The organism is Pseudomonas sp. E45-MNA-CIBAN-0222 (assembly GCF_040310405.1).
In the GTDB taxonomy this organism is placed as follows: Bacteria; Pseudomonadota; Gammaproteobacteria; order Pseudomonadales; family Pseudomonadaceae; genus Stutzerimonas; species Stutzerimonas stutzeri_AC.
Genome location: NZ_JBEOPU010000010.1, coordinates 56,622 through 112,784 on the forward strand (window position 1 = coordinate 56,622; position 56,163 = coordinate 112,784).

At 59.9% G+C, this 56,163-nt stretch carries 62 protein-coding genes (2 of these 62 running past the window's edge); 7 read left to right on the top strand and 55 right to left on the bottom strand.

Annotation, left to right across the window (positions count from 1 at the left end; genetic code table 11):
- The 13 genes from AAEZ08_RS15675 to ccmA form a co-directional block, all read right to left on the bottom strand.
- Positions 1-829, bottom strand: partial view of a sensor histidine kinase gene (locus AAEZ08_RS15675; protein WP_500124678.1) — the 5' portion only. The gene continues 359 nt to the left of window position 1, outside the view; the window shows 829 of its 1,188 coding nt (coding positions 1-829); the start codon lies at positions 827-829; its stop codon lies off the left edge, out of view.
- Positions 830-985: 156 nt separating this feature from the next.
- Complete coding sequence (locus AAEZ08_RS15680; protein ID WP_500124679.1) at positions 986-2,455, bottom strand: sigma-54 dependent transcriptional regulator; 1,470 nt, start codon at positions 2,453-2,455, stop codon at positions 986-988.
- A gap of 431 nt (positions 2,456-2,886) precedes the next feature.
- Entirely contained in the window at positions 2,887-3,183 is a 297-nt protein-coding gene (gene fliT, locus AAEZ08_RS15685; RefSeq protein WP_036990907.1) for a flagellar protein FliT, read from the bottom strand.
- Positions 3,184-3,341: 158 nt separating this feature from the next.
- Entirely contained in the window at positions 3,342-3,782 is a 441-nt protein-coding gene (locus AAEZ08_RS15690) for a hypothetical protein (RefSeq protein WP_003280418.1), read from the bottom strand.
- Positions 3,783-3,800: 18 nt separating this feature from the next.
- Positions 3,801-5,012 carry a c-type cytochrome biogenesis protein CcmI gene (ccmI, locus tag AAEZ08_RS15695; protein WP_003280416.1) on the bottom strand — a complete coding sequence of 404 codons (1,212 nt, stop codon included), beginning with the start codon at positions 5,010-5,012 and terminating at the stop codon, positions 3,801-3,803.
- On the bottom strand, positions 5,009-5,482 hold the full coding sequence (locus tag AAEZ08_RS15700; RefSeq protein WP_003280414.1) for a cytochrome c-type biogenesis protein: 474 nt from the start codon (positions 5,480-5,482) through the stop codon (positions 5,009-5,011). Before AAEZ08_RS15700 ends, ccmI begins: the two co-directional genes overlap by 4 nt.
- Positions 5,479-6,009, bottom strand: coding sequence for a DsbE family thiol:disulfide interchange protein (locus AAEZ08_RS15705; RefSeq protein ID WP_003280412.1), 531 nt, complete (start codon positions 6,007-6,009; stop codon positions 5,479-5,481). Before AAEZ08_RS15705 ends, AAEZ08_RS15700 begins: the two co-directional genes overlap by 4 nt.
- Before the next feature lies 1 nt (position 6,010).
- Positions 6,011-7,984, bottom strand: a complete 1,974-nt coding sequence (locus tag AAEZ08_RS15710) for a heme lyase CcmF/NrfE family subunit (protein ID WP_500124680.1) — start codon at positions 7,982-7,984, stop codon at positions 6,011-6,013.
- Complete coding sequence (gene ccmE, locus AAEZ08_RS15715; RefSeq protein ID WP_003280408.1) at positions 7,981-8,448, bottom strand: cytochrome c maturation protein CcmE; 468 nt, start codon at positions 8,446-8,448, stop codon at positions 7,981-7,983. The genes AAEZ08_RS15710 and ccmE overlap by 4 nt, the downstream gene beginning before the upstream one ends.
- Positions 8,445-8,621 carry a heme exporter protein CcmD gene (gene ccmD, locus AAEZ08_RS15720; RefSeq protein WP_003280407.1) on the bottom strand — a complete coding sequence of 59 codons (177 nt, stop codon included), beginning with the start codon at positions 8,619-8,621 and terminating at the stop codon, positions 8,445-8,447. Before ccmD ends, ccmE begins: the two co-directional genes overlap by 4 nt.
- Complete coding sequence (locus AAEZ08_RS15725; protein ID WP_058064771.1) at positions 8,618-9,373, bottom strand: heme ABC transporter permease; 756 nt, start codon at positions 9,371-9,373, stop codon at positions 8,618-8,620. The genes ccmD and AAEZ08_RS15725 overlap by 4 nt, the downstream gene beginning before the upstream one ends.
- 90 nt (positions 9,374-9,463) lie before the next feature.
- Positions 9,464-10,135 (bottom strand): heme exporter protein CcmB, encoded by a 672-nt coding sequence (gene ccmB / locus AAEZ08_RS15730; RefSeq protein ID WP_003280404.1) that lies wholly within the window; start codon positions 10,133-10,135, stop codon positions 9,464-9,466.
- Positions 10,132-10,767 carry a cytochrome c biogenesis heme-transporting ATPase CcmA gene (gene ccmA, locus AAEZ08_RS15735; RefSeq protein ID WP_003280403.1) on the bottom strand — a complete coding sequence of 212 codons (636 nt, stop codon included), beginning with the start codon at positions 10,765-10,767 and terminating at the stop codon, positions 10,132-10,134. The genes ccmB and ccmA overlap by 4 nt, the downstream gene beginning before the upstream one ends.
- Before the next feature lie 134 nt (positions 10,768-10,901).
- On the opposite strand from ccmA, the gene fliK reads away from it, so the two are divergent.
- Positions 10,902-12,431, top strand: coding sequence for a flagellar hook-length control protein FliK (gene fliK / locus AAEZ08_RS15740; RefSeq protein WP_102819539.1), 1,530 nt, complete (start codon positions 10,902-10,904; stop codon positions 12,429-12,431).
- Positions 12,428-12,760, top strand: a complete 333-nt coding sequence (locus AAEZ08_RS15745) for an EscU/YscU/HrcU family type III secretion system export apparatus switch protein (protein ID WP_003280400.1) — start codon at positions 12,428-12,430, stop codon at positions 12,758-12,760. The genes fliK and AAEZ08_RS15745 overlap by 4 nt, the downstream gene beginning before the upstream one ends.
- Here AAEZ08_RS15745 and AAEZ08_RS15750 read toward each other — a convergent pair.
- The 15 genes from AAEZ08_RS15750 to flhA form a co-directional block, all read right to left on the bottom strand.
- Positions 12,741-13,181 (bottom strand): rhodanese-like domain-containing protein, encoded by a 441-nt coding sequence (locus AAEZ08_RS15750; RefSeq protein WP_003280398.1) that lies wholly within the window; start codon positions 13,179-13,181, stop codon positions 12,741-12,743. The genes AAEZ08_RS15745 and AAEZ08_RS15750 overlap by 20 nt on opposite strands.
- Before the next feature lie 136 nt (positions 13,182-13,317).
- A complete protein-coding gene (locus tag AAEZ08_RS15755) occupies positions 13,318-13,731 on the bottom strand; it encodes a DUF2802 domain-containing protein (RefSeq protein WP_003280395.1) in 414 nt (137 codons plus the stop codon).
- Positions 13,732-13,734: 3 nt separating this feature from the next.
- Positions 13,735-14,214, bottom strand: coding sequence for a chemotaxis protein CheW (locus AAEZ08_RS15760; RefSeq protein ID WP_003280394.1), 480 nt, complete (start codon positions 14,212-14,214; stop codon positions 13,735-13,737).
- Between the two features lie 82 nt (positions 14,215-14,296).
- Positions 14,297-15,097 (bottom strand): CheW domain-containing protein, encoded by an 801-nt coding sequence (locus AAEZ08_RS15765; RefSeq protein WP_003280392.1) that lies wholly within the window; start codon positions 15,095-15,097, stop codon positions 14,297-14,299.
- Between the two features lie 88 nt (positions 15,098-15,185).
- Entirely contained in the window at positions 15,186-15,974 is a 789-nt protein-coding gene (locus AAEZ08_RS15770; protein ID WP_003280391.1) for a ParA family protein, read from the bottom strand.
- Positions 15,975-16,061: 87 nt separating this feature from the next.
- On the bottom strand, positions 16,062-16,901 hold the full coding sequence (gene motD, locus AAEZ08_RS15775; protein ID WP_102819537.1) for a flagellar motor protein MotD: 840 nt from the start codon (positions 16,899-16,901) through the stop codon (positions 16,062-16,064).
- A gap of 4 nt (positions 16,902-16,905) precedes the next feature.
- Positions 16,906-17,646: a flagellar motor protein gene (locus AAEZ08_RS15780; protein WP_003280388.1), complete on the bottom strand. Its 741-nt coding sequence runs from the start codon at positions 17,644-17,646 to the stop codon at positions 16,906-16,908.
- Positions 17,646-18,764: a protein-glutamate methylesterase/protein-glutamine glutaminase gene (locus tag AAEZ08_RS15785; RefSeq protein ID WP_003280387.1), complete on the bottom strand. Its 1,119-nt coding sequence runs from the start codon at positions 18,762-18,764 to the stop codon at positions 17,646-17,648. Before AAEZ08_RS15785 ends, AAEZ08_RS15780 begins: the two co-directional genes overlap by 1 nt.
- Before the next feature lie 53 nt (positions 18,765-18,817).
- Positions 18,818-21,004, bottom strand: a complete 2,187-nt coding sequence (locus AAEZ08_RS15790; RefSeq protein ID WP_003280385.1) for a chemotaxis protein CheA — start codon at positions 21,002-21,004, stop codon at positions 18,818-18,820.
- Positions 21,005-21,015: 11 nt separating this feature from the next.
- Entirely contained in the window at positions 21,016-21,810 is a 795-nt protein-coding gene (locus AAEZ08_RS15795; protein ID WP_003280384.1) for a protein phosphatase CheZ, read from the bottom strand.
- A 23-nt stretch (positions 21,811-21,833) separates the two neighbouring features.
- A complete protein-coding gene (locus AAEZ08_RS15800; RefSeq protein WP_011913679.1) occupies positions 21,834-22,208 on the bottom strand; it encodes a chemotaxis response regulator CheY in 375 nt (124 codons plus the stop codon).
- Positions 22,209-22,281: 73 nt separating this feature from the next.
- The gene (fliA, locus tag AAEZ08_RS15805) at positions 22,282-23,007 is read right to left on the bottom strand and encodes an RNA polymerase sigma factor FliA (protein WP_020307196.1); all 726 of its coding nucleotides are present in this window, start codon (positions 23,005-23,007) and stop codon (positions 22,282-22,284) included.
- 17 nt (positions 23,008-23,024) lie between these two features.
- Positions 23,025-23,852, bottom strand: coding sequence for a flagellar synthesis regulator FleN (fleN, locus tag AAEZ08_RS15810; RefSeq protein ID WP_058064776.1), 828 nt, complete (start codon positions 23,850-23,852; stop codon positions 23,025-23,027).
- Positions 23,853-23,943: 91 nt separating this feature from the next.
- Entirely contained in the window at positions 23,944-25,233 is a 1,290-nt protein-coding gene (flhF, locus tag AAEZ08_RS15815) for a flagellar biosynthesis GTPase FlhF (protein WP_095460409.1), read from the bottom strand.
- Positions 25,234-25,249: 16 nt separating this feature from the next.
- On the bottom strand, positions 25,250-27,370 hold the full coding sequence (flhA, locus tag AAEZ08_RS15820) for a flagellar biosynthesis protein FlhA (protein WP_003280373.1): 2,121 nt from the start codon (positions 27,368-27,370) through the stop codon (positions 25,250-25,252).
- 223 nt (positions 27,371-27,593) lie between these two features.
- Here flhA and sodC point away from each other — a divergent pair, with 223 nt between their 5' ends.
- Positions 27,594-28,115 carry a superoxide dismutase family protein gene (gene sodC / locus AAEZ08_RS15825; protein WP_003280370.1) on the top strand — a complete coding sequence of 174 codons (522 nt, stop codon included), beginning with the start codon at positions 27,594-27,596 and terminating at the stop codon, positions 28,113-28,115.
- Positions 28,116-28,163: 48 nt separating this feature from the next.
- On the opposite strand, the gene flhB is transcribed toward sodC, so the two are convergent.
- The 18 genes from flhB to fliE all read right to left on the bottom strand — a co-directional run bounded on the left by flhB (position 28,164) and on the right by fliE (position 43,648).
- On the bottom strand, positions 28,164-29,300 hold the full coding sequence (flhB, locus tag AAEZ08_RS15830) for a flagellar biosynthesis protein FlhB (protein ID WP_427702653.1): 1,137 nt from the start codon (positions 29,298-29,300) through the stop codon (positions 28,164-28,166).
- Between the two features lie 27 nt (positions 29,301-29,327).
- The gene (gene fliR, locus AAEZ08_RS15835; RefSeq protein WP_003280367.1) at positions 29,328-30,104 is read right to left on the bottom strand and encodes a flagellar biosynthetic protein FliR; all 777 of its coding nucleotides are present in this window, start codon (positions 30,102-30,104) and stop codon (positions 29,328-29,330) included.
- A gap of 5 nt (positions 30,105-30,109) precedes the next feature.
- Positions 30,110-30,379 (bottom strand): flagellar biosynthesis protein FliQ, encoded by a 270-nt coding sequence (fliQ, locus tag AAEZ08_RS15840; protein WP_003280365.1) that lies wholly within the window; start codon positions 30,377-30,379, stop codon positions 30,110-30,112.
- Between the two features lie 12 nt (positions 30,380-30,391).
- On the bottom strand, positions 30,392-31,138 hold the full coding sequence (fliP, locus tag AAEZ08_RS15845; RefSeq protein ID WP_228481881.1) for a flagellar type III secretion system pore protein FliP: 747 nt from the start codon (positions 31,136-31,138) through the stop codon (positions 30,392-30,394).
- Positions 31,139-31,167: 29 nt separating this feature from the next.
- Positions 31,168-31,587, bottom strand: coding sequence for a flagellar biosynthetic protein FliO (gene fliO, locus AAEZ08_RS15850; protein ID WP_003280362.1), 420 nt, complete (start codon positions 31,585-31,587; stop codon positions 31,168-31,170).
- A 1-nt stretch (position 31,588) separates the two neighbouring features.
- Entirely contained in the window at positions 31,589-32,062 is a 474-nt protein-coding gene (fliN, locus tag AAEZ08_RS15855) for a flagellar motor switch protein FliN (protein ID WP_003280361.1), read from the bottom strand.
- Between the two features lie 40 nt (positions 32,063-32,102).
- Positions 32,103-33,074 carry a flagellar motor switch protein FliM gene (gene fliM, locus AAEZ08_RS15860; protein WP_003280359.1) on the bottom strand — a complete coding sequence of 324 codons (972 nt, stop codon included), beginning with the start codon at positions 33,072-33,074 and terminating at the stop codon, positions 32,103-32,105.
- A gap of 13 nt (positions 33,075-33,087) precedes the next feature.
- Entirely contained in the window at positions 33,088-33,621 is a 534-nt protein-coding gene (gene fliL / locus AAEZ08_RS15865) for a flagellar basal body-associated protein FliL (RefSeq protein WP_101274878.1), read from the bottom strand.
- A gap of 248 nt (positions 33,622-33,869) precedes the next feature.
- Entirely contained in the window at positions 33,870-35,093 is a 1,224-nt protein-coding gene (locus AAEZ08_RS15870) for a flagellar hook-length control protein FliK (protein ID WP_500124681.1), read from the bottom strand.
- Positions 35,094-35,281: 188 nt separating this feature from the next.
- The gene (locus AAEZ08_RS15875; protein ID WP_427702655.1) at positions 35,282-35,632 is read right to left on the bottom strand and encodes an Hpt domain-containing protein; all 351 of its coding nucleotides are present in this window, start codon (positions 35,630-35,632) and stop codon (positions 35,282-35,284) included.
- A 28-nt stretch (positions 35,633-35,660) separates the two neighbouring features.
- A complete protein-coding gene (locus AAEZ08_RS15880) occupies positions 35,661-37,352 on the bottom strand; it encodes an ATP-binding SpoIIE family protein phosphatase (protein ID WP_427702656.1) in 1,692 nt (563 codons plus the stop codon).
- Between the two features lies 1 nt (position 37,353).
- Complete coding sequence (locus tag AAEZ08_RS15885; RefSeq protein ID WP_003280352.1) at positions 37,354-37,659, bottom strand: STAS domain-containing protein; 306 nt, start codon at positions 37,657-37,659, stop codon at positions 37,354-37,356.
- 252 nt (positions 37,660-37,911) lie between these two features.
- The gene (gene fliJ, locus AAEZ08_RS15890; protein ID WP_036990901.1) at positions 37,912-38,364 is read right to left on the bottom strand and encodes a flagellar export protein FliJ; all 453 of its coding nucleotides are present in this window, start codon (positions 38,362-38,364) and stop codon (positions 37,912-37,914) included.
- Positions 38,365-38,367: 3 nt separating this feature from the next.
- Positions 38,368-39,726, bottom strand: coding sequence for a flagellar protein export ATPase FliI (gene fliI / locus AAEZ08_RS15895; protein WP_003280350.1), 1,359 nt, complete (start codon positions 39,724-39,726; stop codon positions 38,368-38,370).
- Positions 39,716-40,492, bottom strand: a complete 777-nt coding sequence (fliH, locus tag AAEZ08_RS15900) for a flagellar assembly protein FliH (RefSeq protein ID WP_058064783.1) — start codon at positions 40,490-40,492, stop codon at positions 39,716-39,718. The genes fliI and fliH overlap by 11 nt, the downstream gene beginning before the upstream one ends.
- A 19-nt stretch (positions 40,493-40,511) precedes the next feature.
- Positions 40,512-41,528, bottom strand: a complete 1,017-nt coding sequence (fliG, locus tag AAEZ08_RS15905; RefSeq protein WP_103457259.1) for a flagellar motor switch protein FliG — start codon at positions 41,526-41,528, stop codon at positions 40,512-40,514.
- Positions 41,521-43,305, bottom strand: a complete 1,785-nt coding sequence (gene fliF / locus AAEZ08_RS15910) for a flagellar basal-body MS-ring/collar protein FliF (RefSeq protein WP_500124682.1) — start codon at positions 43,303-43,305, stop codon at positions 41,521-41,523. Before fliF ends, fliG begins: the two co-directional genes overlap by 8 nt.
- 13 nt (positions 43,306-43,318) lie before the next feature.
- Positions 43,319-43,648 (bottom strand): flagellar hook-basal body complex protein FliE, encoded by a 330-nt coding sequence (gene fliE, locus AAEZ08_RS15915; RefSeq protein WP_003283626.1) that lies wholly within the window; start codon positions 43,646-43,648, stop codon positions 43,319-43,321.
- A gap of 240 nt (positions 43,649-43,888) precedes the next feature.
- On the opposite strand from fliE, the gene AAEZ08_RS15920 reads away from it, so the two are divergent.
- On the top strand, positions 43,889-45,076 hold the full coding sequence (locus AAEZ08_RS15920; RefSeq protein WP_102819531.1) for a benzoate/H(+) symporter BenE family transporter: 1,188 nt from the start codon (positions 43,889-43,891) through the stop codon (positions 45,074-45,076).
- Between the two features lie 47 nt (positions 45,077-45,123).
- On the opposite strand, the gene AAEZ08_RS15925 is transcribed toward AAEZ08_RS15920, so the two are convergent.
- Positions 45,124-45,885: an SDR family oxidoreductase gene (locus tag AAEZ08_RS15925; protein ID WP_500124683.1), complete on the bottom strand. Its 762-nt coding sequence runs from the start codon at positions 45,883-45,885 to the stop codon at positions 45,124-45,126.
- Positions 45,886-46,102: 217 nt separating this feature from the next.
- Between AAEZ08_RS15925 and AAEZ08_RS15930 the strand changes: the two genes are divergently transcribed.
- The gene (locus tag AAEZ08_RS15930; RefSeq protein ID WP_102819530.1) at positions 46,103-47,107 is read left to right on the top strand and encodes an NADP-dependent oxidoreductase; all 1,005 of its coding nucleotides are present in this window, start codon (positions 46,103-46,105) and stop codon (positions 47,105-47,107) included.
- A 53-nt stretch (positions 47,108-47,160) separates the two neighbouring features.
- Here the strand turns inward: AAEZ08_RS15930 and pyrF are convergent, their stop codons facing one another.
- Entirely contained in the window at positions 47,161-47,856 is a 696-nt protein-coding gene (gene pyrF, locus AAEZ08_RS15935; RefSeq protein ID WP_500124684.1) for an orotidine-5'-phosphate decarboxylase, read from the bottom strand.
- 177 nt (positions 47,857-48,033) lie between these two features.
- Between pyrF and AAEZ08_RS15940 the strand changes: the two genes are divergently transcribed.
- Both AAEZ08_RS15940 and AAEZ08_RS15945 read left to right on the top strand, forming a co-directional pair.
- A complete protein-coding gene (locus AAEZ08_RS15940) occupies positions 48,034-48,210 on the top strand; it encodes a DUF2897 family protein (RefSeq protein WP_003283635.1) in 177 nt (58 codons plus the stop codon).
- A gap of 100 nt (positions 48,211-48,310) precedes the next feature.
- Complete coding sequence (locus tag AAEZ08_RS15945; protein WP_500124685.1) at positions 48,311-50,878, top strand: bifunctional diguanylate cyclase/phosphodiesterase; 2,568 nt, start codon at positions 48,311-48,313, stop codon at positions 50,876-50,878.
- 21 nt (positions 50,879-50,899) lie between these two features.
- Here AAEZ08_RS15945 and AAEZ08_RS15950 read toward each other — a convergent pair whose 3' ends face one another.
- From AAEZ08_RS15950 to AAEZ08_RS15980, 7 genes are all read right to left on the bottom strand, one after another.
- Positions 50,900-51,412: a hypothetical protein gene (locus tag AAEZ08_RS15950; RefSeq protein ID WP_102819528.1), complete on the bottom strand. Its 513-nt coding sequence runs from the start codon at positions 51,410-51,412 to the stop codon at positions 50,900-50,902.
- A gap of 37 nt (positions 51,413-51,449) precedes the next feature.
- Positions 51,450-52,880 (bottom strand): aminotransferase-like domain-containing protein, encoded by a 1,431-nt coding sequence (locus AAEZ08_RS15955; protein ID WP_181066814.1) that lies wholly within the window; start codon positions 52,878-52,880, stop codon positions 51,450-51,452.
- Positions 52,881-52,986: 106 nt separating this feature from the next.
- Complete coding sequence (locus AAEZ08_RS15960; protein WP_058064792.1) at positions 52,987-53,760, bottom strand: OmpA family protein; 774 nt, start codon at positions 53,758-53,760, stop codon at positions 52,987-52,989.
- Positions 53,761-53,780: 20 nt separating this feature from the next.
- Positions 53,781-54,131, bottom strand: a complete 351-nt coding sequence (locus tag AAEZ08_RS15965; protein WP_058064793.1) for a DUF4398 domain-containing protein — start codon at positions 54,129-54,131, stop codon at positions 53,781-53,783.
- Positions 54,132-54,145: 14 nt separating this feature from the next.
- The gene (locus AAEZ08_RS15970) at positions 54,146-54,970 is read right to left on the bottom strand and encodes a substrate-binding periplasmic protein (protein WP_003283642.1); all 825 of its coding nucleotides are present in this window, start codon (positions 54,968-54,970) and stop codon (positions 54,146-54,148) included.
- Positions 54,971-55,099: 129 nt separating this feature from the next.
- On the bottom strand, positions 55,100-56,029 hold the full coding sequence (locus tag AAEZ08_RS15975) for an electron transfer flavoprotein subunit alpha/FixB family protein (RefSeq protein ID WP_058064794.1): 930 nt from the start codon (positions 56,027-56,029) through the stop codon (positions 55,100-55,102).
- Positions 56,030-56,163 carry the 3' end of an electron transfer flavoprotein subunit beta/FixA family protein gene (locus AAEZ08_RS15980; RefSeq protein WP_102819525.1) on the bottom strand. Its footprint extends 616 nt past the window's final position, so only the last 134 of its 750 coding nucleotides appear in the window; its start codon lies beyond the right edge, outside the window; it ends in the stop codon at positions 56,030-56,032. It abuts the gene before it with no gap.

Consider the following 56,163-nt stretch of genomic DNA (forward strand, 5'->3'; position numbering starts at 1 on the left):
GAACATCACACTGCCAACGCACCGCCACATTCTGCAGTTGCGCCTCGGCAGCGGCACGCAATGCCAGCAGCAACGCCGCCGGACTAAGCCGATCATTCAGAGGCAGGTCACCACGGGCAAAAACCAGCATGTCGCGCACCTGGTGTTCCAGCTCGTGCAACCGCGACTTCAGATTGCCAGCAAAACGTTGCTGCTGCGCCTCCGTCAGCCCACCCTGCTCTAGGTGGCTGGCATACAGCAACGCCGTAGATAATGGCGTGCGAATCTGGTGGGCAAGCGAGGCAACCATCCGCCCAAGTGAGGACAATCGCTCGTGGCGCGCCAGCTGGTCCTGTAAGCGCCGTGTTTCGGTAAGATCCGTGAGCAGTACCAGCTGGCCTGGCTCCCCGCTGAGCGAGCGCGTGGCGATCGACAGACGGCGGCCATTGCGCAATGAGATTTCATGGCCATCGTCTTTGCGGGGCGCAAAGCAGCGAGCGATCACATCCCGCCAGTGCGCCCCCACCAACGGTTCGCCGAGCAGTTCAAGCCCAACGGGGTTGGCGTCACGTACCTGCCCATGCCCATCGATAACAATTACGCCGCCCGGCAGCAGATCCAGAACATTCTGCAATCGCTGCGCGAGCCTCTCCTTTTCTTCGAGCTCCTGGCGGCGTAGCTCGCCAGCCTCGGCAAGCTGGCCCTTCAACTCGGCAACCCGCGCCTGCAAAAAACCCTCGGACTCGCCCAGCTGTCCGGAGACCTGGCGAAACAGCTCGAGAGACCGCGTCAACGCAAGCGCGTCTGGGGAGTCATGCGGATCTATGGAAGGCCTGGTGACGGAATTCACTGTTTCACTCGCGCCTGTCAAAAGATAGTCAGTGCAGTGACGACAGCAATCTTCGTGCCCGGCGCGGCAACTCCCTTAGCCAGTGCATCCTAGGGGCGCCCAGCGCGCAAAAAAAGGCCACCTGAACAAGGTGGCCTCTTGAGATACGCCTAGAGCCTATTCGCCCATATCGTCATCTCGCCGATTCATACCGTACTTGCGCATCTTCTCAACCAGTGTCGTGCGCCGAATCCGCAACCGTTCCGCCGCACGCGCCACGACACCCCCAGCGTCTTCCAGCGCTTGATGAATAAGCCCTTGTTCCAAATTCCCCAAGTACTCCTTCAAATCCAGCCCTTCGACCGGCAGCATCGCCTGGGCCTCGGGTATAACCATTGGCGCGCTGATAGCTGCCCGCTCTTCCATCTCGTCATGCAAGCTGGTCGCGTACTGCTCATCGTCGTCATCGACATGCCGAAACTTCTTCGGCAACTCCATCACACCAATGACGCCGTACGGATGCATGATCGCCATGCGCTCGACCAGATTGGCCAACTCGCGAACGTTGCCCGGCCAGTCGTGCCGACACAACGACATGATTGCAGCCGAATTGAAGCGGATCGAGCCGCGCTTCTCGTGCTCCATGCGCGAAATCAACTCGTTCATCAGCAGAGGGATGTCTTCGACGCGCTCACGCAGGGGTGCCATTTCGATTGGGAAGACGTTCAGGCGGTAGTAGAGATCCTCACGGAAGGTACCCACCTCGATCATCTTCTCAAGATCCTTGTGAGTAGCCGCAACGATGCGCACATCGGCGTTCTGCGTACGATTACTGCCGACGCGCTCGAATGTGCGCTCCTGCAGAACCCGCAATAGCTTGACCTGCATGGGCAACGGCATATCACCTATTTCATCGAGAAACAGGGTGCCGCCTTCCGCTAGTTCGAACCGCCCTGCCCTGGCCGTGATGGCACCGGTAAAAGCGCCTTTTTCATGGCCGAAGAGCTCGCTCTCCAGCAGTTCAGCCGGAATCGCACCACAGTTAACCGGAACAAATGGCCCCTGCCGTCGCTTGGAGTGATAGTGCAAATTACGCGCAACGACTTCCTTGCCGGTGCCGGATTCGCCCAGAATCAGGACGCTGGCTTCCGTATCGGCAACCTGCTCCATCATCTGTCGCACATGCTGGACGGCGCGACTTGTACCGACGAGGCTGCGGAAAAGATTGGGTTCACGCTGGCGGCCGCGGGATCTGGCCTGGTCGTACATCTCTCGGTAGATCTGCGCACGATGCAGGGAGTCGAGAAGCTTGTTGTAGCTGGGCGGCATCTCCAGACTGGTGAGCACCCTACGCCGCACTTCGTCCGGCCAGTCGGCGTGAGCGGGCTCCCCTATCAGCATCAACGGCACGTTCTCATCCCACTTGCCCATTTGCTTGATCAGCTCGACTGTACCGCCTTTGGCAGCCACGTGACCCAACATGACGCCGTTAATGGCGCGACTGGACTCCAGACCAGCAACAGCTTCGTGCCATTCGCTGCTGGAGCAAGCCACATGATCCTCACTGAGAAAATCCAGGATGACGGCCAAGTCTCTCCGGCGGTCTTGATCATCGTCTATCAACAAAATCTTGGTTTCACGCCACATCTTGTTTATAGGGCTCTAAATGGCTGAAAGAAAGCCTGTGCTCGCCAATCCAAGAAGACTGACGGCCACGCTCATGGCAGATAAAGCTAGATTAATGAAAAAATGAACTGAGTCAAATTTATGACGTGATTTAGCGACCAAAGAACGAATGAAAAATCAGTGCCATGTGAGGCTGTCTGAAACTTATCGAACAGGTTTAGCGCACGATAGCGGAAGAACTCGCCAAATACGGAGTATTACGCAACGCACTGGATACACCCGGCAAAATAATGGCGACATAATGCCACATACTTTGTAATGATTAAATTACGGATGCCTTATCTGCGTCACTACTACTTAGCACCCACACAGTGATGGGCGAGGATGTAAGAATCCCAATTTGAAAGGGAGAGAGGGAGGAAGGGAAATCGCAGGCTAAACTTGGCGGGCTTTCATCCAAAAAGTTGGTAAACCTTGGCGCCTTGCTGTGAATGATTCAGCTGTCGCAACTCACCGGCGACACGGGCTTGCTCGATTTGACACGTCAGTACCAGCTCGCCATAGAGATCAAGCAGCTCCTGCAAACGCAGGCGAACCAGGCCACTATCGCGTTCTTGCGCCTGCATGGCTTCATCCACGGCATTGCGGCATTCACGATCAAGCATACTGATGGCCGCCCAGTCCTGCTGCGTAAGCGCATCACGTAGTGCAGTACCAGTTTCTTCGAGGCGCTTTACGGCAGCATTCATGATTAACTCCGGGGCATTGGCCCGATGCGGCGACTTGTGTCGAGGCAGCTGCAAACGCTGCAAAGCAACGGTGCTGAACATTTATCGGCAAACGATTAGCAGCCTTTAGGCCGACGCGCGAAAAGTTCGTCCGGCATCTTCAGACCAGCACAAGGTAATCAGTAGCGATTACGCAGACCAGGCGGCACGCTGGGCGGCGCGACAGGCTCCCAAGGGCCATCCGGCCGTCCAGCGCAGAGCCAATCCCCATCCCACCGGTAGTACAACCGCTCGCGGTAGTAGAGGTCACGCCCTTCCACAACATACACGCCCAGGCGGTTATCCCAATGCGCAGCCACGTGTGGCGGCGGGGCATACCGAGGATGGCTCTTCTGGGTTGTTGGGGCGCGTGGAGCGGTTGGCGCCTTGATTGGCGGCGGCGCGATGACCGGACCGCTAGGCTCAGGCGCGCGAGGAGCAGGCGTTGTAGCCGGCTCCTGCGGAGTCGAATCGTAGGGATTTCCAGCACAGGCACCGAGCAACAGCGTCAGCCCCAACAGCACACTCCGTTGTCCAATGCGGCTGAACAAATGCAGGTTGGCTGACGCACTCGTGTTCATCTTTTCCTCACCGAGGGTTTACGGCGCCTCAGCACGATTAATCGTCAGGCGCACGGTGGTTTTCTCATCGGACGTATTGACCGCCTCGCTCTGACCCATCCATTCGCCCTTGGTTGCATCACCTGACTGCGAAATACGCGCCATCAGCATGACCTGCTCCACGCTAGAGATCTTGAGCGAAGGAACCATCGCATCGGCATCGCCAAGCGTTATCGTCGCAGGCAGATCAGCAACTGTCAGGCGCTTGGCCGCCAGTGGGACAGGAGGTCCCGACACGGCACGCGCAAATACGAAAACAGTATCTTGCGGTGAAACCGCTTGGGCAACCTCTGGATCGAGCTCTACTTTGACTTGCAAGGTAACACCCGCCGTTGCGGTTGCAGGCTGTGCTTGCTCGCCGGCGGAACCACCGTTGATCTGCTGACGCGCGCGCTCGATACCGCCGCGTATGGCCTCACGAGAAGGATCTTCCTCGGGCAACGCCGCAACCAGTTGCTCCCAGAAACGCACCGCGTCTTGATAACGCTCTTCCTCATAGGCGGCGATACCAAGCAGGCCAAGGCTGGTGAGCTCTTGCGGATCACCCTGCAATGCCTCATCGGTAAGGGCTTGCAATTCGTCGCTCCATTGCCGATCGCCGGCGAAATACAACGCCTGGGCCAGCTGGCCGAGCAACTCCGGCTGGCGCCCGGCAATTTCCACAACGCGCTTGAAGGCTTTGGCGGCATCGGCAGGACGCTCTTGATTCATGTAGGTGCGACCCAGGAAATACCAAGCCTCCGTGGAGTCCGGCTGCTCTTGTACAGCCTGCTCAAGGTGCGCGGTCATTTCCTCGACCGTGCGCGGCTGCTCCGAGAACTGACGTGCCATCTGCACTTTGTCGATAGCGCCCCAGTGCATATAAAGACCATAACCAACGAGCGGCACCAACACCGCTGCAATCAGCGGCACGCTACGTCCAAGCTTGGCCAGTTTCGGCGTATCACCGCCTTCGGTGTCCTCCAGCAGCTCGCGAGCAGCATCAGCCCGTCCGGCCTCCAGCTGTTCATCAGTCAGCGTTCCGGCTGCATTCTGGGATGTCAGCTCGGCCAGGCGCTCTTCGTATAGGGCGACATTCAGCGCCGTGCGGTCTTCTTCAGCCTGCGCTCGACGGCCACGTAAAATGGGGAGCAGCAGGAAAGCCAATGCCACCAGCAGCAGAGCGCCAGCGGCTATCCAGAAATCGGTCATGAGTCTTTTTTATCCAGAAGCTGGGCGAGACGTTCGCGCTCGGTCTCGGAAAGGGTGTTCGATGCAGGGGTCTTCTCGACTCGGCGGCGGCGAATCAGGATTGAGGTTAATACACCAAAACCCAGTATCAGCAGCCCAGCCGGCCCGTACCAGAGCAACAGAGTTTTCGCATTTACCGGCGGGCTATATCGAACGAAATCACCATATCGATCTACCAGATAACTGACGATTTGGTCATTGTTCTTGCCCTCTTCCAGCATGCGGAAGATTTCCTGGCGCAGATCCATGGCAATTGGCGCGTTTGAATCTGCAATGTTCTGATTCTGACATTTCGGACAACGCAGTTCTTCGGTCAGCGTCCGATACCGCTCACGCTCAGCTTCGTCCCTGAACTCATAAGTATCAATTGCAGCATGGGCGGTCGTGGCCAGAATCAGCCCGAAGAGCGCACTGTGGATGAGTCGTTTCATTCGTCCACCAGCTCCTGATATAGCGCAGCCAGCTGTTCGCGCCAGACGCGGTCGTCGATCACACCGACGAACTTGTGGCGGATGATGCCCTGCTTGTCGATGAGAAAGGTCTCGGGAGCGCCGTAAACGCCCAGATCCAGCCCGAGACTGCCGCGCTCATCGCGAATGTTCAGCTGGTAGGGGTCATGGAATTCGTTCAGCCATTTCAAAGCGGCGGCATTGTCGTCCTTGTAGTTGACGCCGTGGATCACAACACCTTGTGCGGCAAGTCGGTTCAGCACCGGGTGCTCCACCTTGCAGGCAACACACCAGGTTGCCCACACGTTGACCAAAGCAGGCTTGCCTTTCAGGTCGGCATCGGTGATCAATCGCTGATCATCTTCAACCGCCGGCAGCGAAAACGCCGGTAGCGGCTTGCCGATGAGTGCAGAAGGCAGCTCGGACGGATCAAGAAACAGGCCGCGGTAGAGAAACACAGCTACAACCAGAAATATCACCAGTGGCAGCAGCATAAGCAGTCTTTTCATATCAGGCTCCTTGCGCCGCCATGCCCAGCGCGTCGCGCACGCGGGTCTTGACCTTGACCCGATAACGACGATCGCATGCTGCCAGCACACCGCCCAGGCCCATCATGAGCGAACCCAACCAGATCCAGCGGACAAAAGGCTTGATATGCACGCGCACAGCCCAGGCTCCGTTATCCAGAGGCTCGCCCAGTGCAACGTAGAGATCGCGGGTGAACCCAGGATCGATACCAGCCTCGGTCATCGGCATTTGCTGCACCGTGTACAAGCGCTTTTCCGGGTGCAGCACGGCGACTTGCTTGCCGTCCTCTAGCACCCGAATAGTCCCCTTGTCGGAAGTGAAGTTAGGCCCTTCATGGTGCACGGCACCTTCGAAAACGAACTGGTAGCCACCAAGTTCCAGTGATTGACCTGGCGCCAAGCGCAGATCACGCTCGGAACTCTGATGACTGGTAAGCACCACGCCAATTGCGCAAACGGCAAGGCCGAGGTGCGCCAGGTGCATTCCCCAGTAACTCAGCGTCATGCTGCGCATGCCTTTGAGAAGCCCCTTGTGGCGGGTCTTGTCGATCAGATCGCGGACGCTGGCGAGCAACACCCAAGCGGCCAGCAGGCATACGGCAAGCACTGCCCAGTTGAAATCACCGAATATCAGCGAGCCAAGCCCACCAAGAACCACGCTCGCAATCAGTACCGGCGCCAGCATACTGACCAGCCACTTCACCGGGGTGTCCTTCCAACGCACCATGATGCCGACGCCAAGCGCCACCATCAGTGCCCCCACCAGCGGGACGAACATTGCGTTGAAGTACGGCGGCCCCACGGAGAGCTTGGCTCCGGATATCGCGTCCAGCAGCAACGGATAGAGCGTGCCAAGCAGAATCATCGCGGTCGCAACGACCAATAGCAGATTGTTTACCAGCAACAGCGTCTCGCGGGACCACAAGCCGAAGCCGACCTGACTCTTGACCACTGGCGCGCGCAAAGCGAACAGCGTCAACGAACCACCTACCACCATCAGCAGGAAGACCAGAATGAACACACCACGCTCGGGATCCGTGGCAAATGCATGTACCGAAGTCAGCACACCGGAACGAACCAGAAAGGTTCCGAGCAGGCTCAACGAGAAGGCCGCGATGGCCAGCAACACGGTCCAGCTCTTGAATACGCCCCGCTTTTCGGTAACGGCAAGCGAGTGAATCAGCGCCGTACCAACGAGCCACGGCATGAACGAAGCATTTTCAACCGGATCCCAGAACCACCATCCGCCCCAGCCAAGTTCGTAGTACGCCCACCAGGAACCCAACGCGATGCCGATGCCGAGAAAGGCCCAGGCTACAAGCGTCCACGGGCGGGACCACCGGGCCCAGGCGGCGTCAAGACGACCACCCAGCAGAGCAGCGATTGCAAAGGCAAACGCCACGGAGAATCCGACATAGCCCATGTAGAGCATGGGCGGATGGACGATCAGACCAAAGTCCTGCAACAACGGATTGAGGTCACGACCATCCATTGGAACTTGCGGCAATAGACGCTCGAACGGGTTGGAGGTGACGATCAGGAACAACAGGAACCCAATGCTGATAAGCCCCATGACTCCCAGCACACGGGCCAGCATGTCTTCCGGGAGCTGTCGGGAGAAAATTGCCACGGCAAAGGTCCAGCCAGCGAGAATGAAGGCCCAGAGCAGCAGCGAGCCTTCATGCGCTCCCCACACCGCGCTGAATTTGTAGTACCAGGGCAACGCACTGTTGGAGTTGTGGGCGACATAAGCGACGGAAAAGTCGTCGACCATGAAGGCATAAGTCAAACAGCCGAGGGAGAAGGCAAGGAAGGCAAACTGCCCCCAGGCTGCAGGCTGCGCCAACCCCATCCATTGGCGATCGCCACGCCATGCACCGATTAGCGGAAGCGTGGCCTGAACTACCGCCAGGCACAGCGCAAGAATCATCGCGAGATGGCCGAGCTCAGGAATCATTTTGCGTACTCCTTCTTGCCGTCCTCGTAGTGCTTCATCATGCCGCTCTTCTCCAGCGCCTGGGTCACCTCGGGCGGCATATAGTTTTCGTCATGCTTGGCTAGAACTTCGTCGGCGATCAGCACACCGTCCGCATTGACGCGGCCCAGGGCGACGATCCCCTGCCCTTCACGGAACAGATCCGGGAGAATTCCTTGATAGATGATGGTGATCGCCTTGGCACCGTCCGTGACGCGGAAGGAGACAGTGAGCGAGTCATTGGTGCGCTCTACCGAGCCTTCCTCAACTAGCCCGCCCGCTCGGATACGGGTGCCTTCTGGGGCTTCTCCCGCTGCAATCTGAGTGGGCGTATAGAACAAGTTGATGTTCTGCTGCAGAGCGGACAACGCCAGCGCCACGGCGATACCGACGCCGGCGACAATCGCCAGCACGATGAAAAGACGCTTCTTGCGCACCGGATTCACTTCGACTCCTCCCGGCGCAAACGACGCGCCTCATCTTGCAGGTAACGCCGACGCGCCAGGACTGGCAGCGCAACGTTGAGAATCAGGACGGCCAGGCTGATGCCATAGGATGTCCAGACATACACGCCATGATTGCCCATGGCGATGAATTCGGCGAAGGACGAAAAGTTCACGAGTTGTTTCCTACCAGAGCCTTGACCTCGTTCTTCACCCAACTGGCACGCGATTCACGGCGCAGCACTTCCAGGCGCATACGCATCAGTAGCACCACAGTGAAGAAGCAGTAGAAGCCGACAACCATCACAAGTAGCGGCAGCCACATCTCCATCGGCATGGCTGGCTTTTCGGTGACTTTGAAGGTTGCCGGCTGGTGCAGCGTGTTCCACCAATCCACCGAATACTTGATGATCGGGATGTTAACTACACCAACGATAGAAAGTACCGCGCAGGCCTTGGCAGCACTGTCTCGGTTGCTGATCGCCTGGCCCAGAGCAATGATGCCGAAGTACAGGAACAGCAGAATCAGCATTGACGTCAGTCGCGCGTCCCATACCCACCATGCGCCCCATGTCGGTTTGCCCCAGACAGCGCCAGTCAGCAGCGCTATAAAGGTCATCCAAGCGCCGATCGGCGCCGCTTGCTGCAAGGCTACATCGGCCAGCTTCATCTTCCAGACCAGACCGACCACGCCGGCCACGGCGAGCATCACGTAGATCGACTGCGCCAGGAAAGCAGCCGGCACATGGATGTAAATGATCCGGAAACTGTTGCCCTGCTGGTAATCCTCGGGGGCGAACGCAAGACCCCAGACAACGCCGATGCTGACCAGCAACACAGCCGCCCAAGCCAGCCAAGGCAGCCAGCGGCCACTGATCTCGTAGAACCATTTAGGAGAGCCCAGCTTGTGAAACCATGTCCAGTTCATCGAATGACTCGTCGTCTAGCGAGACCTGACAGATCAGGTCTCGACATTCGTACTTCGACCGGGCGCGGGCGCCGGGCCATCAGGGTATCGCTATTCGCCAACGCTGATTTTCAGGCCAGCGGCTATCGCAAAGGGTGTAAGGGTAACCGCCAGGGCCGTCAGACTGGCCAACCAGAGCAGATGCCCGACTGCCGGTAAACCTTGCAGGGCTGCCTGCAGCGCGCCGCTGCCCAGAATGAGCACAGGGATGTAAAGCGGCAGGATGAGTAGCGCGAGCAACAGGCCGCCCCGCTTGAGCCCAACCGTCAGTGCTGCGCCAACCGCCCCTAGCAGGCTTAGTATCGGCGTACCCAGCAGTAGGGAAATCAGCAGCACAGGGATGGTCCCAAGCGGCAAGCCCAACATCAACCCCAGCAGCGGTGCCAGCAAAACTAGCGCAAGGCCGGAAAAAACCCAGTGTGCCAGCACCTTGGCGAGCACCAGAAGCGCAAGCGGGTGCGGCGAAACGACCCACTGCTCAAGCGAGCCGTCCTCAAAATCGCTACGAAACAAGCCGTCCAGCGAGAGCAGTACAGCCAATAGCGCCGCAACCCAGACCAACCCTGGGGAAATGGTCTGCAACAGTTGCGTTTCTGGCCCCACAGCCAAGGGAAACAGGGCGATGACAATGGCAAAGAAAACCAGCGGGTTGGCCAGCTCGGCAGGACGGCGGAACAACAGGCGCGTCTCGCGCGCCAGCAGCAGTGTGAAAACGCTGCTCATGCGGCCTGCTGCCCTAGATCCAGTTCACGATAGCCGGCCGGCTTCTCCGTCAGGCTGTGATGCGTGGTCAGTACGACCAGCCCACCCTGCTCACAGTGCATTGCCAGGTGTCTCTCCAATTGCGCCACGCCATGTTTGTCGAGCGCGGTAAAGGGCTCATCGAGAATCCACAATGGCGGCGGAGAAAGATAAAGTCGCGCCAGACCTACACGACGCTGCTGCCCCGCAGAAAGGGTATGACAGGGCACGTCTTCGAACCCACGCAGTCCTACTTCAGCAAGGGCTTGCCATATAGATTCGCGGGTAGTCGGCTGATGCAGCGCACAGAGCCAAGAGAGGTTCTCTTCAGCTGTCAGCAAGCCTTTGATTCCGGCGGCGTGGCCGATCCACAACAGGTTGCGCGCCAGCTCACCACGCTGGGCATCGAGTGGCTGACCGTTGAGCAACACATCACCTGCAGTGGGCTGCATCAGACCGGAAAGCAGACGCAGCAGGCTGGTCTTGCCGCTACCGTTAGGGCCGGAAATCTGCAGCATCTCCCCACTGTCGAGGCGCAGATCCAGCTTGTCGAAAAGCAGGCGCCAATCCCGCTCACAAGCGAGCGCTACAGCTTCGAGAAAGGGAGTTGACACGCTAGCGACACCTCAAGATGAAAAAGGCCTGGCCGCTATACTCAGCAACAGGGCCAGGCGTGCGGAATTATACATGGCAACCCTTAGTGCCGAGGGCCGCAAACGCGAAAGGTTGTAAGAGCATTTGAGGAAAGATGACCGAGATCAAGAGTACTGCCGCCCTGCCGCAGACCAGCGCACCGCGCCAATCCATAGCGACCAGCGACCTTGCCTTGAAGATGCTGCAGCCCATGCAGGGCCTGCTCGCGGCGGGTGAGAACGCCGAAGCGGAAGTCGTCAGCATCAGAGAAGCCGCACAGGCATTTCGACTACTACTGCGCCTCACCATGAGCAGCGGACGCCAGGCGACTGTCGAGGTCAGCAGTAACAAGGCCCCACCGCCTGGAGCCGCATTCGTGATCACGGCGCTATCCGACACCCGTCTGTTGGCTTCGCCACACATGACCGGCCGCCAACCAGCGTCCTCACTCGACCTTCAGCAACTACCGATCGGTAGCGTAATCCAGGGTCGAGTGGTTGCCACTAGCCAACAGCAGTCCGATGACGGACAGAAGCTATTCAGAGCGGTCATCAGCCTGCTCAATGCCCCCGTAGCTGGCCAGAAACTGAACATCGAGTCGAGCAGCCCACTGGCTCTCGGGAGCCTGCTGACAGCACAGGTCAAGGGCGACCAATCGCTTGCCTTCCTCCCATTGGCTGGGCGCCTCGATCAGCTCCATGTCAGCGAGCAGTTGGGCGCACAACAGAACCGCCAGGCGTCATTGGAGGGACTGTTCAAGGCATTGCAGGGCACATCTGGCGGACTCCCCGAGGGGTTGCGCGGCGCCGCCGACAAGCTGCTCGGACTGATACCCGACATGCAGCAGCTGGGAGACGCCAAAGCGCTGGCTGCGGCGCTGGCCAAGAGCGGCGTGTTTCTCGAGGCGCGCTTGCTGGCCGGGCAGACCGATGGCCTGCAGGGCGACCTCAAGGCCGGGCTGCTTCGCCTACTCGCGCAAATGCCTAATCTTCCTGGCAGCACACCGCTGGGCGGTGCCCAGGCCAGCGCCGCGATGGGGCAAGCCCTGCCGGCGTTCGCTCGGAATGCGCTTGGCTCGCTAGCGCAAAGCAACTCACGTCAGTTTGCGACGGCGTTCCCCCTACCTACCAGGCTGCCGCCCGGCATGGAAGACGAAGCTGATCTGGAGATGCTGCTCAAGCTTGCCGCTGCAGCCGTGTCGAGGCTACAGACGCACCAACTGTCCAGCCTGGCCCAGACACAGATCGGCCCCGATGGCGCACTGCTGACCACTTGGCAGCTGGAGCTGCCGATGCGGGATAACCGGGATATCGTGCCACTGCAAATCAAGTTGCAGCGCGAAGATCAACCAAAACGGCAGGAAAAGGAGCGCGGAGAAACACTGTGGAAAGTCGAGCTTGCCTTCGATGTAGCGCCGCTCGGGCCACTGCAGGTGCAAGCGCAGTTAATGCGTGGAACGTTGTCCAGCCAGCTATGGGCGGAGCGTAGCGCAACGGCAGAACTGGTCTCCTCCGAACTCACCCATCTGCGTGATCGCCTACAAACCGCAGGCCTGAGCGTTGGCGAACTCACGTGCCGACAAGGCACTCCGCCGCAGGGGCCGAACACCACACTGGAGCAACGCTTCGTGGATGAAAAAGCATGACTGAGAAGCTACCGCGCCAGGCCATCGCGCTTAGCTATGACGGCGTGAACGCACCAAGCCTGAGCGCCAAAGGTGATGATGAGCTGGCTGAGGCTATTCTGGCCATTGCTCGCGAACACGAAGTACCGATTTACGAGAATGCCGACCTGGTGAGACTGCTTGCGCGCCTGGAGCTAGGCGACGAAATTCCGGAAGCGTTGTATCGAACCATCGCTGAAATCATCGCTTTCGCGTGGTATCTGAAGGGCAAATGCCCGCCTGGCTTCCGCGAGTCAGACAATAATCCACAGGCTTCGTCCTGGCCATTGCTCAGTGGGCCTGGGCGTTGAGAGTGGCAAGCGCACGGTCTTCCCCACTCACCTGAGGAAAGTCGTGCAACAGCCAGGCGAAGTAGCCCGAGCGAAAATAGAAAACCTGCTGGTATCCCCATGCCACGGCCATCCGCGCTGCCTCTGCACTGCGCGGGCAAATTTCACTGTCGCAGTAGATGACCAAGGGAAGCTCACGCGGCCACTCCGGACTTGCGAGGTTCACGAAATCGCTAGCGAGATCGAAATGCACAGCACCTTCAACGTGCCCCCATAACCACTCGCGGTCAGCACGCACATCAATGAACACCGCGCCCATGTCATGCAATCGCTTGGCCTGAAACACATTTACAGTCAGCGCCCCATCGACGTCGTCCGGCGCCTCTACCGCGTGCGCCCCAAGCGAAATCGAAAAAACTAGTAGAACGATTATGCGCCGCATCATTGCCCTCCTCGTCCCGGCCGGGGACTTCTGGACGCGCCTGGCAACGCCGGGCTGATACGGGTTTGAATGAGGTGAGCCCGGGAGGTTCCAGGCGTGGCGACGGGAGGACGTCTACGCGTTCACGTTACGCCGCTCAAGGCTTCTGTCGTGACTGATGCAGTTTGCTCATGAGCTCAGCCTCGGACTGCGACAGGCCGCAGGACTGAGTCAAATCGTCGACGCTCGCACCCATGCCAACCAGTTTTGCGGCCTGGGAGAAGGAGAAGTTGTTGGGGTCGCGTTGCTCCATCTGAGTGAGCTTGTCCGGCAAAGGCGCGACTACGCGGCTCAGCTCGCGCAACTCATCACCCATGCGCAGGCTGCCTTCGAGATAAGCGTCCAGACGGCTACTCAGTTCCTTGATTCGCTTGTCCCTGCTCGCATCGCGCTGCTGCTGTTGTTCCGCCAGCAGCCGCTGCCGTCTGAGCAGCCACAGGCAGAAACCCAGCAGGCCCAGACAGCAGAATGCCAGTGCAACCAGCGATGCGACCAGCGACGCGATCAGCATGTATCAGATGCTCTCAAGCTCAGCCCATTCTTCTTCGCTCATCATCTTGTCGAGTTCGACCAGAATCAGCAGCTCGCCATTCTTGTTACAGACACCTTGAATGAACTTGGCCGATTCGTCGTTACCAACGTTGGGCGCAGTTTCAATTTCTGATTGGCGAAGATAGACCACCTCGGCCACGCTATCGACCATGATGCCGATGACCTGGCGGTCCGCCTCGATGATCACGATCCGCGTGTTGTCCGATACCGGAGCAGTTTCCAGGCCGAAGCGCTGGCGCGTGTCGATCACTGTCACCACGTTGCCACGCAGGTTGATGATACCCAGTACGTAGCTGGGCGCACCCGGCACCGGCGCGATTTCCGTATAGCGCAACACCTCCTGAACCTGCATCACGTTGATGCCGTACGTCTCGTTGTCCAGACGGAAAGTCACCCATTGCAGTACAGGATCTTCGGAACCCTGCGCAGACGTCATCTTCATAGTCCCACCTTCTTCAGTTACCGCAATGGCGGTCGATTCTATCGCTGGGTCGCGCAATAGGCGCGACAGTCATTTGATTGCGTCAGTGCGCCCGAGGCTTGGCAGCGCCCTGCATTTGTTTGACTGCACCACTGGCAATCAGCTCGGCCAGCGCGGTCACGTCGACCAGCGCGCACATATGTTCAATTACCGTACCGGCCAGCCACGGACGTTGGCTACGCTGCGTCCGCCATTTGACCTCACTCGGGTCGAGGCGAATCGAGCGGCTGACCTGATGTACTGCCAGCCCCCACTCGTAGCCTTGAACCGATATCACATACTGCAGGCCCTCGCGGAAGTCGTCACGGTAACGATCAGGCATCACCCAGCGCGCCGTGTCCAGCACCTTCAGATTGCCAGCCTGGCTTGGCAGTATTCCAAGAAACCAATCTGGCTGACCGAACAGCGGCGTCAGCTCCTGATCGGCCAGCGGATAGATGGAGCCCAGGCACACCAGCGGCACAGCCAGGGTCAATCCGGCCACATCGAACAACAAGCATTCGAACGGCTCCTCTCCCCAGCCAGGATGGGCCTCAGGCGCTGCTTCGACGGGTTCGCTCGACAGTTGCGGCGCAACCTCAAGCTCCACGACCGGCTCAAGGGTCAGGACCGGCGGCGGCGGTGCAGGTGCATCCACCACAGGCGCAGGCGCGGACGGCACGATCTCCAGCCGCGGCGGCTGGTTATTTCGCGTATCGCGCAGCTGCTCCTCGAGCACGGCAGCCTGAAACTCATCCTGACTGACCGAGTCTGCCAGCTCGATGGCGGCGTCCTGCAACAGCCCATCGAGGTAGGACTGCAGTGCCAGCTGGGAACGAGTTTCTGTTAGGACGATACGGCTCATGGAACGAACTCGTGAAGAGAATCTGAACAGGCTATCGGCAGTGTGTACGACAAACTTGAGTCGCCACACGCCGAGCGGTACGGTGATTTCACGCGACCTGCGGTGACACTTGCGAGGCCAACAGGTGTTTGAGCAAGGCCCGATAAGCAAGCACCGCACGGCTTGTCGGATCGAACTGAGAGGGGGTCAGCCCAGCGCGACTGGCATCACGCAGACGAGTATCAACCGGTATGAACGCTGGCCAGAGATTTTCCGCATAGCCAGCACGCAACACCTTCAGCGTATTCATCGAGGCCTGAGTCCGACGGTCGAACATAGTGGGAACGATGGTGTACGGGAGCGCTTGTTTGCGTGACCGATTGATCATCGACAATGTGCTGACCATCCGCTCAAGGCCTTTCATCGCCAGGAATTCGGTTTGCACTGGAATGACCAGCTGCTGGCTGGCAGCCAGTGCATTGACCATAAGCACGCCAAGCAACGGCGGGCTATCAATGATTGCGTAGTCGAAATCCTGCCATAGCTGGGACAAGCTCTTGGCGATGACCAAACCCAGGCCGCTCTGCCCAGGAGACTGACGCTCCAGGGTAGCCAACACAGTGCTCGATGGCATCAGCGAAATGCGCTCATGGCTGGTCGCGAGCAATAGCTGCCAAGGCAGGCCGTCAGGCACGGTGCCTTGATGCTGAAACAGGTCGAAGACGCTATGGTCGAGGTTGTCCGGGTCGTGACCGAAATAGCTGGTCATCGAGCCATGCGGATCGAGATCCAGCACCACGACGCGCTTGCCGGCATCGGCCAGCAAGCCCGCTAGCGCGATCGACGTAGTGGTCTTGCCTACCCCACCCTTTTGATTGGCTACAGCCCAGACTCTCATGCTCTTCCACCCGGCTCGATGCTGACCGGCACTGCATCACCCACAATAGGTAACGCGACGGTGTTTTGACGATTGCGCCCTAGGACGCTACATAGCTCTGGGTGGTGCAGATTGTGTGCCAGCCCGGCGCAGCGCATCGTCAGGGCGGGCGTTACTGCTGCCCATACCAGTGACACTGCGGCGCACATCGAGATTGCGCGACACCACCAGAATTACTCGGCGATTGCGCGAGCGGCCCTCGGCAGTCGCGTTATCGGCCACTGGTTGAAACTCGCCATAGCCCACCGCTGCCAGCCTGGAAGGATTCACGCCTTGTGCCGCCAGCATACGCACGACACTGCCAGCGCGGGCCGCCGAAAGCTCCCAGTTGGTCGGAAACTTATCCGTACTGATTGGCAAATTGTCGGTAAAGCCTTCGACGTGGATAGGGTTGTCGAAAGGAGCCAGAATTCCGGCGACTTTGTCTATCAACTGGAACGCCTGATCATTGGGCAGCGCATCACCGCTGGGGAAAAGCAGGCTGGAGTTGAGTTCAATCTCAATCCATAACTCATTTCCGCGAACCGTCAGCTGTTCGTTAGCGATAAGCTCGCCGAAGGCTTCGCGCATGCCCTGAGCGATGAGCTCAAGTGGGTCCAGGGTCGGATTTCCCGCCGATGATTCGCCAGACGGATCATCGACCTGGGAAATGTCAGGCTCTGTAGTCCGTGGCCGCTCCTCTCCAATAGGAATGGGCTTGACGGAACGATCAGCTTGGCTGAATACACCGACCAGCGAGTCGGACAGAATCTTGTACTTGCCTTCGTTGACCGAGGATATCGAGTACATCACCACGAAGAACGCGAATAGCAGCGTAATGAAGTCGGCGTACGACACCAGCCAACGCTCGTGATTCTCGTGCTCTTCGGGCGGTCTGCGTCTGGCCATGGGGTCAATCCATGAAGCCTTGCAGCTTCATCTCGATGGAGCGCGGATTCTCACCTTCGGCGATCGACAGCACGCCCTCGAGCAACATTTCCCGGTACGCCGTTTGGCGCTGCACGACGCTTTTCAGCTTGTTGCCTACCGGCAGCACCAGCAGGTTGGCCAGGGCAACACCATAGATCGTGGCGACGAATGCAACGGCAATGCCGCTGCCGAGCTGACTCGGGTCGGCCAAATTGCCCATCACATGGATCAACCCCATGACCGCGCCAATGATGCCGATGGTCGGCGAATAGCCACCCATGGCGTCGTACACCTTGGCGGCACGCAGGTCACGACTTTCCTGGGTATAGAGATCGACTTCCAGAATGCTGCGGATGACCTCAGGCTCGGCACCATCTACCAGCAGTTGCAAGCCTTTGCGTGCGTAAGGATCAGGCTCCGTCTCGGCGACCGGCTCGAGGCCGAGCAACCCTTCTTTACGGGCGGTGTTGCTCCAGGCGGTGACCAAGAGGATGCCACGACCAAGGTCGATGCGCGGCGGGAAGAAAATCCAGCGGCCGATGCTCATGGCTCGCATGAACACGGCAATGGGAGTCTGCAGCAGCACGGCGCCCAAGGTACCGCCCAGCACGATGAGTGCGGCTGGCCCGTTGAGCAACGCCGAGATATGGCCACCCTCGAGAAAGTTACCCCCAACGATGGCAACGAACGCCAGCAACAGCCCGATAAGGCTGAGCACATCCATCAGATACACGCCTCGGCAATGTGCCGACCGATGTCATCAAGGCCGTAAACCGCGTCGCTGAGGTTGGCCTTGACTATCGCCATCGGCATTCCATAGATCACGCAGCTTGCTTCATCTTGCGCCCACACCTGACTACCGCTCTGCTTGAGCAAGCGCGCGCCTTCGCGGCCATCGGCGCCCATGCCGGTAAGCACGACCGCAAGCACCTTGTCATGGAAGGACTTGGCCGCAGAGCCGAACGTGACGTCGACGCAAGGCTTGTAGTTGAGGCGATCATCGCCCGGGAGAATGCGCACTGCGCCGCGACCATCGATCATCATCTGCTTGCCACCTGGGGCCAGCAGCGCGAGCCCGGGGCGCAAAACGTCGCCATCCTCGGCCTCCTTGACGCGAATGCGACAGAGCTTGTCGAGACGATCAGCGAAGGCTTTGGTGAATGCCGCCGGCATATGCTGGATGAGTACGATTGGCGCCGGGAAATTTGCCGGCAGCTGGGTAAGCACGCGCTGCAACGCCACAGGGCCACCCGTGGACGTACCTATGGCTACCAATTTGTAGGCCTTACGCTTGGGAGCAGGCGAACGTGCCGCAGGCGCAGCCGGGGCTGCCGATGGCGCACTGCTGGTCCGAGATGCAGTCGTAGACAGCGTGGAGGTGGTGCCACGCGGCGAGACGGGCGCAGCGCTGGCTGCAGAGGTGCAGAAGGTGCTGTACCGGCGGTTACTGCGCGATACGGTATGCACCTTTTCGCACAGTAGCTGCTTGACCTTATCCGGATTGCGCGAGATGTCTTCGAAGTTTTTCGGTAGATAGTCCACCGCACCGGCATCCAACGCATCGAGGGTCACACGAGCCCCCTCGTGAGTCAGCGAGGAGAACATCAATACCGGCGTGGGACAGCGCTGCATGATCTGCCGCACCGCGGTGATGCCATCCATCATTGGCATCTCGTAGTCCATGGTGATGACGTCAGGTTTCAGCGCCAACACCTGATCAATGGCCTCGCGCCCATTAGTAGCGGTACCGACGACCTGGATATTGGAATCAGAGGAAAGAATTTCCGAAACGCGTCGGCGAAAGAAACCGGAATCGTCGACGACCAGGACCTTGACTGCCATACATCACTCCTAGCGGCAGCGCGCCCATCTATGGGCTGCGCTACCTGACTGAATCAAATCCTGCGTGCGTACCGCTTGAGCATGCTGGGGACATCGAGAATCAGAGCGATACGGCCATCACCGGTGATGGTCGCGCCGGACATTCCAGGCGTGCCTTGCAGCATCTTGCCTAGCGGCTTGATAACCACCTCCTCCTGCCCAACCAGCTGGTCGACGACAAAACCGATGCTCTGGTTGCCGACACTGAGGATCACCACGTGCCCCTCTCGCTGCTCATCTTGAGCCGCATCCTGAATCAGCCATCGCTTGAGATAGAACAGTGGCAGCGCCTTGTCGCGGACGATCACCACTTCCTGCCCATCAACGACGTTGGTACGCGAAAGATCGAGATGGAAGATTTCGTTGACGTTAACCAGCGGAAACGCGAACGCCTGGTTGCCGAGCATGACCATCAGGGTCGGCATGATCGCCAGCGTCAGCGGAACCTTGATCACAACCTTCGAGCCCTGGCCCTTGGTCGAGAACACGTTGACCGTACCGTTGAGCTGGGAAATCTTGGTCTTGACCACGTCCATGCCGACACCACGGCCGGACACGTCGGAAATCTCGGTCTTGGTGGAGAAGCCCGGCGCGAAGATCAGGTTGTAGCATTCCAGATCACTCAGCCGGTCTGCAGCATCCTTCTCCAGCATGCCCTTTTCGACCGCCTTGGCACGCAGGACATTAGCATCCATACCTTTGCCGTCATCGCTGATGATCAATAGGATATGGTCGCCTTCCTGCTCGGCGGACAGGACTACCCGACCAGTGCGTGGCTTGCCAGCCGCCTCGCGCTCTTCCGGCATCTCGATTCCGTGGTCAACCGCGTTGCGAACCAAGTGCACCAGCGGGTCGGCCAGAGCCTCGACGAGGTTCTTGTCCAGATCGGTTTCTTCACCGACCAGTTCGAGATTGATCTCTTTCTTCAGGCTGCGTGCCAGATCGCGCACCAACCGTGGGAAGCGGCCGAAGACTTTCTTGATCGGCTGCATGCGGGTTTTCATCACCGCGCTCTGCAGATCGGCGGTCACCACGTCGAGGTTGGAAACGGCCTTGGCCATTGCCTCGTCGCCACTGTTGGAGCCCAAGCGCACCAGGCGATTTCGCACCAGCACCAGCTCGCCAACCATGTTCATGATTTCGTCGAGGCGCGCAGTATCCACACGTACCGTCGTCTCAGCCTCTGCCGGCGGCTTTTCGGCCGGCGCTGGCGCGGCTGGCTTGCTCACCGCCGCTGCAGCTGGTTTGGCTGGAACTACCGGCTTGGCTGGTGCCGCTTTGACCGGTGCCGCCTTGACGGGCTCGACGGTAGCTGGCGTGTCGGAGACGGCACTAGCAGCCTCGAACTTGCCCTTGCCGTGTAGCTGGTCAAGCAGCGCTTCGAACTCGTCGTCGGTAATTTCATCGCTGCCGCCTGCATTTGCCGCAGCCGGCTGCGGGACCACCTCGGCTGCGGCCTCGGAGGCTTCTGTGGAGGCCGGTTCGAACTTGCCTTTGCCATGCAACTGGTCAAGCAGCGCTTCGAACTCGTCGTCAGTAATTTCGTCACCAACCGGCGCTACGGCAACTTCCGGCTCAGGAGCCGGCGCCGCGCCTGCAGCGATAGCGAACTGACCCTTGCCATGCAACTGGTCAAGCAGCGATTCGAATTCGTCGTCAGTAATCTCATCGGATCCGGCACTCGCCTCAGCCTTGTCTGCGGGCGAATCGATGGCTTCGAGGAACTGTTCAAAATCGGCTTCGGCGGAATCTGCTTCGGCCTCGGCTTCGGCGGGCTGCGGCTCAGCAGGAGCAGCGGCTTCGTCGGCCGAAGCTGGCTCCGCCAGTCGCGCCAGCGCTGCCAGCAGCTCTGGGGTGGCCGGGGTCACCGTAGTTCGCTCGCGAACCTGGCTGAACATCTCGTTCACTGCATCGAGCGCCTGGAGCACGACGTCCATCAACTCGGAGTCGACGCGACGCTCACCCTTGCGAAGAATGTCGAAGACGTTTTCGGCGATATGGCAGCACTCAACCAGCTCATGGAGCTGAAGGAATCCTGCGCCGCCCTTGACCGTATGGAACCCGCGAAAAATCGCATTGAGCAACGCTGTGTCATCGGGGCTGCTCTCCAGCTCCACGAGTTGCTCGGACAATAGTTCGAGAATCTCGCCGGCCTCTACCAGGAAGTCCTGGAGGATTTCTTCATCGGCGTCGAAGCTCATATTCACATCCCCTAAAAGCCCAGGCTCGAAAGCAGATCGTCGACATCGTCCTGCCCGGATACGACATCCTCACGTATATCGGCATGCATCTGCGGACCTTCACCTTTGGAAGGTTCTTTTTCTTGTTTTTTCTTTTCTTGCTCGGCGCGCATCGCTTCGCGGTCATGCTGGATGCCGGCCACGCGATCTACCTGACCCGCCATCAACACGAGATTGAGCAGGTTGCTTTCAAGTTCGGTGATAAGCCGAGTCACGCGCTTGATCACCTGCCCGGTCAGGTCCTGAAAGTCCTGAGCCAGCATGATTTCACTGAGGTTCTGCGACAGCTGACTGCCATCGTTCATGCTGCGCTGGAGATACAGATCGATACGTTTGACCAGATCTCGAAACTGCTCAGCGCTCATTTCGCGACGCATGAAACGCTGCCAGTCGGCCGTCAGGCTCTGCGCTTCATAGCTCACGTAATTCACCAGCGGCGCAGACTCTTCCACCAGATCCATGGTGCGGTTGGCCGCTTTCTCGGTCATCTCCACCACATAGGACAGGCGATCGGTCGCGTCGGTAATGGGTGACGGATCGCCGCCGGTGGCGCAGGTGTCCATCTCGAGCTTGACGATGGCGTTGTGCAACTCACGGGTGAGTTTGCCAACTTCCAGGTAGAGGCCGTGATTGCGCGCCTGATTCAGCTCATTGAACATCTGCGTCGCTTCATCGAAGCGACCTTGCTGCAGGCTTTCAATCAGTTTGGGTGCATGAGCCTTCAGAGTCGCTTCGAACTCTGCCAGGGTTTGGTCTGCTTGCGTCATAGTGCCCTCGCGGCGTTGCTACTTCAGCCGTTGACGCGCTCGAAGATCTTTTCGATCTTCTCCTTGAGCACCTGGGCAGTGAAAGGCTTGACCACATAGCCATTAACCCCGGCCTGTGCCGCTTCGATGATCTGGTCACGCTTCGCTTCGGCAGTCACCATCAGCACCGGCAGGTGCTTGAGGCGCTCATCCGCACGCACGGTGCGCAGCAGATCGATACCGCTCATACCCGGCATGTTCCAGTCGGTAACGAGGAAGTCGAAGCTGCCGCTCTTGAGCATTGGCAGCGCAGTGGTACCGTCATCCGCCTCGGCGGTATTGGTGAACCCCAAGTCACGCAGGAGGTTCTTGATGATTCGTCTCATCGTCGAGAAGTCATCGACGATGAGGATTTTCATGTTCTTGTCCAAGTCGACCTCCGTAAGTCCCAAAATGCCTCAGCAACCGAGCACGTCATACCGCAAACAATCGTCAATGGGCGCGCCATTCGCCGAGACGTGCACGCAAGCGCGCAGCACATTGGCTATGCAACTGGCTCACACGCGACTCGCTGACTCCCAGCACCTGGCCAATTTCCTTCAAGTTCAATTCTTCGTCGTAGTACAGCGACAACACCAACTTTTCGCGCTCGGGCAGGTTGGCAATGGCATCGGCCAACGCCTGCTGAAAGCGTTCATCCTCAAGATCACGAAAGGGCTCCGGATGGGTGCTGGCAGCGTCGTCCTCAAACTCGCCGTGCTCGCCCTCCTGCAGCAGATCGTCAAAGCTGAACAGGCGACTGCCCAACGTGTCCCCGAGAATGCCGTAATACTCGTCAAGGCTTAGCTTAAGTTCGGCCGCAACTTCGTGATCTTTAGCGTCACGCCCAGTTTTCGCCTCGATGGCCCGAATTGCTTCGCTGACCATGCGCGAATTGCGGTGCACCGAGCGTGGTGCCCAATCCCCCTTTCGCACTTCGTCCAGCATGGTGCCGCGAATGCGGATTCCGGCGTAAGTTTCGAAACTGGCACCCTTGCCGGCGTCGTATTTCTTAGCTGCCTCCAGCAGTCCGATCATTCCAGCCTGAATGAGATCATCCACCTGCACACTGGCAGGCAGACGCGCCAGCAAGTGGTAGGCGATTCGCTTGACCAATGGGGCGTACTGGTCAATTAGGCGGTACTGAGCATCCTTTGCCTGAGCCTTGCTGTAATACATAGCGGTTCCGGCACCTGTCATTCGTGGCTCTGTGAAGCGGGCGTGATGAGACGCTCTACGAAGAATTCGAGGTGGCCACGCGGCGTCGCCGGCAGCGGCCAGGTGTCGACCTTCTGGGCGATGGCCTTGAAGGCCAGCGCACATTTCGAACGTGGGTAAGCCTCATAAACAGCCCGCTGCTTCTGTACTGCCTTGCGCACGGCCTCGTCGTACGGCACTGCACCCACATACTGCAGCGCCACATCGAGAAACCGCTCGGTAACCTTAGTCAGTTTGGCAAACAGGTTGCGGCCCTCCTGCGGCGCGTGTGCCATGTTGGCCAGCACGCGGAAACGGCTGATGCCGTAGTCGCGGTTCAGCAGCTTGATAAGAGCATAGGCGTCAGTGATGGAAGTGGGCTCATCGGTAACGACCAGCAACACCTCCTGCGCCGCGCGTACGAAGCTGACGACCGAATCGCCGATGCCTGCCGCGGTATCGATGATCAGCACGTCGAGTTCATCACCGAGATCACTGAACGCCTGAATCAGGCCGGCGTGCTGCAGCGACGACAGCTGCACCATGCTCTGCGTGCCGGAAGCAGCCGGCACGACACGGATGCCACCGGGCCCCTGGATCAGCACGTCGCGCAGATCGCACTCACCGGCAATCACATCGGCAAGGGTGCGCTTGGTGGTAAGACCGAGCAGCACGTCAACGTTGGCCAACCCCAAGTCAGCGTCAAGCAACACCACACGCCGACCGAGTTCGGCCAGCGCCAGTGACAGATTGACCGACACGTTGGTCTTGCCGACGCCACCTTTGCCGCCGGTCACCGCAATCACCTGTACGGGATGCATACCCATGTTCACACGCCTATATCTTGCTGGGGCCATACGGCCGGCGATGCGCCCGCATGGCGCGCATCTGATTCATTCAGGAACCGCTGTCGCATCATCATCCGGCCCGCCGTGACGGACCGTTGTACAACCCGGCGAACATATCGGCCATGGTTTCCTCGCTCGGTTCCTCGCCGGATTGCAAACTCACGGCGCGACTTACCAATTGATGACTGCGCGGCAGGTGCAGATCGTCCGGGATCCGAGGTCCATCCGCGAGGTAGGCTATCGGCAAATGCTGGCTGATGGTGAGCCCAAGCACATCGCCGAGGCTGCCTGCCTCGTCCAGTTTGGTCAGGATACAGCCAGCCAGGCCGCAGCGACGATAGTTGTGCCACGCCGCCTTCAATACCTGGCTCTGGCTGGTTGCGGCCAGCACTAGATAGTTTTTCGATTTCACGCCGCGGTCGGACAGTGCATCGAGCTGCATGCGCAGGGTTGGATCGCTAGCCGGAAGACCGGCTGTATCGATGAGGATCACGCGCTTGCGTGCCAAGGGCGCCAGTGTCTTGACCAGCGACTGGCTCGGATCGATCTGCAGTACGGGCACATCAAGGATGCGTCCGAGGGTCTTGAGCTGCTCCTGCGCGCCGATCCGATAATTGTCCATGCTTACCAGTGCGATGTTCTGCGCACCATATTTCAACACATAGCGCGCAGCGAGCTTGGCCAGGGTCGTGGTCTTGCCAACGCCTGCCGGGCCAACCAGCGCAATCACACCGCCCTCTTCCAGCGGCTCGTTCTTCGTGACCTTGATCGCCTGCGCCAGGTGCGCCAGGACCATACGCCAAGCCTGGCGGGGCTCGCTGATGCCTGCGACCTTCTCCAAAAGGCTACGCGACAGTTCGGCGGGCAGCCCCATGCGCTGCAGACGGCGCCAAAGGCTGGCCTGCTGCGGACGGCGGCTCTGCTCCTGCCCCCAGGCAATCGAACCGAGCTGCACTTCGATCAGCTCGCGCAGGCCGTGCAACTCGGACTGCATCGCTTCGATTGCGCGAGCGTCTGCAGTAGCGGCCGCAGCGACAGGCTGGGCTTGCGGCTTGATTGCCGCCGCAGCCGGCTTCTCGTCAACCAGTTGACGATCCTGCATGTTCGCGCGAGGCGCCGAGCTCAGATCGGCATGGGCGCTGGCAAGGCGCGCCTGCGTTTTGCGCAACTCGGCTTCCAGCGCCGGATTGGGCTTGGTCGCTGCAGGAGCGGACTGCATCGGGTAGTCGAGCACTGCGGTCAGCTCGACGCCACCGGCCACCCGGCGATTGCCGATGATCACGGCATCGGCGCCCAGCTCGTCACGCACCATTTTCATGGCGATGCGCATATCGGCAGCGAAGAAACGTTTGACCTGCATGGCCTTCTACCCTCGGTTAATTCTGACCCACCGTCGAGACGATGGTGACTTGCTTGTTGTCCGGTATTTCCTGGTAGGCCAGAACATGAATGTTCGGCACCGCCAGCCGCGCGAATCTCGACAGCATCGCCCGAACCGGGCCGGCTACCAGCAGTACCGCCGGTTTGCCGAGCATTTCTTGACGCTGTGCTGCATCTACCAAAGACCTTTGCAACTTTTCGGCCATTCCTGGCTCCAGCAAGATTCCGTCTTCGGAGCCCTGTCCGGCCTTCTGCAAGCTATTGAGCAAGATCTGTTCCAGCCGAGGTTCGAGCGTGATCACAGGCAGCTCCGGCTCTAGTCCCACAACGTTCTGCACGATTGCGCGGGACAGCGCGACGCGCACGGCTGCGACCATTGCGGCGGGATCTTGACTCTTGGCGGCCGCATTCGCGATAGCCTCGGCGATGGTACGGATGTCCCGTACGGGCACCTGCTCCTGCAGCAACGCCTGAAGCACCTTGAGCAGCGTCGACAGCGAGACCATACCCGGCACCAGCTCCTCGGCCAGCTTGGGCGAGCTCTTGGCCAGCAACTGCAGCAGTTGCTGCACCTCCTCATGCCCAAGCAACTCGTGGGCATGCTTGTGCAGGACCTGATTGAGGTGGGTGGCGACTACCGTACTGGCGTCCACCACCGTGTAACCGAGCGACTGCGCCTGATCGCGCTGGCTTGCCTCGATCCAGACAGCTTCCAGGCCAAACGCCGGATCCCTGGCGGCGATGCCGTTGAGGGGTCCGAATACCTGACCCGGATTGATCGCCAACTCGCGATCCGGGTAGACCTCAGCCTCGGCCAGGCTCACTCCCATCAGCGTCAATCGATAGGCGTTGGGCAGCAGATCGAGATTGTCGCGAATGTGTACCGAAGGCATGAGAAAACCCAGGTCCTGGGACAGCTTCTTGCGTACACCCTTGATTCGGGCCAGCAGTTGACCGCCCTGGTTACGATCCACCAGCGGAATCAGGCGATAGCCGACTTCAAGCCCCACCATGTCGACGGGCGTCACATCGTCCCAACCCAACTCCTTGGTTTCCGCTGCCCGCTGCGCAGGAAGCAGTTCCTGTTGCTTCTGCACTTCCTGCTCGGCCTTCTTCACGACCTGCTTCTGCCGATGCCAGATCCAGTAAGCGCCTGCAGCGGCTACAGCGCCAAGGCCAAGGAAGGACGTATGCGGCATGCCGGGTACAAGGCCCATGGCGATCATGATGCCAGCCGCTACGGCCAACGCCTTGGGTGATGCGAACATCTGCCGGTTGACCTGCTGTCCCATATCCTCGGAGCTGGTTACACGAGTCACCATGATCGCTGCAGCGGTCGAAAGCAGCAGCGATGGGATTTGCGCGACGAGGCCGTCACCAATGGTCAGCAGGGCATACACCTGACCGGCTTCACTGAAGCTCATGCCGTGTTGCGCCATGCCGATGCCGACGCCACCGATGAGGTTGATGAAAAGGATCAGCAAGCCGGCAATGGCGTCACCGCGAACGAACTTGCTCGCACCATCCATCGAGCCGTAGAAGTCTGCCTCGGAGGCGACTTCTACGCGCCGCAGCTTGGCTTCGGACTGGTCGATCAGGCCGGCGTTGAGGTCGGCATCGATTGCCATCTGCTTGCCGGGCATCGCGTCCAGGGTGAAACGTGCGCTGACTTCCGAGATACGCCCCGCGCCCTTGGTCACCACGACGAAGTTGATGATCATCAAAATCGCGAAGACGACGATACCGACAACATAGTTGCCGCCGATTACGACATTACCGAACGCCTCGATCACATGACCTGCAGCAGAGCCGCCTTCATGGCCATTGATCAACACGACCCTCGTCGAGGCCACGTTCAGCGCCAGGCGCATAAGGGTTGCAACGAGCAGGATCGTCGGGAAAACCGCGAAATCCAATGGCCGCAGCGCGTAGACACTGACCAACAGCACGACGATCGACAGCGCAATGTTGAAGGTGAACAGCAGATCCAGAAGGAACGGCGGCACCGACAGCATCATCATGCCCATCATCACGAGCAACAGCACCGGCACACCCAGGTTGCCGCGCCCTGCGCCCGTCAGGCCATTGCGAATATTGATGAGTTGCGTGCGATCCACATAGACCCCGGGATTTACAGAACGAATTCTTGACGCGAAATGCGCCCTGACCGAGGTATAGCAAGAAGGGGTCCAACTTTTTATCTGTGCCAGTTCCGGTCGGCCCGGTTACCACCGCCTTGCCACGTTGCAGCAAGGCCAACCAGCGAACGCAGCCGAATACGGACAGTCACAAGTGCTAACGGCAGCACTCCGCTGTCGTTTGTGCGAAAGGAGCTTTCAGATGAAACAGTGGATCATCGCCGCGCTTGCAGGCTGCACCGCCCTCGCCGCCCAGGCTGAAACCTTGAGCGTCGAAGTAAACACCGTTACCGCTCAGGGCATCGGCGATTCGGTAGGCAGTGTGAAGATCGAAAGCAACGAGTACGGGCTGGTATTCCGCCCTGAGCTGACCGGTTTGCAGCCAGGCATTCACGGATTCCACATTCATGCCAAGGGCAGCTGCGAACCAGCAGATGTGGACGGTAAAGCGACCGCTGCAGGCGCAGCAGGCGGCCACTGGGACCCGAAAAATACCGGTAAACACGGCGAACCCTGGGGCGACGGCCACCTAGGCGACCTGCCCGCGCTATACGTGGACAGCGAAGGTAAAGCCAGCCAGCCAGTGCTGGCGCCGCGCCTGAAGAGCCTCGGCGACATCAAAGGCCAGGCGCTGATGGTTCACCAGGGCGGCGACAATCATTCGGATCATCCGCAGCCTCTGGGTGGCGGCGGTGCGCGCGTAGCCTGCGGCGTCATCAAGTAACAGCATCGGGATGCGAGGCGGCGAGCGTGAGACCGCCTCGTACCCAACCTACTCGTCCCTGCGCAAATCCGGCGGGATAGGCAGATTGGTCAACGGGTCAGGCCTTCTTCCCTTGCCGCCGCGGTACTGGCGCAGCTGATAGACGTAAGCCAGCACCTGCGCAACCGCCAGGTACAAACCTGCGGGGATCTCCTGATCGATTTCGGTCGAGTAGTACACTGACCGCGCCAATGCAGGTGATTCCAATACCGTTACCTTGTGCTCTTGTGCGATCTCGCGAATCTTCAGCGCTACGAAGTCACCGCCCTTGGCGACCAGCATCGGCGCACCGCCCTTGGCAGCGTCGTACTTGAGCGCGACAGCAAAGTGGGTGGGGTTGGTGATAACCACATCCGCCTCCGGTACCGCCTGCATCATGCGCCGCTGCGCAGCATCGCGCTGCAGCTGGCGAATGCGCGATTTGACCTCCGGCTTGCCTTCGGAGTCCTTGTATTCGTCCCTGACCTCCTGCTTGGTCATCATCAGCTTCTGCTTGTTATCCCAGAGCTGGAAAGGCACATCCACCGCAGCGATCAGGATCAGCCCGCACGCCATCCACAAGGCACACCAGCCGACGATTTCGGCGCTGTGCATGATGGCCAAATCCAGTGGCTGCTTGGCAATCGACAGCAGATCGTCCTGGTAAGCCGATAGCACCAGTAGCGCAACACTGAGCACTACCAGAAATTTGCCCAGCGCTTTAAGCAGTTCGACCAGAGCTTTAGTGGAGAACATGCGCTTGAGTCCGGCCGCCGGGTTCATTCGGCTGAGTTTCGGCGCCATGGCTTTGCCCGAGAACAGCCAACCACCCAACGAAACAGGACCTACGATCGAGGCGATCAGCAGTGCAATGAGCAGCGGCATAATTGCCTCCAAGGCCATCAGGCCATTGCTCATGAGCAAGCGCACCATCGACCCTTCATCGAGCAGGGTTTCTCGACTCAGCTCGAAGGTCCCTTGCATCATTGCCATCAGGGTTTGCGCCAAACTACCGCCGGAGGCCAGCAGGCCGCCGATGCCGCCCAGGGTGACCGCTACGGTGCTGAGTTCACGCGAGCGCGCCAGTTGCCCTTTTTCACGGGATTCGCGCAGTCGTTTGTCTGTGGGTTCCTCGCTTTTATCGGCACCACTTTCGCTCTCAGCCACCGCCGACCTCCTGCCTGGTCAAGGACATCAACGCGCCCCAGCCAGGTCGCGCAGCATCATCAACGCTTCGCTGACGAATATCTGATACTGCGCGAAGATATCGGCCATACCGACCCAGACGATGACCAGGCCCAGCACCAGTGTCAGCGGAAAGCCGATTGAGAAGATATTCAGCTGTGGGGCTGCTCGGGTCATCAAGCCGAATGCCAGGTTGACCACCAACAGTGCGGTAATGGCAGGTAACACCAGCAGCAAACCCGCTCCGAGCACCCATCCAAGTTTGCCAGCCACCTCCCAAAAATGATTGGTCGAAAGCCCACCGCCCACCGGCAAGGTTATGAAGCTCTCGGCGAGGATCTCCAACACCACCAGATGGCCGTTCACCGATAAAAACAACAGAACGACCAGCATATTGAAGAACTGGCCGATTACCGGCACCGAAACGCCATTGGCCGGATCGACCATCGACGCAAAACCGAGGCCCATCTGCATTGCCAGCAACTGCCCCGAGACGATGAACACGTGAAAGAACAGTTGCAGGACAAAACCGAGCATCACCCCGATTACCAATTGTTCGGCGATCAACAGCAGTGATGCCAGACTCAGCGATTCGACCACCGGCATTGGCGGCAGCGTCGGCACCAATACCACCGCGATAGCCAGCGCCAGATAAAGACGAACCCGCATCGGCACCAGCTGAGTGCCGATAATCGGCATGCTCATCAGCAAAGCGGCGATGCGAAACAGCGGGAGCAGGAACTGCCCAACCCACCCGCCAATCTGCGCATTGCTCAGCTCAAGCACGCCAGCTACCCGATCAGCAGCGGAATGTTTTGCACCAGATTCTGCATGTACTCCATCAGCTCACGCACCAGCCATGGCCCGGCCCAGATCAGCGTCATCAGCATCATCAGCAGACGCGGCAGGAAGCTCAGGGTCTGCTCGTTGATCTGTGTCGCCGCCTGGAACATTGCCACCACCAGGCCAACCAGCAGGCTCGGCACAACCAGCACGCCAACGATCATCGCGGTCATCCACAACGCCTCGCGAAACAGGTCCACGGCTACTTCAGGAGTCATTTGCGCCCCTCCCTACAGGGTGCCGAAACTGCCGGCCAGAGTGCCGATGATCAGCCCCCAGCCGTCCACCAGCACGAACAGCATGATCTTGAACGGCAACGAGATGATCAGCGGCGAGAGCATCATCATGCCCATCGCCATCAGCACGCTGGCCACGACCATGTCGATGATCAGAAACGGAATGAAGATCATGAAACCAATCTGGAAAGCGGTCTTCAGCTCCGAGGTGACGAAGGCCGGTACGAGAATGGTCATCGGTGCTGCCTCCGGCGAGGCAATGTCGGTACGTCGTGAAAGGCGCACGAAAAGCTCCAGATCGCTTTCGCGCGTCTGCGCCAGCATGAAGTTCTTCAGTGGCACCTCAGCCCGTGAGATGGCCTCCTGCGCGGGGATCTGCTCGCTCAGATAGGGCTGTAACGCATCCTGGTTAATTCGCTCGAACACCGGCGCCATGATGAACAGCGTGAGAAACAGCGTCAGGCCGACGAGGATCTGATTCGAAGGCGTTTGCTGCAGCCCCAGGGCCTGGCGGAGAATGGAAAAGACGATGATGATCCGGGTGAAGCTGGTCATCAGCATGACGAATGCCGGGATGAAGCTCAGCGCCGTCATGATCAGCAGGATCTGCAGGCTGACCGAATACTCCTGCTGCCCCTCGGCATCCGTCGTCAGGGTGATCGCCGGTATTGATAGCGGGTTGTTTCCCTGGGCCAGGATGCCGGAAGGCTCTTGTGCCATGGCAAGGGGGCCGATCAGCATCAGTGCGGCCACCAACAGAATGCGCAACATCAAGGTCTGTCCTTGTGGTCCTTGCCAAGCAGCTCCATCAGACGCTGGGCGAATTCGGGGTTGGCTGGCTCGGCATCCGGCAAGTGCACCGGCTCCTGCATGACGTGCAGTGGCGTAATGCGCCCGCCACTCAGGCCGATGAGGATCTGCTCACCGCCGACTTGTACCAGCACCAGGCGCTCACGAGGGCCAAGCGCCTGGCTGGAAATCAGCTTGATGACCTGAGTGCCACGCGGATTCATCTGCTGTACCCGTCGCAGTAGCCAGGCCAGCAGGAAGATGAACCCGATTACCAGCAAAAGGCCGAATAGCAGCTTGCTCAGCTGCGCACCCATGCCAGCACTGCTCATGCTCGCCGCCGGCTCCGCAGCCATTACGGGAAGAGCCAGCAGCGCGACCAGAAACGCAATGGCCCGCATGTCAGCGCAACTTCTTGATGCGTTCGGTGGGGCTGATGACATCAGTCAACCGAATGCCGAACTTCTCGTTTACCACCACCACTTCGCCATGGGCGATCAGCGTGCCATTGACCAGCACGTCCAGCGGTTCTCCGGCCAGGCGGTCAAGCTCCACCACCGAGCCCTGATTGAGTTGCAGCAAGTTGCGGATGCTGATCTCGGTGCTGCCGACCTCCATGGAAATAGAGACCGGGATATCGAGAATCACGTCCAGATTCGGCCCATCCAGCCCCAGTTGCACGCCAGTCGACTTGGGTGCGCTGGCAAAATCTTCCAGCGGAGCGCGGGGTGGCGCCGGTGGCGCTGCCGCGGGACCCTGGCTCAGCAGAGCATCGATGTCGTCCTGGCTGGCATCGCCCGCCTCGGCCAGTGCTGCCGCCCACTCATCGGCAAGCGCCTGTTCCTCGGGAGATGTGTTGTCTTGTTCGTCTGCCATCGCTAATCCTCGATCGGCTCGAATTGAGTAAAGGGTTGGTTCAACGTGGGCGAATCAAAGGGTCCAGCACCTGCAATGCCAAGTTGCCCTTATGAGCCCCCAGCTTGACCTTGAACGCTGGCATGCCATTGGCGCGCAGGATCATGTCTTCGGGCATTTCTACCGGAATCACATCGCCGGGCTGCATGTTCAGGATGTCGCGAAGCTTCAGTTGCCGTCGTACGACCGTCGCACCCAGCGGTACGCTGACGTCGAGAATGTCTTCACGTAGCGCCTTGACCCACCGCTCGTCCTGATCGCTGACATCAGACTGGAAGCCGGCATCGAGCATCTCGCGGATCGGTTCGATCATCGAATAGGGCATGGTTACGTGCAGATCACCACCACCGCTCTCCAGCTCGATATGGAAGGTGGAAACAACCACCACCTCGCTGGGGCTGACGATGTTGGCCAAGGCCGGGTTCACCTCCGAGTTGACGTACTCGAAGTTGACGTCCAGCACCGCGTGCCAGGCTTCCTTGAGATCGACGAACGCCTGCTCCAGCACCATGCGGACGACACGCAGCTCGGTAGGAGTGAACTCCCGACCTTCGATCTTGGCGTGGCGCCCGTCACCGCCGAAGAAATTGTCCACCAGCTTGAACACCAGCTTGGCGTCCAGGATGAACAAGGCCGTGCCGCGTAGCGGCTTCATTTTCACAAGGTTCAGGCTGGTGGGTACGTACAGCGAATGCACGTACTCGCCGAACTTCATCACCTGAACGCCACCCACCGATACATCGGCCGAGCGACGCAGCAGGTTGAACATGCTGATGCGGGTGTAACGGGCGAAACGCTCGTTGATCATTTCCAGGGTGGGCATGCGCCCGCGAACGATGCGGTCCTGACTGGTCAGGTCATAGCTCTTGATGGATCCCGGCTCGGAATCGCTTTCGGTATCCACCAGACCGTCGTCGACCCCGTGCAGGAGCGCATCGATCTCGTCTTGCGAGAGCAGGTCTTGAACAGCCATCTGCGGCAGCCTTCTATTGCAATACGAAGTTGGTGAAAAGCACTTGCTCGACGGCAAGCTTGCCAATTTCCTTCTGCGCCAGTTCCTGCACGCTGGCAGTCGCCTGCTGACGCAGCATTTCCTTGCCCACGGGCGTTTTCAACGCCTCGAAGTCCTGACTGGAGAACAGCATGACCAGTCGGTTGCGCAACAACGGCATATGTACTTTCAGTGCATCCAGCGCAGCCTGATCACGTGACATCAAGGCGATGCTGACCTGCATGTAACGCTGGCGTCCCTTGTTGCTGAAATTGACCACGAAAGCGGGCATCAGGACTTCATAGATCGCCGGCTGCTTGCCCGAAGCGGTGCTCGCGGCCTCTTCGGCCTTGTCGTCACCGAGGTCGCCGCCCTTGTTCATGAAGTAAAGCGTACCGCCGATGGAAAGCCCTACGGCCACCAACATGGCGACCACGATCACCAGGATGAGTTTCAGCTTTCCCTTGCCTGCCGGTTCCGCTTCCGGTCCGGTTGGCGGCACTGTTGGTGGAGCCTGTTTCTTAGCCATGCCAAATATCCGTCATCAACCGCATTTCGGTCGGGTTCTACGAGTTAGGAGCAACTGCTGTGCCAACGTTCCAGGCAGCCGACATTCACAGCGCTAGGCCTTTGGCCCGAGTGCCGACAAGGTATCAGGAAATGAACGCTGCAACGTCGAAGCGACGAGACCAATGCAGGCTGCTGCGACCGGCGGCGGAAAACCGGCGCGCCCTAGTCAGGGCTGACGCCGGCCATCAGGAAAAGATAGGTGATGGCTCAGGCGTAGTAATCCACCAAGCCGCGATCACCTGAAGTGCGGTTGCCGGAAATCTCCGTAATGCCCTGCAACTCCTCGGCACCAGCATCCTCCTCAGCGGAGGAGCCACGCGCCGATCCGCCTTCAGCACCGCCTTGCCAACCACGCGCCAACGACTGATCGGATACGTTGACATCCATCAGGTTCATGCCCTGCTGGGCGAACATTTCGCGCAGTCGCTGCATCTGCCCTTCCAGCGCGTCACGCACACCGGCGTGCGGGCTGAGGAAGGTCACCTGAGCCTGGTCCTTGCTCAGATCAATACGCACCTCCATGCGACCCAGCTCGGCGGGATCGAGTTGAATCTCGGCCGACTTCAGGTTCTGGCTGGACAACCACATCACCCGATCCACAACAGCCTCGCTCCAACCCGTTTGCTGCATCTGCACCGGCTGTCCGGGCACCAGCGCCGGCCGCTGCGCCTGCTGGACCTGCTGAGTGATCGCCTGACTCAAGAGATTGGGTCGGGTGGCAGCCAACTCAGTGGCGCTTGCCGAGCGACTCTCCTTGGGCGCCTCCACGCTGTCCAGCAACTCCTTGGTCGCCAGTTCCAGATCGAACTCGCCATCGTCTGGCTCATTCGCGGCCAGCAAGACGCTTGCAAAACCGTCATCTACCTCTGCCTTTGCTTGCGCATCAGCTAGCGGATTCCCCAGCGACTGAGCATTCTTTTGCGTGCCGAGCGACGTGTCGGCGACGGGCCGCATGCTTGCTAGCGATGTTTCTTCTGCCGACAAACTCTCATCTCCAGCGGCAAGGCCTTGCGCAACCGATAAACCGGCCAGCAGCGACTCCCCCTGAACCTCGCCGCCTGACTCGCTTTCAGTCTGCGGCACCAGCTGTCCACCGAGCCCCAGCAGCAACAGTGGGTCAAGTTCAGCTTCAGGCACCTCCTCCGCCTGCGTTTCGGGAGGCAAGGAATTGCCGCTGTCGGCAACCGTCGGCTTTTCGTCACCGGCTACGCCAGCCGATTCCTTCCGAGCCTTATCGTCGACGGGCTTATCCCGACCGGTCTCATTACGCACTGGGCGGTCGGCCGGTTTCGTCTGGCGCTCTTTGGCGTAAACGTCGGAAAAGCTGGCGCTATCCCGGGCCTCGCGCGGGGCTTCGGGTGCCTTGGTCGAGGCTTTGGCTCGCGCCTCTACAGAAGGAGATTTGAGCAGCAGGTCGGGGGAAACAGCCATTGGGTCATTCCGCTACGGATGGATCGTGGCGATAGCAGAGCAAGTTCTGGGCCAGCCTGTGCAGACGTATGAAAAGAGCGCGCAAAAGCGCGTGTTTCGGCAATTAGCGCGCAAGACGTCAAAATGGCAGAAGCGCAGCGACCGCCCGAGTCGCACGGAAAACGCGTGAGCGTCAGAGATTTGTCCGTTTAACCGTAGCGCTGTCGTTCAGCGCGGAACAAGATGCCCACAATGGCGAATTCACGTTCGATGGACTCGATCAGCGCAGGCGCTACTGCCAACTGATCTTCCCTGGCGACACTCTCCAGCTCCTGGCAGAGCTGAGCCAGAAGGGTTGCACCCATGTTGCTGCAGCTACCCTTGAAGCTGTGTGCAGCCCGGCGCAGGGTTTCGGCCTGATCAGCCTGGCAGGCTTGCCGGAGTAGACGAACGCGCTCCTCGGAATCGGCGAGAAAGGTATCCAGCAGTGCCGGATATTCACTCTCCATCACGTCCTGCAGCGTAGCCAGCACGGCGCCGTCGAGATGAGTGTTGGACACCGGTACACTCCTGTTTCAAAGCGCTGAATTATGCCTCAGCCTGCCAGACGAACTCCACGCTCAGACCCCGCCCATCCGGTTGCCAATCGAGCCCGTCGCTCAACTGGCGAACCAAGTGCAAACCTCGGCCACTGAACTGGTCACTACCCAGCTGTGCCTGTAAAGCGCTCGCCACATCGAAACCAGATCCGCTGTCGCTGATGGCAATGCGCAGCTTGCCGCCCTGCGCTCCCGCCTTGATACCCAGCTCAAGATGAATATGGCCGTCAGCAAGCGACTGCAAGCGCTGCTGTCGCAAGTCGTAATATCGCTTGAAACCGTCGGCATCGCACTTGAGTGCCGAGTCGAGCCCGAGCACGCCATGTTCCAGGGCATTGGAGTAAAGCTCGCCCAGTACGGTATAGATCGCGCCCACTCTTGGCCGTAGCTGGTTGATCTGCAGCAGCACTTGCAGCAGCTGCGGCAGTGGGTTGCCGTTACGCAGGCTATCGGCACGCAGGTCGAAGTGGGCTGACCAATCCATGGGGCGAACGCGGTGCGCCGTTGCGGAACTGGTCAGCGGCATAAACCCCGCATCCTCTGTCACTACGACTTCGACAAGGCTCAGGTCATCCTGTTGCTGCCCATGAAAGTCCAGCAAGGCCTGCTCAATCTCGTCGAACAGGCAGGCTGGTTCACGGTTGGCAGTGAGCGCAGCCAACAACCGTTGCTCGCCGAACAGCTCGTCCTCGGCATTGCGGCTTTCCACCACGCCGTCGGACAGCAACAACAGGCGATCGCCCGGCGCCAGTGGGTAGTACTGAAACTTGTCGTCAAACGCTGCAGCGGACACTACGCCCAGCGGCAGGTGTTGCGAAACCAACGCAGTACGTCGCCCATCGGCAGAAATGAGATAACCATCTGGAAGCCCGCCACTCCAGACGCGCAGGGTTCCCTGCTTGGCATTGATATCCAACAGCGTTGCACAACAGAACATTTCCACCGGGAGGATCTGTTTGAGCTTGGCATTCATTTCGCGAAGGATGTCGGAGCTGGAGTAGCCCTTGGCCGCCATTCCGTAGAAAGTCTCGGCCAGCGGCATGGCGCCGATGGCCGCCGGAAGGCCATGGCCGGTGAAATCACCGAGCAGCACGAACATCTGCCCTGCCGGCGCCTGCGCGGCGAGGAGCAGGTCGCCATTGAACAGTGCTCGAGGCGATTGCCGATAGCGGATGTTGGGCGCGCTCAGGCAACCGGCATGGGCGACCTTGTCGAATATTGCCTTCGCCGCCCGATGTTCATCGAGCAACTGCCGATTGCGTCTGGCGATCAGGTCGCGCTGCTCGAGCACTGTCGCCTGCAGCCGACGCAGACGGTGCATAGCCTGAATCTTGGCTTCGAGGATGATCGGGTTGTAGGGCTTGGCGATGAAGTCGTCACCGCCGGCTTCGAGGCAGCTGACCAGCGCTTCGTTCTCGGTCAACGAGGTGAGAAAGATGATAGGCACCAGCTCATCACCGGCCAGCTGCTTGATCCGGCGCGCCGCCTCGAAACCATCCATGACCGGCATCAGCGCGTCCATTAGAACCAGCTGAGGCCGTTCCCGCTGGAACAGCTCAACTGCCTCCTGGCCGTCTGCTGCTGTAAGCACACGATGTCCTTGCCGGGCGACGATGGTGGAAAGCAGCATCCGATCAACCGGGCTGTCCTCGGCGATCAGGATCGACAGCCTGGTAGACATCTCAGGCAATCACGAACAGCTGTTCGAAGTTTGAAACCGAGAGAATCTTGCGCACATCGGCATTGCAGTTGAGCAAACGAATGTCTGCCTCATCGCCACCGGCGTGGTCGCGCAGCAAAAGCAGCATGCCGAGTGCCGAGCTGTCCATATAGGTAGTGCCCTGCAGATTGACCACGTAACGTCGCGGGTTTACGTCCTGCCGCTGATAGGCATCACGGAAAGCCTGATGCGCATTAAAGTCGAAGCGTCCGTTGATGGTAATGGTCAACTCCTGCCCATCCACCGAAGGCTGCGAGGTAATGGTCATGTGGCACTCCCTGATCCGGTACGTCTTGAAAACTGCCGGCGGTGGCAGTTGTCGCTGATGCGAGGTGGACAGCCGTATCCGGCTGAAAATTCAGAGCCTGTAACCAGGCCCGGCGGGACCGAACGTCAGTTCGACACCCATCTGATAATCGCTGCGTAGAAAGCGGTGAAGATTTATCACTCAAGCTGCGGCGCGGCAAGCACGAATCCGGCATGTTTGCGGCGACTCGCAACAATGGTCGGCATGAGTTCCTCAAAGCTCTCTCGCTCGACCGGAAAGTCGTTGGGCAAACTCGTCTAGCAGCTTCTGCTCGCGCTTATCTGCCGCTACTCGCGCTTCACGCTGATAACCTTCGATCAGCTTGCTCAGCCCTTCCACGCGCGCATGCTTTTGATGCCACTGCTGTCGCAGCTTGAGCAGGTTGTCACGATGCCAATTGACGCTACGCTGCTGCTGGCCGATGGCCGATTCGAGCTGGGAAAGAAAGCGTTGATAATTCATCAACCATTGGCCGGAAACGCCCTGGCTGCCCTGCTGCATCCATTGCTGCTGGTAATCCCCGAAATACTGTTCAAGCTCGGATAGCTTGGCTTCGGCCTGCGACAATTGCGCCTGGGCCTGGCCCAGCAACCGCGCAGCGTCGCGCTCGGCGCGCTCGGCCATTTCAACGACCGGTGCAAGCCGCGCAGCGCGACTGACCGCCACCGGTTAGCCGCCTTGCCGAGGACTGAACACCGCAGCGAGCTGCGCAGCACTGCGATTGAGATCTTCGCTCTCATCGAGTCCCTGGCGCAGATAGCTGACCATCTCCGCTTGCCGTGCGATGGCCATGTCGGTTTCCGGATCGCCACCTGGTACATAGGCACCGACGCTGATCAGATCACGACTCTGCTGATAGCGCGACCAGAGCTGCTTGAAACGCTGCGAAGCGCGAACATGCTCGGCACTCACAACCTGCGGCATGACTCGGCTGATGGATGCCTCGATGTCGATGGCGGGATAGTGACCCTCTTCAGCCAAGCGCCGCGACAGCACGATGTGCCCGTCGAGCACGCCACGGGCGGCATCGGCAATCGGGTCCTGCTGGTCGTCACCTTCGGACAGCACGGTGTAGAACGCGGTAATGGAGCCACCGCCCTGCTCGGCATTACCCGCCCGCTCGACCAGACTGGGCAGTTTGGCGAACACCGATGGCGGATAGCCCTTGGTTGCCGGCGGCTCGCCAATGGCCAGGGCGATCTCGCGCTGGGCTTGGGCGTAGCGGGTCAAGGAGTCCATCAGCAACAGCACGTTCTTGCCCTGATCGCGGAAGTACTCGGCAATACGAGTGCAGTACTGCGCGGCACGCAGACGCATCAGCGGCGCCTCGTCAGCGGGCGAGGCCACTACTACCGAGCGCTTGATGCTCTCCTCACCAAGGATGTTCTCGATGAATTCCTTGACCTCTCGCCCCCGTTCGCCGATCAGGCCGACGACGATGATGTCGGCCTCGGTGAAGCGGGTCATCATGCCCAGCAGCACCGACTTGCCGACACCGGTGCCGGCAAATAGGCCTAGGCGCTGGCCGCGACCGACGGTCAGCAAGCCATTGATACTGCGGATGCCGACATCCAGCGGCTCGCTGATCGGGTGGCGCTTGAGCGGGTTAATCACCGGGCCGTCCATCGGCACCCAATCCTCCGCTCTCATGCCGCCCTTGCCGTCCAGTGCCCGACCGGCGCCATCGAGTACACGCCCAAGCATGGACATGCCCATGGGCAGCCGCCCTGTGTTGACCAGAGGTACGACACGCGCGCCAGGTGCAATGCCGGCGAGGCTGCCAACGGGCATCAGATACAGCTTGCCACTGGAAAACCCCATCACCTCGGCCTCGACCTCGGTGGGGTGATAGCTGTCGTCGTTGATCACCAGGCAGCGACTGCCAACGGCTGCGCGCAGCCCTTCGGCCTCCAGGGTCAGACCGACCATGCGCAGCAGGCGCCCCTCCAGCATGGGCTGACTGGGCAATTTGATCGCCTCGCCATAGGCTTCGAAACGCCTGGCGAAGCTGACTCGTTCAAGGCGCATCAGTCACATCCAGATCGATGGCCAAATCTGCGGCAGGAGGACGCGTGGCATTTTCTCGCTGCTGTTCGAAGAGCTGCTTGATGGCCTGGGTGAGGCGCGTTTCGATGCTGGCATCGATGCGGCTGTGCTCGGTTTCGATATGGCAGCCGCCGGGCAGCAAGTTGCTGTCCTCGAGAATTCGCCAAGTCTCCTCATGGCGCTCACGCAGCGCCTTGATCAGCTCGAAATCCTGCGGATTGACATGGATGCGCACGTTGGTCGCGCCCATGGGCAATAGCTTCAATGCCTCGCGCAGCACCTGGCGAATCTGGCTGGAGTCGATCAACAGATCACGCTGGATAACCTCACGCGCCATGTGGCTGATCAGCGTCGCCATGGCGTGTTCGAGATTACGATCCTGATCGGCGATGGGATCGAGCAATTGGCTCATCAGGCGCTCGAGGCCTTCCACTCGCAGGGCCAGAGCTGCGTCGGCCTCTTGCCTTGCCTTGAGCTGCCCGGCATGAAAGCCGTCCTTCTCACCGGTAGCGAAACCTTCGTTGTAGGCCTGCTGACGGATTGCTTCGAGTTCATCGAGCGTCAGCGGTTTGACTTCCTCGACCGGGACGTCCTCGCTACGCGCCAACTCCTCGACTGGTGCCTCCACGACCTTATCGGCGGGCAGCACCTGCTCCTCTCCTTGCGGATCAAAACTGGGCAAAGACCAGCGATCGAACAGGCTGACATCTTTCGCACGAATGACGTCGCTGGGGTTGTCCTTGGCCATGTTTGGGGTTCGTACCTGCTTAGATCATCTCTTCGCCGCCCTTGGAGCCCAGAACGATCTCTCCGGCCTCGGCCATGCGGCGAGCAATGGTAAGAATTTCCTTCTGCGCGTTCTCGACATCACTGACGCGCACAGGGCCTTTGGCCTCCAGGTCGTCGCGCAACAGCTCGCCGGCACGCTTGGACATGTTCTTGAAGACTTTCTCCTTGATGCCGTCGTCGGCGCCCTTGAGCGCCATCACCAGCACATCGGAGGATACCTCACGCAGCAGCACCTGAATGCCACGATCGTCGACTTCGGCGAGGTTGTCGAAGACGAACATCAAGTCTTCGATCTGGCTGGAGAGGTCCTCGTCGACATCGCGGATCGCATCCATCAGCTGACCTTCGATGGAGCTGTCCAGGTAGTTCATGATGTCCGCCGCACGCTTCACGCCACCCAGGCTGGCGCGGCTGGTGTTGGTGCTGCCAGAGAACTGCTTCTCCAGGATAAGGTTGAGTTCCTTCAGCGCAGCGGGCTGCACCGTGTTGAGGGACGAGACACGCAGGACGATATCCAGCCGCACCTTGTGGTCGAAGTGCGACAGCACCTCGCCGGCCTGATCCGGGTCGAGATAGGCCACCACGATGGCCTGAATCTGCGGGTGCTCGTAGCGGATGACGTCCGCAACAGCACGCGGCTCCATCCACTTCAGGCTGTCCAGACCGCTGGTGTTGCCACCGAGCAGGATGCGGTCGATCAAGCCACCAGCCTTGTCTTCGCCCAGCGCCTGGGTAAGCATCTTGCGGATATAACCATCGGAACCGACGCCCAGACTGGTCTGGTCGCCAACGATTTCGACGAACTCGCTCATGACCTGCTCGATCTGCGCCTTCTGCACATTGCGCATCTGCGCCATGGCAGTGCCGACGCGCTGTACTTCCTTCGGCCCCAGATGGCGCAGCACCTGTGCAGCGTCGGTTTCCCCCAGCGAGAGCAATAGAATGGCGGCCTTGTCGACCTTGCTGAGCTTGGCTTGAACTCGATTGTCACTCATCGTCGTTGATCCACTCTTTCACCACCTGGGCTACCCGTCCCGGGTCATCGGCCACGAGGTTCTTGATCGCGTTCAGCTGGGCTTCATATCCCTCGCTGGGGCTCGGCAGCAGAATATTCTGCGGACCGCTCAGGCTGACCCGATCACTGGCCAGGCCTGCCTCCAATCCATCATCCTCGCCCAGCTCGCCCGAGCCACTAGCGACCTGCAGCTCCTTGCCGCTGGATGGGTTGGTGAGATTCTTGAGTACTGGGCGCAGGACGCCAAACACCAGCACCAGGATGAACAACACACCTAGCACTTGCTTGACGACATCCCAGAACCACGGCTGCGAATAGAACGGGATCTCCTCGAAGGTCTCGCTAAAACTATCGGCAACAAACGCCGTGTTGATCACGCTGACACTGTCTCCGCGGCTGGCATCAAAGCCCACCGAATCCTGTACCAGACGGGTGAAACGGGCCAGATCATCGGCATTCCACGGCGCGCGCACCATCTCGCCAGCGGCATTGAGCGTCACCTGATCGTCCACCACCACCGCTACCGACAACCGACGCAGGCGACCCTGTTGTTGTTTGGTATAGCTGATGGAGCGGTCGAGTTCGTAGTTACGAGTGGCCTGCTCGCGCTTGTCGGCCGGGAACGGGGCAAGCATCGGCTGGCCGGTCACCGGGTCCATGACCTGCTGACCATTGGCGTCCAGCAGCGGTTGACCAGGGGCCACGGCACCAGCAGCAGCGGCTGCCTGATTGGCCTGCTCAGGCGCAGCGGCCGGCCCAGGTGGCTGATTGCTCAGTGCGCCAGGTACGCCCTGCGGCGACACGCTGCTCTGGCGCTGCTCATTGACGCTCTGCTCGCTGCGCAGCGCCGGCTGATCAGGGTTGAAGGTTTCCGAGGTGGACTCCACCGCGCTGAAATCCACATCCGCCGAGACTTCGGCCTTGTAGCGGCCACTACCCAGCACCGGCTGAAGGATGTTGTGCACGCGCTGGGTATAGAGGCTTTCCATGCGGCGGCTGTAATCGAACTGCTTGCCGGCCATGCTCAGCTCGGTGAGCTCCTGCTGGTCGGACAGCAGGTTGCCCTTCTGGTCCACCACGGTGATCTGCGATTTGCCCAGCTCCGGGACACTGGTCGCAACCAGGTTGATGATCGCCATCACCTGGCTCGGCTCCAGGGCACGACCCGGGTAAAGCTCTACCAGAACCGAAGCGCTAGGCTTGCGTTCGTCACGCACGAATACCGAACTTTTCGGGATCGCCAGGTGTACCCGGGCGCCTTTGACGTTGTTCAGGCTGGAGATGGTGCGGCCAAGTTCGCCTTCGAGGCCACGACGGTAGCGGGTCGCCTCCATGAACTGGCTTGTGCCGAGCCCCTGCTCTTTGTCGAGAATTTCAAAACCGATATTGCTATCGGCCGGGCCGATACCAGCGCTGGCGAGTTTCAGGCGTGCGCGCGCCAGGTCATTGGCCTTGACCAGCAGAGCGCCGGAGTTGGGTTCAACGGTGTAGGCGATATCTGCGGAGGCAAGGGCCTCCATTACCTGGTTGGCATCCATCCCCGCCAGACTGCCGAGCAGCGGGCGGTAATCCGGCTGCTGCGACCAGAGCACCACAGCGAAACCGATTGCCACACTGGCTGCCAGACCGACCAGCAGACCGACCTGCCGCAGCATGGACATATCCGACAGGTTTTCCAGAAAGGACAGGCCCAGCAAGGGCTTCTTGACACCCTCGGAGGTAGCCGGCACCGGAACGTTGCTCAACGCTTCAGCCATGATTCAATCCGCCTCAAACCGGCATCTGCATGATGTCTTGATAAGCCTGAACCAGTTTGTTGCGAACCTGGGTCATGGCTTGAAAGGAAACGCTGGCCTTCTGCGAGGCGATCATTACTTCGGTCAGGTCGACGCCGCCCTGCCCCATTTCGAAGGCAGACGATAGTTGGCTCGAAACCTGCTGAGTTTCGTGCACTTTGTTCACCGCCTGGCCAAGCATGTCGGAGAAGCTCGGTGCACCGACCTCTTGGGTCTTGGTCTCCGGCTTGACGCGCGCCATTGCATCGGTCTGCATGGCCCGCATTTCCAGCATCAAGCGATTGAATTGAACACCCTGACTCATCTAATCCTCCAACAGCCGCGGTTTTTTTGACGCATCGCGGCAGGCAAATACTAGATAGCAACAAGGGTGCCAGAACCAGATTCAATGACCGGGCTTGGCGATGACCTGCACCTGCACCTCGCTCGACTGTTACGTTTAATGCGTACGCTGCTGTACCGCGACGCCTTGCTCTGCGAGGCAATAGGCTTGTACGGGGCCCGCCGCCTGCGGCCTCAACAACTCAAATAAGTAGAAGCAAGAATGAATGAGATTGGCCGTACCGCACTGCGCCCCCTGAGCGATAGCTCGCCCTCGACCATCGTGGCTGGCTTCATTGCCATGCTCACCGGCTATACCAGCTCGCTGGTACTGATGTTTCAGGCCGGCCAGGCAGCCGGGCTGAGCGCGGCGCAGATTTCCTCCTGGATATGGGCGCTGTCGATCGGCATGGCGATCTGCAGCATCGGCCTGTCGCTGCGCTATCGCACTCCAGTGGTGGTTGCCTGGTCGACCCCGGGCGCCGCCCTGCTGATCACCAGCCTGCCCGGCGTGCCGTACGGCGAGGCGATCGGTGCGTTCATCTTCGCTTCAGCGCTGATTGCCCTGTGTGGTCTGACCGGCAGCTTCGATCGACTGATGCGGCGGGTGCCGGCGTCCCTGGCCGCTGCGCTGCTGGCCGGCGTGCTGTTCAATATCGGTATCGAGATCTTCCGCGCCGTAGAAGTCCAGCCGGTGCTGGTGCTCGGTATGTTCTTCAGCTATCTGCTGGCCAAGCGACTGCAACCTCGCTACGCGGTGTTGGCCGCATTGCTGGTCGGATGCCTGATCGCCGGTGTTTCCGGCTTGCTGGATTTCCAGCGTTTCAGCCTGCAGGTGGCGGTGCCGGTCTGGACAACACCTGCAATCTCCTTCGCAGCGATTTTCAGCATCGGGATTCCGCTATTCGTCATCGCCATGGCCTCGCAGAACATGCCGGGCCTCGCGGTACTGCGCGCGGAGGGCTATCAGGTACCGGCTTCGCCATTGATTTCCACCACAGGCATCGCTTCGGTGCTGCTGGCGCCGTTTGGCTCCCACGGCATCCACTTGGCAGCGATAACCATGGCGATCTGCGCGGGCCCCGAAGCTCACCCCGATCCGCAAAAACGCTACACCGCTGCGGCTTGGTGCGGAGTGTTCTACGGCATTGCCGGGATCTTCGGTGCGACCCTGGCTGCACTGTTTGCTGCCTTTCCAGCAGCGCTGGTGTTGTCCGTTGCGGCACTGGCGCTGCTCGGCTCGATCGGCTCAGGATTGACCCAAGCCATGCAGCAGCCCAACGAGCGCGAGGCAGCGTTGATCACATTCATGGTCACGGCATCGGGTTTGACACTGTTCGGAATCGGCGCGGCGCTGTGGGGATTGATCGCCGGGGTGGTAACGCTGGTGATTCTGAGCCGCCGCAGCTAGACCGCTTCAGAAGCGTTGCCCGGCCAGGAGGAACCGGGCCAGACGCTCTAGATCGCCGTCGCACCACCATCCACCGCCAACGCTTGGCCGGTAGTGAACGCGGCGCCATCGCAGCACAGGTACAACACCGCGGTTGCGATCTCCTCGACCTTCCCAATCCGGCCCACCGGATGCATCGCCGCCGCGAACTCTGCCTTGCGCGGGTCCGCTTCGTAGGCGCGGCGAAACATGTCGGTGTCGATCACCGCCGGGCACACGGCATTCACGCGGATCTTCTTCTTCGCGTACTCGATCGCCGCCGACTTGGTCAGACCGATCACCGCATGCTTGGACGCCGCATAAATGCTCATCTTCGGCGCGGCGCCCAGGCCGGCGACCGAGGCGGTGTTGACGATGGCGCCACCACCTTGCGCCAACATGACTGGCAGCTGGTGCTTCATGCATAACCACACGCCCTTGACGTTGACGCCCATGATCGCGTCGAACTCCGCCTCGCTACCTTCGGCCAACCGGCCCTGCTCGATCTCGATGCCGGCATTGTTGAATGCGTAATCGAGCCGGCCATATTGGGCCAGCGTCTGCTCGATGAGCGCCTTGACGTCTTCGTCACGCGTCACGTCGCAGCGCACGGCGATCGCCTCGCCTCCAGCGGCACGAATGCTTTCTGCACCGTCACGGATACCCGCTTCGTCAATATCGGCCAGCACTACCTTGAGACGTTGCTCGGCGAACGCCTGCGCCGTGGCGCGACCGATACCTGCCGCTGCGCCTGTGACTAGGGCAACCTGCCCGGAAAATGCCATGCTCATTGTTGTTCTTCCCGAAGAGATCTAATGGCCTTGCGCCCGTGAAATGACCGCATATGGCTTCCCGGTCAAACTTATACCGCTATCTGTTCGCGCATTTCACCGCTGCCACGGTCATATCACCGAAGTGGATGCCCGTGCATTCCAGCGCCCTCGCATTCCTTGCGATACAGAGCCAGGCGGGCTAAACCAAACCTTTCGCAAATACGAGGCTTTTTTCATGACCCTGCTCAACCAGCAATTCCTGCTAGCCCAGCGGCCGATCGGCGCGCCGACCCGGGAAACTTTCGACTATGTCGAGAAGCCGGTGAGCGAGCCTGGCCCCAATCAGATCCTGGTCAAGGTCGAGTACCTGTCCATCGACCCGGCCATGCGTGGCTGGATGAACGATGCCAAGTCCTATATCCCACCGGTTGGCATCGGTGAAGTAATGCGCGCGCTAGGCGTCGGTAAAGTGATCGCCTCGCAGCACCCAGGCTTCAAGGAAGGCGACTATGTGAACGGTGCGCTGGGCGTGCAGGCGTACTATCTCGGCGAGCCGAAAGGCTTCTACAAGGTCGACCCACAGCAGGCGCCGTTGCCGCGCTACCTGTCGGCGCTGGGCATGACCGGCATGACCGCCTACTTCGCCCTGCTCGCAGTGGGCCAGCCCAAGGCCGGCGAAACGGTGGTGATTTCCGGCGCAGCAGGCGCGGTTGGCAGCATTGCCGGGCAGATCGCCAAGATCAAAGGCTGTCGCGTCGTGGGTATCGCCGGGGGCGCAGACAAGTGCCGCTTCCTGACCGAGAAGCTCGGCTTCGATGGCGCCATCGACTACAAGAATGAAGACCTGGCCGCAGGCTTGAAGCGCGAATGCCCGAAAGGTGTGGATGTGTTCTTCGACAACGTCGGCGGGGAGATTCTCGATACGGTGCTGCAGCGCATCAGCGTCGGCGCGCGAGTGGTCATCTGCGGCGCCATCAGCCAGTACAACAATAAAGAAGCGGTGAAAGGCCCATCGAACTATCTGTCGCTGCTGGTCAATCGCGCGCGAATGGAAGGCATGGTGGTGACCGACTATGTCTCGCGCTATCCCGAGGCGATGCGCGACATGGCCGAGTGGCTCGCAAGCGGCCAGCTCAAGAGCAAGGAAGACATCATCGAGGGGCTGCAGACCTTCCCCGACACACTGATGAAGCTGTTCACTGGCGGCAACTTCGGCAAGCTGGTGCTCAAGGTCAGCTGAGCACCCGCCCGCTTCGTCAAAAAAGGCTGAGCCGTTAGGCCCAGCCTTTTTCGTCATGCCAGCTCGGCGACCACGGCTGCCAGCGCTTGCGCCGGATCGGCTGCCTGAGCAATAGGCCGGCCGATCACCAGATAATCGGAGCCCGCAGCCATGGCCTGGGCGGGCGTGAGAATGCGGCGCTGATCGTCCTGCGCGCTACCAGCCGGACGAATGCCTGGGGTAACCAGTTGCAGCGCCGGGAACTGCGCCTTGAGCGGCACGGCCTCCTGCGCCGAACAGACCAGCCCATCGAGGCCCGCCTGCGACGCCAGCCCGGCCAGCCGCAGCACCTGATCCTGCGGCGCGATATCCAGACCGATGCCGGCGAGATCGTCCTGCTCCATGCTGGTCAGCACGGTTACACCGATCAGCAACGGTGCAGGCCCGGACATGCTGGAAAGCGTTTCACGGCAGGCCGCCATCATCCGCAGACCACCGGAACAGTGCACATTGACCATCCACACACCCAGCTCGGCAGCGGCCTTCACAGCCATTGCGGTAGTGTTGGGAATGTCATGAAACTTGAGGTCGAGAAATACCTCGAAGCCCATCCCCTGTAACGCCTCAACCACAGCCGGACCACAGCGCGTGAACAATTCCTTGCCTACCTTGACCCGGCAAAGCGTGGGATCGAGTTGCTGCGCCAATGCCAGCGCGGCATCGCGGGATGGGAAGTCGAGCGCTACGATGATCGGAGTCTGGCAGGTCATGACACGTCCTCGGAAAATTCGGCGCGCATTGTCGCAGAAAATGTCGCTTGCGACGAAAGCCAGGCAGGCTGGTCAAAACAGAACGTCGTCATGAGCCAATAGGTAACCAGTCAGACACACCCACGTACAGTGCAGCTGTCGGCGCAGGTTCACTAAATGTCCGCTTGGAGGAAGAGCATGCCTTGGTATTTCTGGCTAATTCTGATCGTCGCACTAGGCTCGATTGTCAGCAGCCTACTATTGTTACGCTCCACTGCCCGCAAGATTCCGTTGACCGAGGAACAAAAACAGCGCATCGCCCAACGCAACGCTGAGGCCGACGCCGAAGAGGCCAGGGAACGGGACAGACGCTGAACCTCTGCGCGGATGCTTGCTCTTGGGATGATTTCGCTACTCGGCAGTGGCACCATGCCGCACCGCCGCGATCATTGCCGCTCTGGTTAGGATTCTCCTCATGCACACCCTCCCTACTGAAGATGGCCCGGCCAAGCCGGAGGCCAGACTCATCTTTGCTCGTCGCATCCTCCCGGGAATGGTCGCGCTGCTGGTAATCGCTCTGGTGGCTGCTGCATTAGCGGTTATCCACATCGCTCGGCGAATAGATCAGAACGCTTTGCAACAAAGCCATTTTCTCACCAGCAAAGCGCTGCAGGTGCAGCACGACTGGATGGAACGCTCCATCGCCGATTACGCCTTTTGGGGGGATGCCTACGCTCATCTCAACAAGCAGGTCGATGTTGCTTGGGCCTTCAATCAAGCCAATCTGGGCCCGTCGCTCTACAAGGATTTCGGCTACGACGCCGTGCTGGTGATAACGCCCGCAGGTGACACCAGCTACTCGGTTGTTCGCGGAAAGCTGCAAGAAGTCGAGGGTACTCAGTACCTGCAACACGGACTACCGGAGCTGCTGGCGCGAGCGCGCGCAGCGGCTGAAGAAGAGGCAGGCGTTTCCGCGTTACTCTGGGTCGAGGGCTCGCCAGCGCTGGTCGCCGCGGCCGTGCTAACCACCGGTGGCTCTGACATAGAAGAAGACGAGGGGCCGGCCTCCACGCTCCTGTTCGTCGATCTGCTGGATGCCGAGCGGCTGCGGGAGATCGGCGAGCAATACGCAATCGAGCAACTACGCCTGGCCCCCGAGACTGTCGAAATCGAGGGCCCTAGTATCCATCTGTCGATGGAGGATGGTTCGCCCGTCCAATTCACCTGGACTGCAGCACAACCGGGCCGCCTGCTGTTGTGGGTTACGCTGCCTGTGCTGGCAGCCGTGGCGCTTGGCTTGGCTCTGCTCGCCTGGCTGCTAATCCGCCACGCCCTGCGCCTGATGAATCTACTGGACACGAGCTATGCACGGCTTGCTGCCAGTCGCGGGGCGCTGGCAGCAAGTGAAGAGCGTTTTCGCGATGTTGCAGAAGCCTCGTCCGACTGGATCTGGGAAACAGACGCGCACGCTCGACTGACCTTTCTTTCCAATCGCTTCCGGCAAATAACTGGGCATGAACCCGGGCAATGGCTAGGCCGGCCTCTGTTGGAGTTACTGATTACCGACAGCGCCGCGCTGGAAAACTGGCTCGAAGCACCGCAGACCATGCCCTTGCGCAGCAGCTACCGCGCGGCTGATGGATGTGAGCGCTATTGCCGCCTGGCCGCACGTGCCATCCATCACGACGGCAAGTTGCTTGGCTTCCGTGGAACCGCCAGTGACACTACCGAAGAAACCAAGGCCCAGGCCCGCGTTCAATACCTATCCCAACATGACGCACTGACAGGGTTGCCCAACCGCAGCCGCCTGCGCGACTACCTCGAACAGAACCTGACATCGCCGCGTAGCGGCTCGATCCTGACCCTGCTCTACATCGACCTCGACCGCTTCAAGCCGGTGAACGACACCCTTGGTCATGCGGCCGGCGATGAGGTCCTGATCGGAGTTGCGTCGCGCCTGCGTGAGCACACCCGTGACGGCGACCTCGTGGCGCGACTGGGGGGTGACGAATTCGTCGTCGCGCTTCATCGGATCAGTGAAGCCACAGATATCGACCACTTGTGCAAACGCATCATTGAGGCGATCAGTGCCCCCTTTGTCTACGAGGATCAGCAAATCAACATCGGAGCTAGCATCGGTGTTGCGCTGGCCCCAGAGGATGCCTCTCAGGCCAACGAACTGCTGCGCTGCGCAGACATAGCGCTGTACCAGGCCAAGGAGGCCGGACGCGGGACCTGGCGTGCATATGGCCGAGAAATGGACCAGCGTCTACATGAGCGCCTGCGACGCGAAGACGAACTGCGCATCGCAATTGCCGAACGGCAGCTGGAGGTCCACTACCAGCCGCGCTACCTAAGCCAGGGCATGCAGATCGTAGGCGCTGAAGCCCTTCTGCGCTGGCACCACCCCGAGCGAGGCATGTTGCTACCGGAGCATTTCATTCCGCTGGCCGAAGAGACAGGAATGATCATCCCGCTCGGACGCTGGGTGCTGCATCAAGCCTGCAAACAAGCGGCAATGTGGCCGAGCCATTTGGTGGTATCGGTGAATCTGTCGCCGCTGCAATTGCATGACGACCGGCTACTCGACGAAATAGCGCGGGCGCTCAGCGAGAATGGTTTGCAGGGAGAACGCCTGGAACTGGAAATCACCGAAAGCGCGCTGCTGCGCGAGACCCAGAGCACGCTGGACCTGCTCAACCGCATCAAGGCACTCGGCGTGCGCCTGGCAGTGGATGACTTCGGCACGGGCTACTCGTCGCTGACCAACCTACGCCACTATCCTTTCGACGTGATCAAGATTGATAACAGCTTTGTTGCCGGCATCGGGCAGTCATCGGAAGATCACTCGGTTGTGCGCGCGCTAATCGAGTTAGGTCGCGGCCTGCGGATGCGTGTTACGGCCGAGGGCGTGGAAACGGAAGAGCAGCTGCGCCTGCTGACCGATGATGGCTGTACGGAAGTGCAGGGTTTCCACATGAGCCACCCCTTGCCAGCCCAAGAGCTGCATGGATTGCTTCACGCTATGGTGATCCAACGCTGAGGATGCAAGCCCCTTTGGGGCTTAGCGCTTGAACTCGAAGCGAATTTCAGCGCCGTCGATTAGCCCTTCGTCATTATCTTCACTGGGAATCAAGCGGCCGTCGACCTGCATCGATTGCGATGGTCTGGCTGAATCGAAAAGCGGCGGTAACAGCCGAACGGGCTCGCCGCCAGTCGCTGGCATCAGTTCTTCAGCCAGCTCCTCCGGCAGCCGCAGGTCAAGTACCGGCGCGGGAAGCTCAACCTCCGCCGCCTTCTCGGCAGGCCGCTTGACCGGGGCCGGTTGGACCGCAGGCCTGGGTTCAGGCTCAGGTATATTGATCTGCAGTTCGGGCGGCTCGGCATCCGAACTTTCTTCGATTGGCGCAAGCTCGATCTCGAGATCCGGGGGCTCCTCAGACGGCTCGGCGATAACCGGCGGCAGCGCCTGTTCCTCGATCGGCACCGGCGAGCGCTCGGACTCCGAGGTCGACTCGTCCTCTCCGCACCCGCCGAGCAAGGCCAGTGACAGCAACAACAGCAGCGGCCTTCGCATCTAGATCGCTCCTAACGGCTTCCGGATCAGAGCAACCCTACTGGGCGACTCCACAAAGCTCCGACGCCAACTGCCCGAGCGTGCGCAGCGCCCGGTCGGTTTCGTGATTCCAAGGCAACCCACAATTAAGTCGGATGCAGTGGTTGAACTGTTCGGTGTTACTGAATATGAGCCCCGGGGCAATACTGATCCCCTGCTCCAGAGCCCGCACATGCAGATCCTGAGTGTTGACCCGTACCGGCAGACTGACCCAGAGAATGAAATTGCCTTTAGGCCTCGTCATCTGAGTGCCTTCGGGAAAGTAACGTTGTACCGCCAGCTGAAAAGCGCTCAGATTCTTACGGTACTCCTGCCTAACGGCCCGTAGATGTCGGTCGTAGCCACCATTTTCGAGATAAGCCGCTACCCCCATCTGGGTCACGCTACACGCCGAATGCGTGCTGAAAGTTTGCAAACGCTCGATCTCCGGCTGGTGCCGCCCGGCGATGATCCAGCCGATGCGCACCCCAGGCGACAGGGTCTTGGAGAAACTGGAACAGTAGATAACGCGCCCATCCTGATCATTGGACTTGAGCGCCTTGTACTGGTCCTGATCGAACACCAGCTCACCGTATATATCGTCCTCGATGATTTGGATATCGAACCGCGCCGCCAGGTTCAACAACTGCTTCTGCCGGTAGTCGGGCATGCTCACACCCAAGGGGTTGCTCAGGCGCGCCGTCAGCACCAGCGCCTTGATCGGCCATTGCCCTGCCGCCAGCTGCAGCGCTTCCAGGCTCATGCCTGTATCGGGATCGCTCGGTATCTCGATGACCTTAAGCCCGAGCAGATCGGCAAGCTGCAGCAGGCCGTAGTAAGTTGGCGACTCGGCAGCAATCAGATCGCCTGGCTTGGTCGACACGCGCAGGGCCATTTGCAGCGCATCGACACAACCATGCGTGATGACGATCTCAGCGGAATCAACCACCACCCCAGCATCGCGCATGCGGATTGCCACCTGACGCCGCAGTGGCTCATAGCCCGGGCTGAACATATAGCTGAACGCCCGCGGGCTCTGGAAGCGCGTGACTTTCGAAAGCTGTTGGTGGAGCGCCCGTACCGGCAGGTAATCGACATGGGGGACAGCAGCGCCCAACGGAATAAGCCCTTCACGGCGGGATTCACTGAGCACCTGATTGATGATACTGCTGCGCGTGACCAGCGCCGGCCGCTCGACTTGAGCGATGTCCGGTGTAGGCGCGGTGAGCACCGGCGTCTGATGCACATAAAAACCGGACTGCGGGCGGGCGCGAATCATCCCCTGATCTTCGAGGTTGGCATACGCTTGCAATACGGTGGCATGGCTGACGCTTAGCTGCCGGCTCATCTTGCGCACCGAGGGAACGCGCTCGCCAGGTCGATATACACCCCGCCGAATGTCCTCGGCGAGCTGCTGGGCAATGCGCTGATAGAGCAACAGATTGGTCATCTCGCCGGTCTCCTGCCAACTGAACCGTAACAGTAGCGCACCAGCGGAGAGGCAAACCAATACAGTTATGCTTCGTGTGGCCGAAACAGTCTAGTCAGAGCCACTCTCAGCGATCAGGACCGAGATTGCCGTCCGCATCGGAAAACAGGATCTCGACTCGTCGGTTCTGAGCGCGGCCGCGAGCCGAGGCGTTTTCAGCGACAGCGAAGCGCTCGCCGTAACCGCGTACCTCCACCCGCTCAGCACCAATCCCCAGATTCACCAGCAGATCGGCAACTGTTTGCGCGCGCGAGCGGGACAGCGCGAGATTTGCCTGCGGATCGCCGCGGCTATCGCTGTAGCCCTCGATACGCACCTTGCGTTGCGGGTTGAGCTGGAGAAAATGCACGAGCTTGAGCAAGGTGCGATTGGCGGAACTGCTGAGGTTAGCGCTGCCAGCGTGAAACAGAACATCCCCCAGGGTCATTACCAACCCACGATCGGTTTCACTCGCGGCAAGGCTCATCATCTGGTCTTCCAGCCAGCGGCCCTGCTGCTCGGCGGTCATGAGTCTTGCGTCCTGCAGCATGCGCCGGGTCCGATCACGCTCCATTTCCAGACGCGCCACCTGTTCCTGATGCTGCAACAATTCACCCTGTTGCGCGGCGATCTCGCTGTAACGTCGACTCAGGTAAGCGTAATGGCGCGCATCGGTGGCACCACCCCAGTACTCGTTGAAACGCTCTGCACGCTGCAACGTTTCAATGGCCCGCTGCAAGTCCTTAGGTGCGCTACGCTGCACTGCACTATCAGCCTGGATGCGCTGCAGCGCCGCAGATGCTTCAGCAAGTTCACGCTCGGTTTCTGGTGTCGAGCAGCCAGCCAACCACAGCCCGATCATCGCTATCGTGAATCGGCCTCTCACCGCTGCTCTCCCAACTGTTGCCGCAAACGCTGAATACGTCGATTGAGATCGTCGATCTGCGCCTGGCGCTTGTCCTTCAGAACCCTGGCCTCGGCCAGACGTGCATCGAGCTCGGCCTGTTCGGCAAGCATGCGGGCCTGGCGATTGTCACCGGCTTCCAACGCAGCACGAGCCGCACTTAGCTTTTTCTCGGCCAGCACCAACTCCTCGTAAGCCTCAGAAGCATCCATGGAACGCGCCTGCACCACGGCCTGCTCGCTCAGGCGCAGCTGTTCGACGGGCGCCGGATCACTGGCGCAACCGCTAATAATGAGCAGCACCAGCACAGGTGCGAGAAGAAATTGCATAGACACGGAAAACCCTACTTTTTCGGAGCGTTAGCCCGCTCTGCCTGCTGGTTCTTCCAGACCGTCAGATTGTGCGCCACCAGTTGCTCCGGCACGCCGGCGGCGCGCAATTCTGTCATTTTTCGCGCTAACTGTCCGCGCAGCCAAGGGTCGTTGCATGCCGAATCATGAGAGATGGCCAGGTGCATATCCCTCGCCACCACAGGCGGATCGAGACGCTGGACCTTGTCCAACAACCCTAGAGCATCTACTTCAGCGACCGTACGGTAGCGCTCGCTCAGAAGATAGTCACCGCCACCTGCCACAAGTTTCTGCAGGCCCTGTGCGAGCCCAGCGGCCTGCTGCAACTGAAGATTGGCCTTTGCAAACGCATCGAATTCGCTACCGAAACGGCTGGCCGAAACGACCATACCGCGGTGACCGCGCAGATCTTCGCGGCTGGAATAGAAAAATCCTGGCTCGTTGCGCACCCACGCTACGGTCTGCAGCTGCAAGATGGCCGGATGCACGAAATCCAGCTCTTCGAGCCGCTGAACCGTCAGAGTCGCATCAGCCAGTACGTCGACGCGCCCACTGCGTACTTCCTCGAACGCCTTGGTTCGATCCCCCGTATAAAGCAGATCCAGCTTCAGATCGAGCGAATCGGCTATCTGCGCGAGCAGGTCGGCATTGGCACCCACAAGACGCTTGGGGTTCTGCGGATCACGCCAGAGAAAGGGAGGGTTATCCGACGCACCGGTAGCGACTAGACGATCGCACTTTCCCGCCGCCATCGCGGTGAATGGCGTTGCCAACACCAGCGCAACCAACGCTGACTTCAACGGAAAAGCAAAACGCATGAAGATCCCCTTTGTCGCGCCAAGATGAAGTGATGCCGATTCTGGCCCACCGATCTTACACCGACGACCCCAACCGTCGCCCATGAAAAAACCCGCTACATGAGCGGGTTCCTTCAACAGCAGTCAACCTCAAACGAGCTTTTCGAGCTCCGGAACGATCTCGAACAGATCGCCCACCAGGCCGTAGTCGGCAACCTGGAAGATTGGGGCTTCCTCATCCTTGTTGATCGCGACGATCACCTTGGAGTCTTTCATACCCGCCAGGTGCTGGATGGCACCGGAGATACCGACGGCGATGTACAGCTGCGGCGCGACGATCTTGCCGGTCTGGCCGACCTGCATGTCGTTCGGCACGAAGCCGGCGTCGACTGCGGCCCGGGAAGCCCCCACCGCCGCACCAAGCTTGTCGGCCAGCGAGTACAGGTGCTTGAAGTTGTCACCGTTCTGCATGCCACGGCCGCCGGAAACGACGATCTTGGCAGCGGTCAGCTCAGGGCGATCGGACTTGGCCAGCTCTTCGCCGACGAAGGCGGACTTGCCGGCATCGCCAGTCCCGGAGATCTGCTCGACGGCAGCCGAACCGCCGGTGCCATTGACAGCATCAAAGCCGGTGGCGCGTACGGTAATGACCTTGATCGCGGCGCTGGACTGCACGGTAGCGATGGCATTACCGGCGTAGATCGGGCGCTTGAAGGTGTCGGCACTTTCAACGGCAACGATCTCGGAGATCTGGTCGACGTCCAGTTGAGCGGCAACGCGCGGCAGGAAGTTCTTGCCGTTGGTGGTAGCAGCGGCCAGCACGTGGCTGTAGTTCTTGGCCAGGTCGGCGATCAGCGGTGCAACGTTTTCCGGAAGCTGATTGGCATAGGCCGCATCGTCAGCGACCAGGACCTTTGCCACGCCCTCGATCTGCGCAGCGGCTTCGCCGATGGCGCCGCAACCGCTACCGGCTACCAGCACGTGGATATCGCCACCGATGGCTTTCGCCGCGGCAACGGTGTTCAGAGTAGCGGCCGCAAGGACGGCATTATTGTGTTCAGCGATAACTAGGATAGTCATTTAGATTACCTTCGCCTCGTTCTTCAGTTTCTCGACCAGTTCAGCCACGGACTTGACCTTGATACCAGCGCTGCGAGCAGCCGGCGCTTCGACTTTCAGGGTTTTTACGGTAGAAGTGGTGGTAACGCCCAGTG

Coding starts and splice junctions, on each gene's coding strand:
- fliK (WP_102819539.1), top strand. CDS start 10,902: ATGACCGAGATCAAGAGTACTGCCGCCCTGCCGCAGACCAGCGCACCG.
- fliF (WP_500124682.1), bottom strand. CDS start 43,305: ATGGCTGAAGCGTTGAGCAACGTTCCGGTGCCGGCTACCTCCGAGGGT.
- AAEZ08_RS15710 (WP_500124680.1), bottom strand. CDS start 7,984: ATGATTCCTGAGCTCGGCCATCTCGCGATGATTCTTGCGCTGTGCCTG.
- AAEZ08_RS15750 (WP_003280398.1), bottom strand. CDS start 13,181: ATGCGGCGCATAATCGTTCTACTAGTTTTTTCGATTTCGCTTGGGGCG.
- fliP (WP_228481881.1), bottom strand. CDS start 31,138: ATGCTGATCGGCCCCCTTGCCATGGCACAAGAGCCTTCCGGCATCCTG.
- AAEZ08_RS15700 (WP_003280414.1), bottom strand. CDS start 5,482: ATGAAACGACTCATCCACAGTGCGCTCTTCGGGCTGATTCTGGCCACG.
- AAEZ08_RS15960 (WP_058064792.1), bottom strand. CDS start 53,760: ATGATCGGGCTGTGGTTGGCTGGCTGCTCGACACCAGAAACCGAGCGT.
- fliN (WP_003280361.1), bottom strand. CDS start 32,062: ATGGCAGACGAACAAGACAACACATCTCCCGAGGAACAGGCGCTTGCC.
- AAEZ08_RS15930 (WP_102819530.1), top strand. CDS start 46,103: ATGACCCTGCTCAACCAGCAATTCCTGCTAGCCCAGCGGCCGATCGGC.
- sodC (WP_003280370.1), top strand. CDS start 27,594: ATGAAACAGTGGATCATCGCCGCGCTTGCAGGCTGCACCGCCCTCGCC.
- AAEZ08_RS15745 (WP_003280400.1), top strand. CDS start 12,428: ATGACTGAGAAGCTACCGCGCCAGGCCATCGCGCTTAGCTATGACGGC.
- fliA (WP_020307196.1), bottom strand. CDS start 23,007: ATGTATTACAGCAAGGCTCAGGCAAAGGATGCTCAGTACCGCCTAATT.
- AAEZ08_RS15760 (WP_003280394.1), bottom strand. CDS start 14,214: ATGAAGATGACGTCTGCGCAGGGTTCCGAAGATCCTGTACTGCAATGG.
- fliH (WP_058064783.1), bottom strand. CDS start 40,492: ATGGCCAAGGACAACCCCAGCGACGTCATTCGTGCGAAAGATGTCAGC.
- AAEZ08_RS15785 (WP_003280387.1), bottom strand. CDS start 18,764: ATGGCAGTCAAGGTCCTGGTCGTCGACGATTCCGGTTTCTTTCGCCGA.
- fliM (WP_003280359.1), bottom strand. CDS start 33,074: ATGGCTGTTCAAGACCTGCTCTCGCAAGACGAGATCGATGCGCTCCTG.
- AAEZ08_RS15870 (WP_500124681.1), bottom strand. CDS start 35,093: ATGGCTGTTTCCCCCGACCTGCTGCTCAAATCTCCTTCTGTAGAGGCG.
- ccmB (WP_003280404.1), bottom strand. CDS start 10,135: ATGAGCAGCGTTTTCACACTGCTGCTGGCGCGCGAGACGCGCCTGTTG.
- AAEZ08_RS15680 (WP_500124679.1), bottom strand. CDS start 2,455: ATGTGGCGTGAAACCAAGATTTTGTTGATAGACGATGATCAAGACCGC.
- fliI (WP_003280350.1), bottom strand. CDS start 39,726: ATGCGCCTTGAACGAGTCAGCTTCGCCAGGCGTTTCGAAGCCTATGGC.
- fliT (WP_036990907.1), bottom strand. CDS start 3,183: ATGAATGCTGCCGTAAAGCGCCTCGAAGAAACTGGTACTGCACTACGT.
- AAEZ08_RS15800 (WP_011913679.1), bottom strand. CDS start 22,208: ATGAAAATCCTCATCGTCGATGACTTCTCGACGATGAGACGAATCATC.
- pyrF (WP_500124684.1), bottom strand. CDS start 47,856: ATGACCTGCCAGACTCCGATCATCGTAGCGCTCGACTTCCCATCCCGC.
- AAEZ08_RS15725 (WP_058064771.1), bottom strand. CDS start 9,373: ATGAACTGGACATGGTTTCACAAGCTGGGCTCTCCTAAATGGTTCTAC.
- fliL (WP_101274878.1), bottom strand. CDS start 33,621: ATGGCTAAGAAACAGGCTCCACCAACAGTGCCGCCAACCGGACCGGAA.
- AAEZ08_RS15925 (WP_500124683.1), bottom strand. CDS start 45,885: ATGAGCATGGCATTTTCCGGGCAGGTTGCCCTAGTCACAGGCGCAGCG.
- fliO (WP_003280362.1), bottom strand. CDS start 31,587: ATGCGGGCCATTGCGTTTCTGGTCGCGCTGCTGGCTCTTCCCGTAATG.
- ccmI (WP_003280416.1), bottom strand. CDS start 5,012: ATGACCGATTTCTGGATAGCCGCTGGCGCTCTGCTGCTGGTGGCATTG.
- motD (WP_102819537.1), bottom strand. CDS start 16,901: ATGGCCAGACGCAGACCGCCCGAAGAGCACGAGAATCACGAGCGTTGG.
- AAEZ08_RS15880 (WP_427702656.1), bottom strand. CDS start 37,352: ATGTCTACCAGGCTGTCGATCCTGATCGCCGAGGACAGCCCGGTTGAT.
- AAEZ08_RS15970 (WP_003283642.1), bottom strand. CDS start 54,970: ATGCGTTTTGCTTTTCCGTTGAAGTCAGCGTTGGTTGCGCTGGTGTTG.
- AAEZ08_RS15765 (WP_003280392.1), bottom strand. CDS start 15,097: ATGAGCCGTATCGTCCTAACAGAAACTCGTTCCCAGCTGGCACTGCAG.
- fliG (WP_103457259.1), bottom strand. CDS start 41,528: ATGAGTGACAATCGAGTTCAAGCCAAGCTCAGCAAGGTCGACAAGGCC.
- fliQ (WP_003280365.1), bottom strand. CDS start 30,379: ATGACTCCTGAAGTAGCCGTGGACCTGTTTCGCGAGGCGTTGTGGATG.
- AAEZ08_RS15770 (WP_003280391.1), bottom strand. CDS start 15,974: ATGAGAGTCTGGGCTGTAGCCAATCAAAAGGGTGGGGTAGGCAAGACC.
- AAEZ08_RS15795 (WP_003280384.1), bottom strand. CDS start 21,810: ATGACGCAAGCAGACCAAACCCTGGCAGAGTTCGAAGCGACTCTGAAG.
- AAEZ08_RS15790 (WP_003280385.1), bottom strand. CDS start 21,004: ATGAGCTTCGACGCCGATGAAGAAATCCTCCAGGACTTCCTGGTAGAG.
- AAEZ08_RS15975 (WP_058064794.1), bottom strand. CDS start 56,029: ATGACTATCCTAGTTATCGCTGAACACAATAATGCCGTCCTTGCGGCC.
- fleN (WP_058064776.1), bottom strand. CDS start 23,852: ATGGGTATGCATCCCGTACAGGTGATTGCGGTGACCGGCGGCAAAGGT.
- AAEZ08_RS15755 (WP_003280395.1), bottom strand. CDS start 13,731: ATGCTGATCGCGTCGCTGGTCGCATCGCTGGTTGCACTGGCATTCTGC.
- AAEZ08_RS15965 (WP_058064793.1), bottom strand. CDS start 54,131: ATGCAATTTCTTCTCGCACCTGTGCTGGTGCTGCTCATTATTAGCGGT.
- AAEZ08_RS15950 (WP_102819528.1), bottom strand. CDS start 51,412: ATGCGAAGGCCGCTGCTGTTGTTGCTGTCACTGGCCTTGCTCGGCGGG.
- AAEZ08_RS15945 (WP_500124685.1), top strand. CDS start 48,311: ATGCACACCCTCCCTACTGAAGATGGCCCGGCCAAGCCGGAGGCCAGA.
- fliE (WP_003283626.1), bottom strand. CDS start 43,648: ATGAGTCAGGGTGTTCAATTCAATCGCTTGATGCTGGAAATGCGGGCC.
- AAEZ08_RS15955 (WP_181066814.1), bottom strand. CDS start 52,880: ATGACCAATCTGTTGCTCTATCAGCGCATTGCCCAGCAGCTCGCCGAG.
- AAEZ08_RS15920 (WP_102819531.1), top strand. CDS start 43,889: ATGAATGAGATTGGCCGTACCGCACTGCGCCCCCTGAGCGATAGCTCG.
- AAEZ08_RS15690 (WP_003280418.1), bottom strand. CDS start 3,782: ATGAACACGAGTGCGTCAGCCAACCTGCATTTGTTCAGCCGCATTGGA.
- AAEZ08_RS15780 (WP_003280388.1), bottom strand. CDS start 17,646: ATGGATGTGCTCAGCCTTATCGGGCTGTTGCTGGCGTTCGTTGCCATC.
- flhF (WP_095460409.1), bottom strand. CDS start 25,233: ATGCAGGTCAAACGTTTCTTCGCTGCCGATATGCGCATCGCCATGAAA.
- AAEZ08_RS15940 (WP_003283635.1), top strand. CDS start 48,034: ATGCCTTGGTATTTCTGGCTAATTCTGATCGTCGCACTAGGCTCGATT.
- AAEZ08_RS15885 (WP_003280352.1), bottom strand. CDS start 37,659: ATGACCATTACCTCGCAGCCTTCGGTGGATGGGCAGGAGTTGACCATT.
- AAEZ08_RS15705 (WP_003280412.1), bottom strand. CDS start 6,009: ATGAAAAGACTGCTTATGCTGCTGCCACTGGTGATATTTCTGGTTGTA.